At 68.6% G+C, this 41,152-nt stretch carries 37 protein-coding genes and 3 pseudogenes; 27 read left to right on the top strand and 13 right to left on the bottom strand.

Annotated features, from left to right (window positions below; translation table 11 throughout):
- Positions 1 to 76: 76 nt before the first annotated feature.
- On the top strand, positions 77 to 349 hold the full coding sequence (locus ACIP8W_RS30055) for a DUF6238 family protein (protein ID WP_402205501.1): 273 nt from the start codon (positions 77 to 79) through the stop codon (positions 347 to 349).
- Between the two features lie 27 nt (positions 350 to 376).
- Positions 377 to 1,895 (top strand): annotated as a pseudogene (locus tag ACIP8W_RS30050) (ATP-binding protein).
- A gap of 39 nt (positions 1,896 to 1,934) precedes the next feature.
- Here the strand turns inward: ACIP8W_RS30050 and ACIP8W_RS30045 are convergent.
- Together ACIP8W_RS30045 and ACIP8W_RS30040 are read right to left on the bottom strand one after the other, a co-directional pair.
- Positions 1,935 to 2,558, bottom strand: a complete 624-nt coding sequence (locus tag ACIP8W_RS30045) for a histone-like nucleoid-structuring protein Lsr2 (RefSeq protein WP_402150300.1) — start codon at positions 2,556 to 2,558, stop codon at positions 1,935 to 1,937.
- A 53-nt stretch (positions 2,559 to 2,611) separates the two neighbouring features.
- Positions 2,612 to 7,288: an RHS repeat-associated core domain-containing protein gene (locus ACIP8W_RS30040; protein WP_402205499.1), complete on the bottom strand. Its 4,677-nt coding sequence runs from the start codon at positions 7,286 to 7,288 to the stop codon at positions 2,612 to 2,614.
- Between the two features lie 424 nt (positions 7,289 to 7,712).
- Between ACIP8W_RS30040 and ACIP8W_RS30035 the strand changes: the two genes are divergently transcribed.
- The 9 genes and pseudogenes from ACIP8W_RS30035 to ACIP8W_RS29995 all read left to right on the top strand — a co-directional run bounded on the left by ACIP8W_RS30035 (position 7,713) and on the right by ACIP8W_RS29995 (position 16,312).
- The gene (locus ACIP8W_RS30035; RefSeq protein ID WP_402150294.1) at positions 7,713 to 8,783 is read left to right on the top strand and encodes a hypothetical protein; all 1,071 of its coding nucleotides are present in this window, start codon (positions 7,713 to 7,715) and stop codon (positions 8,781 to 8,783) included.
- A gap of 204 nt (positions 8,784 to 8,987) precedes the next feature.
- On the top strand, positions 8,988 to 9,653 hold the full coding sequence (locus ACIP8W_RS30030) for a hypothetical protein (protein WP_402150291.1): 666 nt from the start codon (positions 8,988 to 8,990) through the stop codon (positions 9,651 to 9,653).
- 26 nt (positions 9,654 to 9,679) lie between these two features.
- Positions 9,680 to 10,177: a hypothetical protein gene (locus tag ACIP8W_RS30025; protein WP_402150289.1), complete on the top strand. Its 498-nt coding sequence runs from the start codon at positions 9,680 to 9,682 to the stop codon at positions 10,175 to 10,177.
- A 319-nt stretch (positions 10,178 to 10,496) separates the two neighbouring features.
- On the top strand, positions 10,497 to 10,742 hold the full coding sequence (locus ACIP8W_RS30020; protein WP_402150287.1) for a hypothetical protein: 246 nt from the start codon (positions 10,497 to 10,499) through the stop codon (positions 10,740 to 10,742).
- 117 nt (positions 10,743 to 10,859) lie between these two features.
- Positions 10,860 to 11,741 carry a hypothetical protein gene (locus ACIP8W_RS30015; protein ID WP_402150282.1) on the top strand — a complete coding sequence of 294 codons (882 nt, stop codon included), beginning with the start codon at positions 10,860 to 10,862 and terminating at the stop codon, positions 11,739 to 11,741.
- Positions 11,742 to 12,220: 479 nt separating this feature from the next.
- Positions 12,221 to 12,628, top strand: coding sequence for a hypothetical protein (locus ACIP8W_RS30010; protein WP_402205496.1), 408 nt, complete (start codon positions 12,221 to 12,223; stop codon positions 12,626 to 12,628).
- An 83-nt stretch (positions 12,629 to 12,711) separates the two neighbouring features.
- Positions 12,712 to 14,500 (top strand): annotated as a pseudogene (locus tag ACIP8W_RS30005) (type IV secretory system conjugative DNA transfer family protein).
- A gap of 223 nt (positions 14,501 to 14,723) precedes the next feature.
- Positions 14,724 to 15,893, top strand: a complete 1,170-nt coding sequence (locus ACIP8W_RS30000; RefSeq protein WP_402205495.1) for a DnaB-like helicase N-terminal domain-containing protein — start codon at positions 14,724 to 14,726, stop codon at positions 15,891 to 15,893.
- A gap of 44 nt (positions 15,894 to 15,937) precedes the next feature.
- Positions 15,938 to 16,312 (top strand): hypothetical protein, encoded by a 375-nt coding sequence (locus ACIP8W_RS29995; protein ID WP_402205493.1) that lies wholly within the window; start codon positions 15,938 to 15,940, stop codon positions 16,310 to 16,312.
- A 153-nt stretch (positions 16,313 to 16,465) separates the two neighbouring features.
- Here ACIP8W_RS29995 and ACIP8W_RS29990 read toward each other — a convergent pair whose 3' ends face one another.
- A complete protein-coding gene (locus tag ACIP8W_RS29990) occupies positions 16,466 to 16,627 on the bottom strand; it encodes a hypothetical protein (RefSeq protein WP_402205507.1) in 162 nt (53 codons plus the stop codon).
- On the opposite strand from ACIP8W_RS29990, the pseudogene ACIP8W_RS29985 reads away from it, so the two are divergent.
- The 10 genes and pseudogenes from ACIP8W_RS29985 to ACIP8W_RS29940 all read left to right on the top strand — a co-directional run.
- Positions 16,580 to 16,702: pseudogene (locus ACIP8W_RS29985) on the top strand (DNA methyltransferase); the annotation flags it as partial. The gene ACIP8W_RS29990 and the pseudogene ACIP8W_RS29985 sit on opposite strands and share 48 nt — an antisense overlap.
- A gap of 115 nt (positions 16,703 to 16,817) precedes the next feature.
- A complete protein-coding gene (locus tag ACIP8W_RS29980) occupies positions 16,818 to 17,714 on the top strand; it encodes a DNA cytosine methyltransferase (RefSeq protein WP_402205505.1) in 897 nt (298 codons plus the stop codon).
- A gap of 93 nt (positions 17,715 to 17,807) precedes the next feature.
- Positions 17,808 to 18,413: a DUF4913 domain-containing protein gene (locus tag ACIP8W_RS29975; RefSeq protein WP_402205491.1), complete on the top strand. Its 606-nt coding sequence runs from the start codon at positions 17,808 to 17,810 to the stop codon at positions 18,411 to 18,413.
- Positions 18,410 to 19,174, top strand: coding sequence for a glycosyl hydrolase (locus tag ACIP8W_RS29970; protein WP_402205489.1), 765 nt, complete (start codon positions 18,410 to 18,412; stop codon positions 19,172 to 19,174). The genes ACIP8W_RS29975 and ACIP8W_RS29970 overlap by 4 nt, the downstream gene beginning before the upstream one ends.
- Positions 19,171 to 19,647 (top strand): hypothetical protein, encoded by a 477-nt coding sequence (locus tag ACIP8W_RS29965; RefSeq protein WP_402205487.1) that lies wholly within the window; start codon positions 19,171 to 19,173, stop codon positions 19,645 to 19,647. The genes ACIP8W_RS29970 and ACIP8W_RS29965 overlap by 4 nt, the downstream gene beginning before the upstream one ends.
- Positions 19,644 to 20,312 carry a hypothetical protein gene (locus tag ACIP8W_RS29960; protein ID WP_402205486.1) on the top strand — a complete coding sequence of 223 codons (669 nt, stop codon included), beginning with the start codon at positions 19,644 to 19,646 and terminating at the stop codon, positions 20,310 to 20,312. The genes ACIP8W_RS29965 and ACIP8W_RS29960 overlap by 4 nt, the downstream gene beginning before the upstream one ends.
- The gene (locus ACIP8W_RS29955) at positions 20,309 to 21,136 is read left to right on the top strand and encodes a large ATP-binding protein (RefSeq protein WP_402205484.1); all 828 of its coding nucleotides are present in this window, start codon (positions 20,309 to 20,311) and stop codon (positions 21,134 to 21,136) included. The genes ACIP8W_RS29960 and ACIP8W_RS29955 overlap by 4 nt, the downstream gene beginning before the upstream one ends.
- Before the next feature lie 25 nt (positions 21,137 to 21,161).
- Positions 21,162 to 21,701, top strand: coding sequence for a hypothetical protein (locus ACIP8W_RS29950; protein ID WP_402205482.1), 540 nt, complete (start codon positions 21,162 to 21,164; stop codon positions 21,699 to 21,701).
- Positions 21,702 to 21,758: 57 nt separating this feature from the next.
- Positions 21,759 to 22,604, top strand: a complete 846-nt coding sequence (locus ACIP8W_RS29945) for a winged helix-turn-helix transcriptional regulator (protein ID WP_402205480.1) — start codon at positions 21,759 to 21,761, stop codon at positions 22,602 to 22,604.
- Between the two features lie 121 nt (positions 22,605 to 22,725).
- The gene (locus ACIP8W_RS29940; RefSeq protein ID WP_402205478.1) at positions 22,726 to 23,667 is read left to right on the top strand and encodes a DUF317 domain-containing protein; all 942 of its coding nucleotides are present in this window, start codon (positions 22,726 to 22,728) and stop codon (positions 23,665 to 23,667) included.
- 565 nt (positions 23,668 to 24,232) lie between these two features.
- Here the strand turns inward: ACIP8W_RS29940 and ACIP8W_RS29935 are convergent.
- Positions 24,233 to 24,502 carry a hypothetical protein gene (locus tag ACIP8W_RS29935; RefSeq protein WP_402205476.1) on the bottom strand — a complete coding sequence of 90 codons (270 nt, stop codon included), beginning with the start codon at positions 24,500 to 24,502 and terminating at the stop codon, positions 24,233 to 24,235.
- A 222-nt stretch (positions 24,503 to 24,724) separates the two neighbouring features.
- Here ACIP8W_RS29935 and ACIP8W_RS29930 point away from each other — a divergent pair, with 222 nt between their 5' ends.
- The 4 genes from ACIP8W_RS29930 to ACIP8W_RS29915 all read left to right on the top strand — a co-directional run bounded on the left by ACIP8W_RS29930 (position 24,725) and on the right by ACIP8W_RS29915 (position 26,896).
- On the top strand, positions 24,725 to 25,066 hold the full coding sequence (locus tag ACIP8W_RS29930) for a DUF317 domain-containing protein (RefSeq protein WP_402205474.1): 342 nt from the start codon (positions 24,725 to 24,727) through the stop codon (positions 25,064 to 25,066).
- A gap of 588 nt (positions 25,067 to 25,654) precedes the next feature.
- Positions 25,655 to 25,867: a hypothetical protein gene (locus ACIP8W_RS29925; protein WP_402205473.1), complete on the top strand. Its 213-nt coding sequence runs from the start codon at positions 25,655 to 25,657 to the stop codon at positions 25,865 to 25,867.
- Positions 25,868 to 25,970: 103 nt separating this feature from the next.
- Positions 25,971 to 26,288 (top strand): esterase, encoded by a 318-nt coding sequence (locus ACIP8W_RS29920; RefSeq protein WP_402205471.1) that lies wholly within the window; start codon positions 25,971 to 25,973, stop codon positions 26,286 to 26,288.
- A 437-nt stretch (positions 26,289 to 26,725) separates the two neighbouring features.
- Positions 26,726 to 26,896, top strand: coding sequence for a hypothetical protein (locus ACIP8W_RS29915; RefSeq protein ID WP_402205469.1), 171 nt, complete (start codon positions 26,726 to 26,728; stop codon positions 26,894 to 26,896).
- Between the two features lie 272 nt (positions 26,897 to 27,168).
- Here the strand turns inward: ACIP8W_RS29915 and ACIP8W_RS29910 are convergent, their stop codons facing one another.
- The 6 genes from ACIP8W_RS29910 to ACIP8W_RS29885 form a co-directional block, all read right to left on the bottom strand.
- A complete protein-coding gene (locus ACIP8W_RS29910; RefSeq protein ID WP_402205467.1) occupies positions 27,169 to 28,818 on the bottom strand; it encodes a trypsin-like serine protease in 1,650 nt (549 codons plus the stop codon).
- Positions 28,819 to 29,092: 274 nt separating this feature from the next.
- On the bottom strand, positions 29,093 to 29,230 hold the full coding sequence (locus tag ACIP8W_RS29905) for a hypothetical protein (RefSeq protein WP_402205465.1): 138 nt from the start codon (positions 29,228 to 29,230) through the stop codon (positions 29,093 to 29,095).
- A gap of 114 nt (positions 29,231 to 29,344) precedes the next feature.
- A complete protein-coding gene (locus ACIP8W_RS29900) occupies positions 29,345 to 30,391 on the bottom strand; it encodes a hypothetical protein (RefSeq protein WP_402205463.1) in 1,047 nt (348 codons plus the stop codon).
- Positions 30,392 to 30,422: 31 nt separating this feature from the next.
- Positions 30,423 to 32,312: a DNA/RNA non-specific endonuclease gene (locus tag ACIP8W_RS29895; protein ID WP_402205461.1), complete on the bottom strand. Its 1,890-nt coding sequence runs from the start codon at positions 32,310 to 32,312 to the stop codon at positions 30,423 to 30,425.
- Positions 32,313 to 32,683: 371 nt separating this feature from the next.
- Positions 32,684 to 32,848, bottom strand: a complete 165-nt coding sequence (locus ACIP8W_RS29890) for a transposase domain-containing protein (protein WP_402205503.1) — start codon at positions 32,846 to 32,848, stop codon at positions 32,684 to 32,686.
- A gap of 236 nt (positions 32,849 to 33,084) precedes the next feature.
- Complete coding sequence (locus ACIP8W_RS29885; RefSeq protein WP_402205459.1) at positions 33,085 to 33,627, bottom strand: hypothetical protein; 543 nt, start codon at positions 33,625 to 33,627, stop codon at positions 33,085 to 33,087.
- A gap of 563 nt (positions 33,628 to 34,190) precedes the next feature.
- On the opposite strand from ACIP8W_RS29885, the gene ACIP8W_RS29880 reads away from it, so the two are divergent.
- Together ACIP8W_RS29880 and ACIP8W_RS29875 are read left to right on the top strand one after the other, a co-directional pair.
- Positions 34,191 to 37,553: an ALF repeat-containing protein gene (locus ACIP8W_RS29880; RefSeq protein ID WP_402205458.1), complete on the top strand. Its 3,363-nt coding sequence runs from the start codon at positions 34,191 to 34,193 to the stop codon at positions 37,551 to 37,553.
- Positions 37,554 to 37,932: 379 nt separating this feature from the next.
- Positions 37,933 to 39,027 (top strand): hypothetical protein, encoded by a 1,095-nt coding sequence (locus tag ACIP8W_RS29875; protein ID WP_402205456.1) that lies wholly within the window; start codon positions 37,933 to 37,935, stop codon positions 39,025 to 39,027.
- A gap of 146 nt (positions 39,028 to 39,173) precedes the next feature.
- On the opposite strand, the gene ACIP8W_RS29870 is transcribed toward ACIP8W_RS29875, so the two are convergent.
- The 3 genes from ACIP8W_RS29870 to ACIP8W_RS29860 form a co-directional block, all read right to left on the bottom strand.
- On the bottom strand, positions 39,174 to 39,578 hold the full coding sequence (locus ACIP8W_RS29870; protein WP_402205454.1) for a hypothetical protein: 405 nt from the start codon (positions 39,576 to 39,578) through the stop codon (positions 39,174 to 39,176).
- A 91-nt stretch (positions 39,579 to 39,669) separates the two neighbouring features.
- Positions 39,670 to 40,113 carry a hypothetical protein gene (locus ACIP8W_RS29865; RefSeq protein WP_402205452.1) on the bottom strand — a complete coding sequence of 148 codons (444 nt, stop codon included), beginning with the start codon at positions 40,111 to 40,113 and terminating at the stop codon, positions 39,670 to 39,672.
- Positions 40,114 to 40,396: 283 nt separating this feature from the next.
- Complete coding sequence (locus ACIP8W_RS29860; RefSeq protein ID WP_402205450.1) at positions 40,397 to 41,023, bottom strand: hypothetical protein; 627 nt, start codon at positions 41,021 to 41,023, stop codon at positions 40,397 to 40,399.
- Positions 41,024 to 41,152: the final 129 nt, after the last annotated feature.

The raw sequence follows: 41,152 nt of genomic DNA, 5'->3' as shown, positions 1-41,152 counted from the left end.
ATCCGCCGCTACATCATCTGGCGAAACCGCCACGCCGACGACCGGCGCCTACGCGCGGTCATCGACAGGGCCAACGTTGCCTGATACGGCACTAGCCAAGGGCGACCAGCTCCGTGTCGCCCGCACCCGGATCTGGCAGGCCGCCGAGCACATCCACGGCGCTTACCACTCGGCGCCCCGGCCGGACTCCGGCGAGGTGCCCGAACCCGAGGCGTGCCAGGCCGGCCTGCCCGAAGGGGCTCCGGAGCTGACCATCTGCCAGCGCCACCAGCGCACCGCGCACCTGGTGCGCCGCCGCACCACTCCGGCCGACCTGCACGCCCCGTTCACCGGCCTCATCTGCCACTGACCCGCCACCCTGTCTGGAGAATCGTTCATGCCCCGCACTCGCGCCAGCCCCTCTCCCCTGTTCGTGCCGCACAAGGCATCGCGTGCCGAGCAGCGGGCCGCCCGAGCCGGTTTCGCCGAGGCCCGCCGCCAGGCCCATCTCGCCGGAACACCGCTCAAGCACCGCGCCGAGCGGACCTTCGACCCGGAGCTGCGGGCGACCTATCTGCCGTCGGGTCGTCCCGGTCCGGCCTCGGCCCGCGGCGGCAAGCTCAACCTGCCCGCCCACCGGATGACCACCGCCACCGCTTCCAGGGCCTACCCGTTCGTGGCCGAGGGCGGCCTGGGGGCGGAGGGGATCTTCACCGGCCGCGACGTCCACGCCGAGGCCGCGTTCTGCTTCGATCCGTTCTCGCTGTACAGCAGCGGCCGGATCGAGGGCTTCACGAACCCGAACGTGGTCCTGGCCGGAATCATCGGCATGGGCAAGTCGGCGCTGGCCAAGTCCATCGCCACCCGGTCGATCGCCCACGGCTACCGGATCTACATCCCCCTGCGACCCGAAGGAAGAATGGACCGGCGTAGCGCAAGCGCTTGGCGGCTACAGCATCGCGCTCGGGCCGGGACTTCCGGGTCGGCTGAACCCTCTGGACGCCCCAGCCCGGCCGGCTTCGGTGAGCGAGGGCGACTGGTCGACCGAGGTCCGAAAGCGCCGCCTCCTTCTCCTGGCCAGCCTGGCACGCACCGTGCTGAAGCGCGATCTGCTGCCGATGGAACACACCGCCCTGGACCTCGCACTCGACCTGGTCGTCGCCGAGGCCACTGCCCGGGGCACGGTGCCCCTGCTCGGCGAGATCGCCCACGTGCTCGGCTCGCCCGAACGCCTCGACCGCGCCCTCGGCCACCAGGCCGGGCACCTGGGGTCCGCCGCCCAGGACCTCGCGCACGCCCTGCGACGCCTGGTACATGGTGACCTCAGCGGCATGTTCGACGCCCCCTCTACGGTGGCCTTCGACCCGACCACGCCGATGCTGTCCATCGACCTCTCCCAGCTCGGCGGCTCCGGCGACGACACCGCGCTGGTCCTCGCCATGACCTGCGCGAGCGCATGGATGGAGTCCGCCCTCGCCGACCCCAACGGCGGCCGACGCTGGGTGATCTACGACGAAGCATGGCGACTGATGAGGCACGTCGGCCTGCTCGAACGCATGCAGAGCCAGTGGAAGCTCTCCCGAGGGCTCGGCATCGCCAACCTGATGGTCATCCACCGCCTCAGCGACCTGCTCAGCGCAGGCGACGCCGGCTCACGCGGCCGGGTGCTCGCCGAGGGCCTCCTCGCCGACTGCTCCACCCGCATCATCTACCGCCAGGAACCCGACCAACTCGCCACCGCCGCATCGCTGCTCGGCCTGACCGGCGTCGAAACCCAGGCAGTCTCAGCCCTGACCAAGGGACGGGGCCTGTGGAAAGTCGCCAGCCGCTCCTTCATCACCCAGCACATCCTGCACCCGGCCGAGCGCGAGCTGTTCGACACCGACGCCCGGATGTCGACAAAGCAGCACGCCTGAAGCTCCCTATCCTGCCGCCCTGCTCTCCCGCGTTTTCCGTCAGCGGCCGGTGGATTGTTCCCATTCGGTGAGGATTGCAGCGGGGATGCGTCCTCGGTCGGGTAGGTGGTGGCCGTTGGCGCGGGCCCAGGCCCGTACGGCTTTGGGGTCGATGGGTCCTGCGGTGGGACGGGGTTCGGGGCGGCGGTTGCCGGGGGCCGCTGTGGTGGGGGCGAAGGCGGCGCCGTTGGCGAGGAGGTCGTCCGGGAACAGGGGGACCTTGGTCCGGCCGCTGAGGACGGAGGTGAGGAAGTGGGTGAGTGTGCCTTCGAAGTGGTACCAGCCGGGGCCGCGTGCTTCGTTGACGGCGATGTGCCAGCTGTCGGGTTCGGTACGGGGATCGGTGACCCAGAAGAGGTATTCGCCGTTGTCGGTCACGCCGATAGCGAAGAGCGAGCCCGGTTCGTACGGAACGGGGTAGGTGCCGTGGTCCCGAGCGTGCTGGAGCTGTTCCCGGATGGTGGCGGGCATGGGGCCGGTGATGCTGACCCACTCGGTCGGCGCGTGCGGGTGGTAGAGGCGGATGAACCCGCAGAAGGCACCGGGACCGTAGAGGGCGGCCAGCTGTTTGTAGTCGCGGGGCAGCCGCATACCGAGAGTGTCTTCCACCGCCTCCCAGTCCACGGGGGAAGTGTCCGGCGGAGGCGGACAGAGGTGGATGAGGTCGTGGATACCGGTCACAGAAGTCCTTGGCGGTGTAGCTGCTGCTGGGCGTGGGCGGGGTTGGTCAGGGGCACGTCCACGTCCAGGTTCCGGTTGCTGCTGGCTTCGAGCTGAATATACTTCGGCACGGAGTCCTTCAGGTCGTCGGTGTATTCGAGATAGACGTTGTAGGTGACGATCTCACCGTCCGCGACCGCGTCATAGATACGCTTTTCCCAGTCGCGCATATCAGGACTGTTTGTCGGGGTCTGGGTGATGGTGAACAAGTTATCCAGTGTGTCGCCGGACCCGCCCAGCATGCGGGCCAGCATGTGGCCGCGTGCCTGGTTGTAGTCGCCACCGAGGAAGCCGGGCGGCTCCAGCGAGTTCCTGGCCTGCGTGCCCTCGTTGAGCATGTCCCGTGTGATGACCGCGTTCATTTCGTACGGGCGGCCGTGTTCGTCCCGGGTGAAGGTGACCCGTCCTCCCCATCGGGGGTCGGCGTCGCAGCCTGCCAGTCCCAGGGGGTCGGCGAGGGTGAACGGGTTGGGGACGTAGGTGTAGTGGTTGACGGCGGGGGCGAGGCCGAGCGGGTCGGCGCTGATGTACTGCCCCAGGTCGGGGTCGTAGTAGCGGTTGACGTTGTAGTGGAGCCCGGTTTCCGGGTCGAAATACTGGCCCGGATAGCGCAACGGGGTGTACGCGGTGCAGTCACGGCTCCACTGGGTAGCGCCCCACACGGTGGAACGGGCCCGCCACGCCAGCGCCCCGTCGCTGCCGACGAGTTCGCTGGGACTGCCGGACAGATCGGTGACGATCGCGAAGAACCGCCGGTCGATCTCCTCCTGGGCACTGCCGGTCTTGACCTCACGCTGCGAGAGCGGGCGCAGTCCCGCGTAGTCCCACACGAGTGTTGTGCCCGCGGTGTACTGCTCTGCGAGTTGTGCCCCGTCCCAGCAGTAGGAGGTGGTTTCGGTGACGTGGCTGTCGGTGTCCAGGCGCTGTTTGGCGATCCGGCGGCCGAGCGCGTCGTAGAGGTAGCGCCATCGTGTTCCGTCGGAGGAATGGACGAGGGTGAGGCGGTCTTCGGCGTCCCAGGTGAAGCGCCATGAGAGGGTTTTCCCGCTGAGGGTGGTGGTCTGCCGCGAAGTGATACGGCCCTGGGCGTCGTAGTGGTACCGGCTTCGTCCGGCCCGGGTGACACGGGTGCCGTCGTAGTCGCGTGGGCCGGTGGTGTCCTGGCCGGGCGCCTGGGCGGGAAGGACGGTGTGGGTCTGGCCGCCTTCGGTGTTGTAGGCGTACTGCTCGCTCCACCCGCGTGCGTGGACGGCGGTGATCCGGGAGCCCGCGTCGACGGTGTAGGTGCGGCGGCCGGTGCGGCTGTCGTCGACGCTGACGGGTGAGCCGTCGGCCTGGTAGCCGAAAGTCCGTACCAGGACATCCGCATCCGGTGTGCTGAGGGACTGGTGGACAAGTCGGCCCACCCTGTCCCAGTCCTGACGGTACGTAAGTGTGTCATCAAGGGTCCGTACGGTTTCACGCCCCAACGCATCACGGTCGAAACGAAACGTGTGCCCGTCGGCCGTGTAGGTGGCCAGCCCCTCCCAGCTGTAGGTGAGATCGCTGCGGGCACCCGACGGGGTACGCCGGTGGGTCCGGCGGCCGAGAGCGTCGTAGGCGAAGCTCAGGGTGCGTCCGTTGACGGTCTCGGCCACGACCCGTCCCGCTGTGTCACGCTGGAGGTCGATGCGGGCGTGAGCGTTGATGATCTGTGTGACGTGGCCGGACTCTCCACGGGTGAAGATGCTCGCGGAGCCGTCGTCGTGGCACAGCCGGGTGACGCGGCCGAGGACATCGCGTTCGAACGTCAGTGTCTGGCCAGCGGCGTTGGTGCGGCGTATCAGCTGTCCCAGTGCGTCGTGTTCGTAGGACACGGTACGGCCGTCGAAGTCGGTCTCGGATATGAGGCGTCCGGCCGCGTCGTAGGTGTAGTGCCATTGCCTGCCCTGGGCATTGGTAACCCCGGTCAAGCGCAGTTCCGTGTCGTGGGTGAAGCGGTATCCGTTTCCCTCCGCGGTGCGGGTGGAGGCGGGCAGGTCGAAGTGGGTGGCCGTGGAGGAACTCGTCCGGCCCATACGATCGGTGTGGCCGACGAGATTGCCCTCGCCGTCCCAGGCCCATTCCTCCCGGGTGCCGTCGGGCAGCTCACGCCATGCGGGCTTTCCCTCGACCGTCCACCCCTGGCGGAGTGTGCCGCCCAGAGCGTCGGTGGCGGCGATGACACGGCCGAAGGCATCCCGGACGCAGACGGTGCTCGCACCGTCGGGCGCGGTAATCCGCACAGGCAGGCCGGCCGCGTCGTTCTCGATCCGTGTGACACCGCCCACCGGACTGTGCACACTGGTCACGTGGCCTCGGTCGTTGAACTCGTACTCCGTGCGGGCGCCCGTGGGCTCGATGACAGCGGTGCGGTTGCCCTGCGGGTCGTACACGTAGGACCTGCGGATACCACCGCGTTCGTTGACTTCGACGGGCTGGCGCATCTCGTTGTACGCGGCACTGGTACACACACCATCGGGAGCGACGAGACCGACGAGATTTCCGTGGGCGTCACGCGCGAAGCGGGTGGTACGTCCCCGGGCGTCGGTCTGTGCCAGCAACTGGTCCTGGGCGTCGAACTCGAAGTGGGTCGTATGTCCCAGCGGATCGGTTTCGGCGACGACCTGGAAGGCGTGGTCGATGTGGAAGACCGTGGTCGCGCCCGTGGAATCGGTGTAGCGGGTGATGCCGTGGCCGGTCTCGCCGTGCACGTCGTAGGCGAACGAGGAGGACAGGAAACCGTCCGGGCCAACCGTACGGATGACACGGCCGGCGCTGTCGTACACGTACCGGTAGGTGGAGTTGTTCCGGTCGGTCCAGGAAGTGATCCGACCTTCCCCGTCATAGGTGAACAGCATTGCGGTGCTAGTGGAGTTGAAGACTGCTTCCAACTGACCGTCACCTCCGTAGCCGAAGGACCTCACCTCGACGGGGCCCTCCGGGGTCTGTAGCGCCAGCGCGGTGACACAGCCTCGTTCCGGGTCGCGCGAGACCAGAACACGGTAGCCGCCCCCGTGGACCACCGAGGCCGGCAAGCCGTCCTCACCACGGCCGATCCGGATGGTGTTGCCGTTACGGTCCTCGACCTCACACAGCCAGTACAGACCACCCGCCCGGTAAGGACTGCCGGTAAAACACCGCGTCAGACCCGCACGGAGGTCCCGTACCGCGTACGTGACGTCACCCAGAACACTGGACTCCACATAGGTGAGCGGCAGCCGGTCTCCTTCAAGAGGCCAGACCTCCTCACCCTCTGCGGGTAGCGAGGGGTAGACCAGCACCGAGCCGTCCGCACGCGCCCATGCCGCGCCGCCACCGAGCATCTCCAGCCGCTCGTCGAGCGTGGACGCCCAACTCGCCCCGAAGCAGCGCCCGTAGCGGTATCCGGAGATATGCGTACGCCGCAGGACCAGCGGCAGGAGCCCGGGCAGCGCCAGGTCCGTCTGAGCCAGGACCATCTCCCCGCTCGCGACATCGACAGGATCGGTCCGGCAGTGGCGCTTGCGAAGAGAGACCGCCAGCGCGCGGCCCCGGTCCAGTGCCTCCCGCATCGACGCGGGAAGGCGTCGCCGCCCGCTGTCCGCACCGCCACGGCGTCCGCCGTCCTCGCCGCCGTCTTTGCCATCACCGGATGCGATCTTCCTGATCCCATCGCGGACACCCTGGTCCGCCCCCTTGTGCGTGGCCGAACTCCTGCTGATGGCCTTGGGCAGAGTGCTACCGAGGTGCTCGCCGAGGTCATCGAGCCCCTTGCCGAGCTTCTGCGTCACCTTCTCGATGGACGCGTCCAGAACAGCCGTCAGCGAATCCTTGCCCTTGGCCCGCCCATGGTGGCCCTTCGCCTTACCGAGTTTGCTCCCTGCCTTGTCCCGCAGGGAGATCTGCACACCAGCCAGCTTCGTCCCCGCCCGGCCATGCGCATCATGGTCGATCTCCGGACCGCCGCCGGGCCCGCGCCCTCCCAGAGCACCCGCGGAAGCAAGCTGCAATCCGTCCTTGCCCGCCTGTACGGTCTGGGCGGTGCTGTAGCCGTCCTGCACGCCTGTGACATTCAGAGCGGTCTGGATCGCCAGGTCCGCTGCTATGTTCTCCAGCGCGGCGACCGCGGGCTGCGTCAGCGTCGCGACGATCTCCGAGACCGCTGCCTCCGCCATCTCCTTGAGGATCCGCTTGAACGCGATCCGGGTGGCGACGATCTTCCCCCCGGCCAGCAACGTCGAAAGACCAGCCGTTACCGGGGCGAACGCCAGCGTAATCCCCACCGTCGCGCACAGATCCACCAGCTCACCCACCGCAGCGATCTTCCGCGCCACAACAATGTCCGCCACCCGGTCCAGCGCACCGGCGACAATCCGCGCCGCCGCCGCCAGATCCTTGCACTTGTCCTGGACCCTCACCCAGTGGTGGTCCAGAGCAGTCAGCGACTCACTCTGCCCGCTCGAAAGCAACCGCTGAATGTGCTGATGAGCCGCGTACCCGTCATCATCCGCATCGTCCGCGAACTCCCGCAGCGCGTCGGCCATGTCGCGATAGGCGTCCTCATCGACATTCGGCCACCCCACACCAACAACGTCGAGCATGGTGTCGACACCCTCAGGAATGGTGTATCCCATGACACAACGCCCCCCGCACTACACATAATTAAGTAAATAAGATCAACCAGCATGACACGGAGACCCCGCGCCACCCCAGGGCCTCTCCGGTTCACTCAATATCCCTCTGGCAAGTCGGCGGGCTCTGGCCTGGTCCCCGGTCACCTGACCGACCGGATCGGCATCGACCGGCCTACGCCTACCGGACATGCCGGGGATAGCCCCGGCCCGATCCGCGACGTTCAACGCCGCGCTTCGCCCGCCTCACCGCCCTCTCGACAGCGTCGATCCCCACTGCCACGTGCCACTCGCGATGACGCCTTTAGCACCGAATTCCGGTGAGGCCAAATCACCGTACCGCCGCATCCTCGACGAAGGTCACCCTGCGAGCTCCCGCCCTGCCGCGTTTCTCACGACCGGGCACCAACACCGGAGAAGCCCCCACATGCACCCCGATCAGGCCACCATCACCTTCCAATGCGAAGACACATATGTCACCGCACACACCAGCACACCCTTCCGAGAAGACACCGTCACCTCCGAGCGGGAGCAGCAGTACCATCATCTCGTCGCGCCGCTTCGGCTGCGGGGTCTGGTGTGCACTGTCGAGTACGGGCTGAGTGACCGTATCGTCCGTGCCGAACTCCCCGACGGCAGCGCCCTGATCATCTCCCCGCCCCAGGAACCTGCCACCGACCACCCGCCCGGGTACCCGGAGAGCTGGCTGGTGACGCGCGGGCATCCCGACGACTCCACGTTCCACGAGGTGGTCTACAACTCGGAGCCCGACGGCCCCCACGCCCCGTACGGTGGCAGCATCCCCCACCTGCTCGCGGGCATCGGCACCCGTCTCGATCAGCTCGGTCTACCGCCCAGCCCGGGGCCCCAGCAACTCGCGCGGGAGGACGCTATCCACCGCCTGCCCGCAGCCATGACCGACCCGGCCGACCAGCGGCGAGCGGTCACCCGGGCCCTCGGCATGCTGCATACCGAAGCCATCTTCGGCATCTCGTCCGACCCCGACCTGCTCAACCCCGACCCGCCGTGCCCCGGCACCCGCGGAACGAGTCTCGGTGATCTGTCTCGATCCATCCAGACAGCGGGGCACACCAGTGAGGTCGTCGCCGCGCTCAGCGAACTGACCGCTCCCGGCGACGGCATTCTCCAGCAGGTCGTCGATTCCCTCACCGCAACAGCCGACTGGTGGAAAGAACTAGGCGAACCCACCGACCGGCACCACGCTGACCGGCTGCGTCACATTACCGAACAGCTCGACTCCTACGCGGTGGAAATCCGCTCGCTGCGCGACGGCCTCGCCGACCGGCACACTTCCCATCCACAACACACCTGGTCAGACCAGTCCGTCTCACTGGAGCCTGTCGTACCGCGCGTTACCGCCGCGCTATCGACCTCACCAGGTGTACGACGCACCACACCGACAACAGCGACGCTGAATCCGGCCGTACGTCCCGGACCGCCGCCGCCCGCCCGCCCCTCGTCCGCACCCGGTCTCTGACCGCTTCCCGTTTCGGAGTGCGCCATGCCCCGCACCAGCAAAACCATCCCGGCCCTCGACCACCCCTCTCCCCGAGCACGCACCGGACGGATCAGTCATGCTCACCCCCGATCACGACTCGCTTCCGGACATCGCAGTCGGCCGCCACCCGACTATGGCATCGTCGCCGCGAACCCGAAGCAACTCGCCGCCAGCACATGGACGTTGAACAAACTCAACTTCCACCCCGTCCCCAGCCGCCCGACGCTGTACGCACTGGCCGACCAACAGCGCGACGGACCGCACCGCGCCACCCGGGCCGTCGTGCTGCTGCGCAAGGTCGGCTACCAGGTCGATGTGGATGCCGCATTCGACCCCTCGCTGGCCTCCGGTGCGGCTCCCGCCCCTAACCGGCCCCCGCGCATAGATCCCGACGTCGCGTTCGCCGAACATCCGCAGCTCGGCATCGTCGCGGCCACCAGCGGCCATTCCTCCGCGCTCGGCGGCCGACTCATCCTGGAGGAACACGGCTGGCGGCTGAACCCGGACCTGGATATCTACACGCTGCCCATCACCGCCGACCGCAGCAAGGCCCTGGAGAAGATCGCCAGCGCCACGGTGTCGATGCACCGATCCGATCTCCAGGTGGCGGTGCAGCCCCGTCTCGCCCAGGACGTAGCAGCGCGCCGCCCTCCTGCACCCGCGACGGCCGCGCGCCACGAGCGCAATCAGGGCATCACCACCCACAAGTTCCCCATGAGCGCCGCCGCCCTCGCCGCCAGCCCAGCCCGCGCCGGCCTCCCGGGCAAGGCACCGGTCCCCGCTCCCGCCGCCTCCGCTCCTGCGGCCCGGCCGGTCGACCCGCGCATCGCGTTCTCCCGCAATCGCTGACCCAACTCCCTTAAGGAGCAGTTCCCATGGCCGTGAAGACCATCTGGCAGATCACCCACTCCTGCGGCCACCAGGCCGAACGCGACCTGTCCGAACGGGCAGCCGACCGTCGCGCGGGCTTCGCCGAATGGCTCGCCAAGCAGGAGTGCACCGACTGCTGGCGGGCCGCCAAAGAGGGCGACGAGCAGGACAAGGCCGCCTGGCTGGAGGCCAAGCGGGCCGAAGAGCAGGCCGAATCCGAAGCCTGGTCTCAGCAGTACCGGATGCCTCCTCTGGAGGGGACCGAGCGAGCGGTCGCCTGGAGTGTGCGCTGTCGCCACCAGGTCCTGACCGCCGCCTACACCGCCCTGGTCCTCGAAGGCGAGACCAGCGAGACGGAGTGGGAGGAGATCGAGAAGGCCGCTCGCACCATCACCCGTGCCGGGTGGTGGATCGACCAGCGCTCCTCCGAACCCGACGACCTCGCCGAGCTGCTCCAAGCCGCCACCGAAGCCGACCGGCCGACCGAGAACCCCCACTTCTGACCCCCCGGTGCCCGGCCTCAGCGGGGCACCGACTCCCCTGTCAAGGACCTGGATACCCCATGCCCGAGTACCCCCTGCGCTGCGATGTGCGGCGCATCGAGAACACCACAGACCTCCTCGGCCACCTCCACCGCAGCGAGCCAGACTTCGCCCCCTACCTGCTCACCGCCTGGTCCCCGGAGCTGACCGCCCAAGAACCGTCGTCCTGCCGCACCTGGCACTGCTGCTCGATGAACCAGTCGCGCTACGGAAGCCGCGGACCGGTCAGACCGCGTCACGGCGGCTCACCTGGCACTGTGCCATCCGCAACACCACCGGCGTGGAACTCGACGACGACTGGTTCGAGCTGACGCGCAAGGTCCTCGACGCCACGGGCATAGAGCCGGAAGCCGACCCGGCGGCCTGCCGGTGGGCGGCCATGCGCAACCAGGCCAACGGGCCCGACATCGTCGCAACCGTCATCCGCCAGGACGGCCGCTGGGCCCGCCTGCACAACGACGCCTACTTCGCCCGCGCCGCCTGTGCGAACTTCACCTACGACCACGGCCTCGACGCCCCGGGGTGAGCGGCGGCTTCTACCAGTGATCTCCGGCCGCGCCACATCGCGGATCCTGCGGATCCTCTCTCCCTGACAGCCCGAAGACAGGGCTCCTGTCCGCCACTCCCCTTCGAGGTAGACGCCGTGATCGCCCACCTGCAGCGCGCCAGCAACACCGCCGGCCTGCTCTCATACCTGTACGGGCCGGGCGAACGCGGTAACCACACCAGTCCCCGGCTGATCGCGGGCGACGGCCACGGAGCCCCGATCGACCTGCTCGCCGAGTCTGTCTCGCTGCCATACTTGACCCGTGCCCTCGACGCTCCCGTCGAACGCCTCGGGGCCCGCGCACCCGAACGGCCGGTATGGATCTGCTCGGTCCGCTCCGACCCTCGCCGACCGGACCTCACCGACGCCCAGTGGGCCACGGTCGCCCACCGCCTCGTGGCTGTCACCGGCATCGCCCCAGAAGGCGATCCGGACGCCTGCCGGTGGATCGCCCTGCGCAACCAGTCCCGGCAGGTGCATGTCGTGGCCACCCTCGCTCGTGAGGACGGCAGCCTCCACAACGCCTATCGCGATGCCTTCCGTCTCCAGACCGAGTGCCACCGCCTCGCCGCCGAGCTGGGCCATCTGCCCATCGCTTCACACCCGACAACCCGCGCCCAGGAGGCCCACGTGCCTGCCCCCTCCATCACCATCACCGCCGAGCCCAGCGGCAGCGTTTCGGCGAAGGGCTCCAGCAACGACCTTTCCGCCACGCTCCTCAAGCACGCCGGCTTCCAGCAGATCGAGGACTGGTACGGCCGACGCCATCGCCTGCCCACCACGACCCCGGCCGTTGATCGCTCGGCCATCGCCACCTATGCAGCCGAAATGCTTCGTGCCGCTCGCTACGGAGTCGACCTCGACCCCTCCCCTCGACTCCGGCCGCACGGCCACCTCGGCAAACCCGCTCGGGCCCTACACCGCCGGAGCGGAACTCCTTCGACTCACCGACCAGATCAGGTCTGCCGAGAACGGTGAGGGCCTTCGGCGGGCGGTCGACCACCTCCTTCATCCCGAACACGGCGCACTGGAGCGTGTCCGGGAAGCGCTGGAAGCGGCAGGCGAGCAGATCACAGACCTCGACGACGAGGCGTACCAGCTCGCCGACCGGTTCGGCTTTGCTGCGGAGTTCGTCAGCTCAGCGCAGTCGGAACTCGGTTACTCAGAGGATGGGTTGAGCCGTCTCGGCCGCGCGCAGCAGCCCCAGGTCGAGACACGGACGCACTCTCCGAGGCTCCCCGACCCCCGAAGCGCCGCTCTCGCCACATCGCCCGCAGCGGCTAAGGCCAAGGTCTCCTCGACCTTCGGTGCTGGGGCATCGGACGCCAGCGCGGCCGTACTTCCGTCGCAGGCCCCTGGCCCTCGGACGCGGTGACCCAGATGGTCTCTTCAATCCCCCGGCCACCGGCGTCCTCTCCGTCCGAAGTCTGGCCGTCGTCCCCTGGTCCGCAGCACCCGTGGCTCTATCAGACGACCCGCACCACAACCCCACATTCGAGACCTGGACGCGGCTGGCCGCCGCCCACGGCATGCTCCGGGACGTCCAGGAGCAGTTGGCGGTCGCCGAGGACGGAATCGCCGCGTGCTCTGCCGAACTCACCGATCCCAGGCGCCACGAGATGGTCAACGTGCTGCGGACCAGGGAGCTGCTCAGCGATGTCCTCGGTGCTGGTCCGGTCGCTTCGGCCCCGCCGGCCGCCGATGGCACTGCGGAAACGAATCGGCCGTGTGCTGCCCGTATCTCCTCGCCGAAGGCTGCCGCCCAGCGCGCGACGTCCCGGCCAGTTCCGCAGACGCGGCGCCGAACACTTCGCCGCCCCGAGCCCCTCGCGCTCGATAGGCCCGACCACCGACTCCCTTCCTGAACAGGAGCTTCCTCGATGACCAGCAGAAGAGCGCCGCGTGCCCCGCCCCCATTACTCGCCTGCGCTCAATTCCAGGACTCACCATGCCCGCACCGCGTACCAGCGCGCCTTCGACCACCACCGGGTCGGACGCGCTCCTCTACCTCCTCTTCGGCATACTCGGCATCGCGCTCGCCTTCGGTTCGCTGGCCTGGCTGAGCGGCAGTCTCACCAACTCCCTCTTTGGGGAGGGGGCTTGGCCTTCGTTCAGGGCCGCTGACGCACTGCTCCATCCCGAGGTGCTGTGGCCGAACCTGAGCCCCACCGCCCTGTTGGTCGGCGCGCGGATCATCCCCGGCCTGCTGTCCGTCTGCCTCACCGTCCTCGGCCTGGTGCTGTGGCTGCGGCTGCTCGGCGGCCCGAAGAACGGCCTCGCCCGGAAGGCCGACCTCGCTCCGCTGCTGGACAAGGAGATCACCGCCAAGGCCAGGAGCCTGCGGCCGTCCTTGAGCGGCCAGGAGTGTAAAAGAGGTCGCCCCTGCTGACCGCGGCATCCTTCTCGGCGCCCTTTCTCCGGGGCGGGCCAATGTCCGCGCGTCCTGGGAGGACGTGATCGTCGCGATCATGGCTCCGCGAAGCGGTAAGACCTCCGGACTCGCGATCCCTGCGATTCTCGCGGCGCCCGGCCCTGTGCTGCTCACCAGTAACAAGGCGGCGAACGATGCCTTCACCGCGACGGTGGACGCTAGGGGCGAGGTCGGTGCGATCTGGACGCTCGACCCGCAGCAGATCGCCCACCATCCGCGCGAGATGTGGTGGGACATCCTGGCCGACGCCCGCGACCTGGCCGGGGCGAAGCGCCTGGCTGGGCACTTCGTCGCCGCCAGCGTGGACGAGTCGAACGGCTCCGACTTCTGGTCGACCGCCGCGAGCAACACGCTCGGCGCGCTGTTCCTCGCTGCCGCCAGTCACCGGCGCCCGATCACCGACGTCCTGGCCTGGCTCGCGTCCCCCGCCGACCGGACCCCGGTCGACCTGCTCACGGATGCCGGCCACGACGCGGTCGCGGCCCAGCTCCAGGGGACCGTCTCCGGTGCGACGGAAACGCGCGACGGAATCTTCGAGACGGCGCGGCAGTACGCGAGCTGCCTGCTCGACCCGGACGTCGCAGCGTGGGTAACCCCCGCCAAGGATCTCCCCGAGTTCAAGCCCTTCGCGTTCGCCACGTCCCGCGACACCCTGTACCTGTTGAGCAAGGACGGCGGCGGCAGCGCGAGCGCGATCATTGCCGCAGCGGCTGACGCCGTAATGCGCGCGGCCGTGGTTGTCGCCGAGCGCTCCGGCGGACGGCTGGACCCGCCCGCGCTGTGCGTCCTCGACGAGGCCGCGAACGTGTGCAAGATCAGCGATCTCCCCGACTTGTACAGCCACTTGGGCAGCCGGGGTGTCATCCCGATGACGATCCTGCAGTCCTACCGGCAGGGCCAGCGGTGCTGGGGCGAGGCCGGCATGGACGCGCTTTGGTCTGCGGCCACCGTCAAGATCATCGGTTCGGGCATCGACGACGCGGACTTCGCCGACCGGCTCAGCAGGCAGGTCGGCGACCACGACGTGCAGACCACCTCGGTGTCGACCAGCGACGGCGGCAAGTCCACCTCGGTGAGCATGCGCACCGAGCGGATCCTGCCGCCCGATGCGATCCGCGCCCTGCCCAAGGGCAAGGCACTGCTCCTGGCCACAGGCATCCGGGTCGCCATGCTCGATCTCCGGCCCTGGTACATGGAGCCGTCCGCCAAGGTGGTCGGCCCGGCCTCGGCCCATGCGACGAAGGCGATCACCGAGCGGGCCCTCGCGAAGACCCACGGCCGTGACGACTTCGGCCGGTCGGCATGAGCGCGCACACGCCACGTCCCGGGCCGCTCGTACGCCCGCCGGTCGTTCGAAGCGGCGGCCAGTGGTGGTTGGTCAGCGGGGCCGGGTCGATACTCGCCTCCGATCCCACGTTCACCAGCACGCTGGACCGCTTCGCCCGGGCGATGGCCTCTGCCGACCAGGCAGTCGCCGACCTCCGCGCCCGGGAGAGTGAACCTCCCGCTTCTGACGCAGGGGGGCAGCGATGAACCCGCTGCTGGGTGCCGAGCAGGCGGTACTCGGCTCCGTGCTGCTCGACCCGGGCCAGCTCTCGCACCTCGACTGGCTCGCGCCGGATCACTTTTACCGGCCCGTCCACCAGGCGCTGTTCGCCGCGCTGCGCAAACTCCGAGACGACGGCCACCCCGCGTTGGCCGAAGAGTCCGTACCGCTGTCATGGGTGACCGATGCGGTCGACAAGGCCAGCACTCACGTACGAGGGCTGACCGCGGTGTACACCCACACTCTGATCTCCGCCTGCCCCCGTCCCGCGCACGCTCCGGTGTACGGCCGCATGGTGCTGGAGGGCGCGATCCATCGCAGCATCACGGAACACGCATTCCGCCTCCACCAGGCGGCTCGCGCCGACGCCCTGCGGGGCGAAGTCGAGGGAGCCCTGCATTACGCGGACGTTCTGACCGGAGTGCTCAGCGATATCGCACAGCGGTGGGGTACCGAACCGCGCCCGGTCGCGCCCGCCGCTCCGCCGGCCACCGTCCCGGTCGGGCCACCGCCGGTTCGGGCCGACCAGGTCGCCGAGGACGAGCGGTTCCTTCTAGCCGTCCTCGCTAAGCAACCGAAAGCCATGGACGAGGTAGTCGGCTGGCTGCGGCCCGGCGACTTCGCCGACCCCGCCCACGGGCAGCTCTACCGCTGCCTCGGCGCGCCGCACCACCGGGGTGAACCCATCGACCGGATCACCCTGCTCTGGGAGGCCCAGCGGCGTGGGCTTCTGGCCGACGGAACGCTGACCAGCGACCAGCTCACCGCCATCTGCGACGGTGTGGGTCCAGGCAGCGCCGAATGGCTCGGCAAGCTGGTGATGCGCTCGTCGGTCACCCGCACGGCGGCGACCTCTGCGCGTGCCGTCCGGGCCTTGGCAGAGAACGAGGCTCTGGCCCCCGGGCGGCTCATCAATCACGCCTTGCACACGCTCGGTCCACTCGATGAAGTGCGGGCCCGCTGGCAGGCGGCGAACGGCCGTCCCGCACCGACGCCGTCGGCCCCAGCTCCTTCGCCGACCGGGCCACCCCCTGCGCAGGTGCACGCGGCACTCGCCCGCAGCACACCGCGCCCAGTCTCGCCATCCTCAGCCCGGCCTGGCTCTGCCCCCAGCCCGGCCGCCGTGCGACCGCCCTCTCGCGGACACGGCTGAACCCTCCCCCCTTCCGTCGCTCGTCCTCTCCCTTGGGATTCACCGTGAACAACACCCCCGTCTCCGACGCCTTGGCCCTGCGTGCCACGGCTTCAGCTTTCGACGCCCAGCGCGGCAAGCTCCCGATCCCCGGAGACCCCCACCGCTCGCCGGACAGCGCCGCTGTCGCCCGGCAGATCTCCGAACTCGGCACGCTGATAAGCAATTTGGGTGACGAGGTCCTCTTCCGGGTCGTCGACCAAGACCAGGAGGCCCACACTGCGCGGGTCATCACCAGCTTCGCCGCCGCCGTAGGACCTGCCAGCGAGGCGGCATCCGCTCTCGGGGCAGTGGCCCACCAGCTCTCGTTCCTGAACCAGACCGAGCATCTCCGCGACCAGCCCGATGCCATGGACGCTCGGGAGGCTGCGACTCGGTGACGGATGACGCGCTCAGCATGGCGAACACGGCCCTACGCGAAGCCGCCGACTCCCTTCACGCCGTGTCGGCGACGGTTTCGCCTCCGTCCGCGCAGCTGCAGGCAGCCCGTAGCCGGTCCACGACCGCGGCTCCCGCATCCGCTTCACCTCCACCTACCGTCCCGGGGGCAGCAGCTCCTGCGGACCGGATCGCTCGGGGTCGGTGACATGCAGACCACCGTCGCGGGCCCTCCGCTGATCGGCTCGCTCTGCTCGGGGTACGGCGGGCTGGACCTGGGCGTCCAGTCGGCGCTCGGGGGCACGCTGGCCTGGCACGCTGAGGTCGATCCGAACGCCTCGCGCATCCTGGCCCGCCACTGGCCCGGCGTTCCGAACCTGGGCGACATCACGACCGTCGACTGGTCCAGCGTTCCCCGGGTGTGCGTCCTGACGGCGGGCTTCCCCTGTCAAAGACGTCTCGGTCTCCGGCCGCAGGGCCGGACTCAACGCCCAGACCCGCTCCGGGCTGTGGCTGCACGTCGCCCGTGCGGTCGAAGCCCTCCGACCTTGCCTGGTTGTGATCGAGAATGTGCGCGGCCTCCTCACCTCACCCGCCGGTTCCCCTGGCGACGTGGAATTCTGCCCGTGGTGTCTGGGAGACACTCCAGGTCAGCCTCCTCTGCGGGCACTCGGTGCCGTACTCGGATCCCTGGCCGACCTCCGGTACGACACGAAGTGGCTCGTGCTTCGCGCCTCCGACATCGGGGCCCCGCACCGCCGCGAGCGCACGTTCGTCGCCTGGCCCGCCGAACCCGCTGTTCAAGACGCCGACCAGCAACATCGGCAAGAACGGCGGATCACAGCACCCCTCCAAGAGGAAGAGCGGAGGACACGGCCCGAACCTGGCCGACGAGGTGGAGTGGCTCCTGCCCACTCCGAAGGCATCGGATGGGATCAAGGGCTCACCCAACCAGCGGCACGGCAACGGGGACATGACCCTGCCGAGCGCGGCGGCGTCCCTGCTGCCCACACCGCGGGCCAACGACACCGGCACCCCGGGACGCCGACCGGACAAGGGGCGGCGCCCACCCCTGTCAGCAGCGGTTCTGCCGCTCTGGACGGAACCAGCTCCGGAAACCAGGGAGCCGACCAGCGATGGGGGGCGTACGCAGCCGCCATCACCCGATGGGAGATGCTCACTCGCCCCGCGCCGCCGCCCACCGATGCGGCCGGACTCCTTCGTGCCGACTTCGTGGAGTGGATGCAGGGCCTGGGGCCCGGCTGGGTCACCGCCACTCCGGGGCTCGGACGCTCAGCTCAACTCACCGCACTCGGCAACGGCGCTGTCCCACAACAGGCCACACGGGCACTGCAGTTGTTGGCCCCGCCCTTCCCGCGCTGCCCTCGCTGCGCGACGGCGTAGCGCTCCACTACCGGGCTTTTCCGGCCGGGCCAAATCGCGGTTCCTCCGGATCCTCTCCCTCATGTCGCCGTCCCACAGATGGAGCACGCCCCCATGTCCGACACCAGCACGACCGCCCCCGCCCCGGAGCCGTTCCGCGTCCCCGACGGGGACCTCGACGACCTCGCCAGCACCCTCGCCAAGACCATGGCCGAGGTCAGGCAGCACGGCGTCATCCTCGACCGCCTGGGCTCCGAGCCCGCTCCCGCCTCCACCGCACGCCCGTCGGCTGACGGCGTAACAGCGGCCCAGGCTGCCGGCTCCGCGCAGGAGGATGGCCCCGCTTCGGTGTTCATCCTCGCCTTGGGCGGCGAGGCGTACGCCATCGAGATCGCGGCCCTCAGCGACTGGGTGAACTACCTCTTCCTCCCGGTGTACGGCCGAGAGATCAGCACGACCCGCCCATGGTGTTCGCAGTGGCACGAACACCCCGAGGCCGTCGCCCGGCTGCACGCCCTCTGGCTCGCGTGGCAGCAGCTCACCGACGCCGAAGCCGGCCTCTCTGGTCCTTCGACGTGGCACCGCGACCACCTGGACCAGGCGCTGGTCCATCTCCGCGCGCCCGACGGGCCTTTCGCCGCATGTACGACGAGCCCGACCCGGCCCAACCATCGCGTGCTGGCCACGCCCGCACCCGAGCAGTTGGGACTAGCGGCATGAGCAACGACTTCGACTTCCGCCTCGACGGATTCGAGCCCGCCGACGCGGACTCCGCATACGCGGAGCAAGGGATCTGGCCAAGCGCCCTGACGATCCTCGCCGAACACCACGAACCCCCGAACGGATCGCCCAGCTACGTCGTCGCCCACGACAGCTCGGCCACCTGGGCCGTACCCGACGATCCGCAGATCCTGGCGATCAAGGTCACCCGAGACCACGCCGAAAAGACGTTCACCTTCAAGTCGGCCTATCACGCCACCCTGCCCTTCGCCCAGAACTGGCTGACCGAACACGGGTGCCCACCCGAGCAAATCGCCCAGATCGACAAGGGCTTCATGAAACCCGCCGACGACCTCACCACCCACGTCGAGCACCAGATCCGCACGTCGGGCAAGCGGTACGAAGTCCTCGCCACCCGCACCTCGGACTACGACCCGTGCGAAGCATGGACACTGACCCGCGACTCCAACGCCGCCCAGTCCCCGATACGCCTCTTCCTCGACGAGGGACATCCCGACGGCCGCACCTACACGATGCGCGAGGGCGCCTTCGCCGACGAGGACGCCGCCCGGCACTGGCTGGACGACCGCAGCCGCCCTCTGCCGCAGCCGCCGGAAAACCGGGGCGAGGCAGCCGACCTGCGGACGCGCGCCGCCCTCACCCGCTCCGCCGGTACCTCGACGATCACGACGGCCCCTGACGCCCGCAGCGCGCCGTCAGCGGGAACAGCCCAGCGACCAGCGACCGGGAGGTCGGTGTGAGCCGCGCCCGTTTCGCCTTCTCCGCACACCCGGACGCCATCGCGGACCTGCGGGAACTCCCCGACAAGATGCGTGACTTGGCTCTGCTGGAGCTGCAGAACCTGGTTCACGGCAGCGACGACTGCCTGCCGCTGAAGGGCCGCCTCACGGGCTTCCACAAGGTCTACGTCGATCCGTCCGTCTCCTACCGGATGGTCATCCAGTTCCGCCCGGCTCCACCGGCCTCGCACCACAAGCGCGAGATCTATCTCGTCGCCGCCGGCAGCCGGAAGGACTACGCGGTCTACCGCACAGCGCACCTGCGCACCAGCCCCCACCAGGAACCCGGGACCGCATCTGCCTCCGAGGCGCGCGTGCAGGCCGCTCGATCCCGCTCTCCCCGCACGGTCGACCAGCCGACCGCGGTCCCGGCAGCTCCTCCCGCAGCAGCCCCACCCACTGCTACCGCTCGTCGAAAGGCTCCTCAGCGATGACCGCCGACCGTACCCACCTAGCCCGAACCGAACTGGCTGACCTCCTCACCGAAGTTGCGCACAGTGTCTCCGGTATCCTCACGGCCGAATACCCGACAGCCGCCAGCCGTTCCTACCTGCACCCCGTGCTTGGCGCACTGTCCGCCGGGCCTCAGGTCGTCTGCGAGCTGAGCGACCGGCTCGAAGGCTTCGTGGCCGACGATCCTCTCCCCACGACTCCGGCGGGTCTCTTCACCCTGGCCTCCTACGCCTCGGCGCTGGGGTGGCTCACCGAGTCCCTCGCCGAACTGACCGCCTCAGTCGACCGGATCTGCACGCGCGTCGGCATCCCCACCGAACCGCCGGACCCGGCCTCCGCCGTCCCCGCCGACATGGAGCGGGACAGCGAGTTCGACTTTGCCTTCAACGCACTGGAGTTGGCGGCGATCCGTACTGCAGCCGAGGCCGCCGGTCTCACGCCGGTCGACTACGTCGAGGTGCTCTCCGAGTCCCTGCTCGCAGCCTCCCGGATCACCGACGCCTGCATGGAGATCTCCAGCGGTCTTCTCGAAGATGCCGCGTACGTCCTCGGCGAGGCGACCGACCACGTCTGGATCGGCGACGGCCCCGAGAGCCTGCCCACCCTGGTCCGCTCACTCCTGGCCCGGATGGAGGCGACCGGATGAATCCCCACGATCCTGCGCAGCGGCCCGGCGCCCACCTTGTCTCCGAGGCTCTGTCCGTCGACGATCCCTGGCTTCTGAGCGATCCCGACCAAAGTGGTTCGCTCAGTGTTCTCGGCAGGATGGTGGCTGTCGGTGCCGGCCATGTCGATGACCTGCACAACGAGCTGTCCCGCCGTGCGCGGTCCGCAATCGAGATCCTTGAGCCCGTCGGGCAGGGTGCGGTCGTCAACATGCGCGGGTCGCACGGGGTCCTGGCAACCATCGGGCCCCAGATCGAAGTGCTGAGCGCCCGACGGGGCGCGGCATACGAGCATCTCACCCTCGCGGTGTCCGCCTACCGCGGTCTTCTGCCCGGCCCTGACCCTGAGCGGTCCTCCAAGGTGCTGGACAAGGATCTGAATCTGGGCGAAGTGGAACCGGGCCGGAGCGACGACGTGACGATCGCGGGCGATCGCCGCCTCCAAGCCCTCGAAGCCGTCGAGGGCGGCAGGCTGCGATTCCACCAGAGCGGGCTCTCCGGCGATATCTATCTTTCCGACGGGCAGGGCCGGCGCCCCACCCCGGAGGTCTGGCCCGAGACCGTCCAGCAGCTGGTCGCCGACGGGCTACTGGACCAGGACACCAGCGAGGGGCTGTACCGGCCTGGGCAACTCCTCTCCCTCACGGCGCAGGGCAAGGCGGCCCTTCGAGACGCGCGTACGGCCACGCCGCGCGTATCCGCCGCCCTCAGCCGCAGCGACACCACGGCAATCCCCGGCGCCGTCGCCGATCCGTCTGCCGCACCCGCAACAGGCACGGCCGCCAAGTCTTCCCGTTCCCGCTGATTCCCCTCAGATAAGGACGCCCACCATGTCCACTACGATCTACACCCGCCGTCTGGTCGAGCACCGGTACGGACGCCCGCTGGAGGATCTGCGGCGCGGCCACACCTCCGGTCGCTCCGACGATCCTGTCCTGCCCATCCTGCTGCGCCGACTCGACGGCCTCGTCCGGATCGGCGCCGATGCCCGGTCCGCCCGCGACCGCCTCGTCGCGGCCCGGCAGGGGCGCCGCTCCGGCGGACATGCCCTCGACGATCTCGTGCTGCTGTACGCGACCGAAGTCGTCGACCTCGAACGCCAGGAACAGAGCGAGGCGGAAGCGGTCTGGGACCTGCTGGATGTCCGCCTCCTCCTGGACCGCGCTTCTACTCAGCGTCCATCGGCTCATCGAACCGTCCCTGCTCCTGACAAGGACCTGCTGGCCATAGCCCGCGAGGTCGCCGCCGGCCTGCATCGCCTCAACCGCGAGGCCCTGCGCCAGGGCCTGCGCGACCGCGGCGTCCACGTCAGCAACCGCCGCCTCGGCGCGGTGCTCCAGAGGCTTCGAGCCGAGAGCACCTCCCGCTGACAGCTCAGGGCGCACCTCAAGTCCACAAACCCCCTCTTCACTTGAGGAGTTCACCCCATGCCCGCCTCCCCTCAGTCTTCCGCCGCCTCAATCGGGTCGGTCGGTGCCCAGCGTGTCGAGGACGCGCTTTCCCTGATAGCACCGAAGTGGACCACCTGGTCGGTGCAGACCCTGGCGCAGCAGGGCAGCCCTATGCGTGTGCGTGACGTCGCGACCAGGCTCCCCTTCGTCAGCGAGCAGCTTGTCAGCAAGCGGCTGGCCCAGATGCACGCTGACGGACTGGTAACCCGAGTCGGCGACCGCCACAGGGCTCCGTATCAGCTCAGCGCCTTCGGCGAATCGCTGTCTCGGGTGCACCACGCCCTTTCCGACTGGTCCCAGGCCAACCTCTCGCTCGGCGGCCGAGTAGCCAGTGCCGAACACGTTGAGGACGCCGTGCGGCGTCTGCACCTACGGGATTCGACCGCCGTGATCCAGGTCCTCGACGCGGGCGGCCCCATGCGGTTCGTCCACATCGCCGAGGAGGCCAGCCTGGACAACCCCTGGACCCGGCAGCGGCTCAACCGGCTTCAGGTCGACGGCTTGGTCGCCCGTACCGGGCCCCGCCACGGCGACCCGTACGTCCTGACCGACGCCGGGCGGGCACTCGGCCCTGTCTACGCGGCCGTCGAGCACTGGAGTGACCCCATCGCCACACGGAATCGCTCGGTACAGCCAGCCCCTGTCGCGGCGGCCATCCGGACCCACACCGGTATCCCGCTGGGGTCGGAGAACATCCGTGCTGCGGCGGCCCTGCGCCGGAGCGCCGCCGCGCCGAGCGCTCTGTTCAGCCACGCGCCGCAGCCGCAACCGCGGGTGCCCGCAGCCGTCCCCACCCAGTCGACCCCCTCCCGGGGCCGGTGATCCGGGTGGCGCTGAGAGCCAGCCACGTCTCCCCGTTGCCACGGCGCCCGCGTGCAGTCGAGCAGCCCGTTGCGCTGCGCACGCGGGCGCGTTCCCCTCCCTCGCCCCCGGAGCCTCGACCATGAACACCCGGCAGCCCTCCACCCAGAATCCCTACCAAGAGGTACTGGTCAGCCCCATGTACCTGGCCGGTTCCAACGGGACCGGAGACGCAGGCTTCGCCCCCGTCGCTCACTGGCCCCACCACTACCTCGACGAGGGCCCCTGCCAACTTCTTGTCACCTCGCCTGATCAGAGGATCCGTATCGGCTGGTTCGGCGACTTCGAGCTCTGGAAGATCACCGCATCCGAGGAAGCCGTCTCCGCACCCCGCTGGACAGCCACCTTCAACCACGTCACCCCGGCCGAGATCGTCGCCGGACTCACCACCGCTCTCGCCCACGACTACGTCGAAGCCGACGCCTACGAGGGCAACGGGCGCTTCCTGGCGAGCCCGTCGTTGTACTGGGCCGACGCCGTCCGGCCCCTGACCGATGCCGGCTGGACCCGCGACGGCGGAGCCGAGCTGGGCACCGTCGAGATCATCGCCCCGGACGGACAGGCAGGCGTCCTCATCGACAACCGTCGCTCCCGCCGGGACGACGAAGCAGTGGAGCTCTGGGCGGGTCCGCCGGGCTGGGGCACTCGCGCGGAGGCGGTCTTCTCCGCCCGTACTCCCTCCCACCTGATCGCCGCAACGGCAGCGGCCATGGCCGATCCGGCCCCGGTGGCACGGGAGCGGCACCAGATCCACCGCGAGGTGGAGCATTTGGTCTCGCTCGCCTCCGTCGGCCCGATCGCCCCCCAGGTTCCTCGGGCTCCCACTCCCCTTGACGTACGCCGCACTGCCGTCACGCAGGCCGTCCACCGCGCCGCACGTTCCCCTCGGACAGCCGCCGACCTGCGAATCATGGCCGCCCGCAGCCGTACAAAAGTCTCGGCGCAGAACCGGTCGAGCAATCCTGCGCCCGCTCTCGGGGCCAGGCCGCCGGCCACCCCGGCGGCCTCTCGCCACAGCCGCTAACTGTCGGCTCCGGTCCCCGTTGGGACAGCACCTCTGCCCGAAGCACCACTCCGAATGCCGGGAGTTCCACCATGCCCGACACCACCGCACTCGACCAGGCCACGGCCATGATCGAGAAGGCCTGGGGCCGCCCGATCGAAGCTCTGGAATCCCTGGCGGTCCGCCGCGCGACCGACGACCCGCTCCTGCGCTCGGCCATGCACATCCGCTCGGCCTTGGTCGTCACCGACAACGCCGTGGCTGTGCACCAGGACCGTCTGCACGCCCTCACCCGGTCCGGCCGGGTGCCGGCCTTCTACGACCTGGAACGGATCACCGGCTCAGCGGCGGACCTTCGCGTCGCTCAAGCCGAGAGCCGGACGTCCCTTCAGGCCATCAGCCACGTGATCGAAGCACGTGAAGCCGCCACACCTGCGGACCGCGCCCCGGCAGCCCGGCTGGCCCAGGCCGCTGTCGCCCGCTCCGGACACGCTCCACGTGCCCTGGGCCAGTCACCCGATCAGCCCGCCTCTCCGGCCGTTTCCGGCCCGTCGGTGGCCGGACTGGGCCCGCAACCGCTGATCGGTCAGCTGAGGTCCCCGTCGCGGTGGGCATCCCCGATGCGGGAGCCCACCGTGCGAGCCAGGTCCTCCCACGTCAACTCGACGCGACGCCCATCCGCGATCCGGTCCTCCACCACGGCCTCCTCGTCTCGCCGTCCGTCGGACTGGACACCGACCCCCCACTGGCCGTCAGCGACCATCGCGATGTCGCCCACCGTCCACGGCCGCCCGGCGGCGCGGATCTTGCGCTCCAGCCCGGCCCCATCCCAGTGTCTGCTGCTCGGCTCCGCCATCCCCGCTCCTCCTTCGGTCCCGTGCGGCCCGTTACCGCAGCCCAGTTACGACAACCGCGCCCACCGATCCATTCCCGGGGGCAATGACCCCACGCGCCGACGGCCACCAGTTCGCCCACGGCAGACGCCGCTCCCCGGGAAAGGACTACGCACCTCGGGACACCCCATGTCAACGTACGGGTGTTGGGAAAAACCGCAGGTCAACGAAGGGATGGTCCAACCATGAACACCTCCCCCACCCTCCTGCCCGCCGTCATCCGCCCCGCCGTGGAAGACCGTCGCTGGCTCTCCTCCGACCACTGCGCGGGCCCGGTCCTCGATCTCCTCGACGCCCTCGGCTGGGCAATCGCCGACACCCCGGAGGCAAACGTCCACGCGACGAGCCCGGACGGCCGCGTCTACGTCGGCTGGCTCCCCGAAGACACCGCCGCCTGGAAGCGCGACATCGTCTGGCAGGTCCGAGTACAGCCCACCGGAGGCGACCAGTGGGTCCAGGAGTTCGGCCTCTACACCCCCTCCGAGGCCGTTGCCGGATTCCTCGCTGCCCTCGTCGCCCACCGCTGACGGCACCCTCCGTCCCACCCGTTCCGAACAGCACAGACCAGCAGGAGGTTCCGGCTGTGCGCATGCTCCTGGCCACCCGTCCCGGCTACCGCCGCAAGTGCGCTTACGCCCGACGCTGCACCTGCTTCTACCTACCCGGCCAATACGGCCGCCGGGCAAAGACGCTCCGCCGGCGTGCTGCCCGTCATGCCGAGCAACGCCGTTGGCAGCGCGAACTCACTGAATGACCGCTCACACCGAGTCCCCGTTGCGCCCCTACCCACGAGGAATCCACCAGGCCCTTCCGCACCCCGCTCACCAACCACCACGCCGACGGCACCGACTGCCCGGCGGACCACAAGCACACGAGTTCCGGCAAGCCGCTCCACCCCGGTTGCCCCGGCCGCGCGTACACGCAAGCCATCTGCTCGTGCGGTGGCTGGAACATGAAGCAGTCCGGCAAGGGCTACATCAACGAGAGCCACAAGCGGCACCTCGCCAGCCACACCCAAGGACCGAAGGTCCTTCGCGACCTGCTCCGCCTCGACGCGTCATGACGCTCGCTCATCAACCCCGCCGTGCCGTTCCGCACCGCTCTCGGAGGATCCCGTGCCCCACCACCTGACCGTCGGCCATCTGCTCCGCCAACTCCAGGACCTTGACCCCAGCCTGCCGATCCGCCTCGCCATCAACCCGGACTTCCCCTTCACCCACTATCTCGGGGCGGATGTCATCGTCCGGGACGGCACAGCGTTCATCGCCGACGACGGCCAGGAGGACTACCTCCCAGCGGCGATCAGCAACGCCCTCGCCTGGACCTGACCGGTCCCACCGACACACCCCGGAGGCCCCTATCTCGTCGCGATCCCGCCCTTCACAGGTCCTTCCCCTGCACAGCCTGGCCGTACGCTCCGTGCCGAGCGCCATGCGCGGTGCGCTGGTCCAGCGCGTCTCCGCCCTGCCCGACGGACCGCTCGACGTCACCTGGCTCCCCCTCGAAACCCCGAGACTCCCCCTTGGCCGCATTCGCCTTCACTGGGAGTCGGCCTCCCTCGCAGGCTGGGACGTCACCGCCCACCTGGGCCTGGCCACCACCGAGGTGCACCTCGCCTCGTGGCCCGCTGCCCCGGACGACTGGCCGCGCCTGGTCCGCCCGACCCTCCACGAAGTACATGGCCTCTGCGCCGCCCTCGCGGTCGCGACCGCCGCCCTCGACCTCTCGAACCGTCTCGCCCAGGTCTGACCGAACCGCAGAAGGCCGCCCCGCGCCGATCAGGCAGGGGCGGCCTTGCCGTACGCCCCGCCGCGTGTTGCGTACGCTCATCATCGACGAACGAGGAGGCACGACGGCCGACGACCAGCGACTCTGGGGGGTACCCCGAGGTCGCCGCCCACCTGGGCATCAGCGTCGGGGCTGCCCGTAACCGCAAAAGCCGGGGCAGCCTGCCTCCGCCCGACGACACCACCGTGCCGGACCGACCACGCTGGAGACCCGCCACGCTCCAGAACTGGAACCCGGTCGGCCGAGGATTCCGTAGCGACCTGCACAGCCCCTCCTCACACGGGATCACGTCATCCGGCTGACCCGCGATCGCGCCCGCCCGTAGGCTGCGGCCATGACGTCCGATTCGCCGATGCCCTCCCCACCCTTCCCCTTCGCCTGACAACGCTGCGCTCTGGGTGGTCGTCGGCAACGCCCTCGCATCCATCCGCAACAGCGAAGCCTCGGTAGAGGACGCGATCCTCCACGCCGCCGTCCACGGCTGGTACGAGGGGCACATCGAGGGCGAGGACGAGTGCCCCGGCTGCCACTTCCGAGGTGCGCTGCCGAAGAACGGCAACCGCAACTGACCACAGCCGAACCGCCGAGGAGCGCCACCGATTCGCCGGTGGCGCTCCTCGGCGTTTGATCCCTCGTCGGGCCCAGACCTACCCCCTCCTCAGCATCAACCCCACCCACCTTGCAAAGGCATGCGCGCTGCTCGCCCGTCTTGAACAGCCCAAAGTGGTCTCCATCCCGCCTCGCCGCCGCCATGCGGGCCTGCACCGTTCCAGACGGGAACGGCACAGGCCCGAGGTGATGGCGAATCGCCTTCTCAAATGATTCGGCTGGGTTGCCGTGCTCAGACGGTGCTGCCGGTCAGCGCCACAGTTTCGGGATTCCCGGGGTAGCCGACGACCTGCTCGGTGGCGTCCCACTTGCCGTCGGCATGGCGCAGGGTGTGCTTGATCTTTCCGTCGGAGGTAACGACCGCTGCCTGGAACTCGCCGTTTACCGCTGTGGCGTCGACGCCGACGATGGTGTCGCGGCCGAGTTCGTCGCCGAGGTCGCCGAAACTGCTCCAGGCGCCGTCCGCTGTACGGATTGCGTGCTTCTTGTTGCCATCGACGGCGGTGAGCACGATCTGGAGGTTGCCTGCGACGCTGGCGAAGGACATGCCGTTGACCTTGGCAGTGAGTTCCGTCTTCAGACCGCTGACGGAGCCCCAGTGGTCGCCCCATGTTCCGTCGGATTCACGGATGCCGTGGTAGGCCTTGCCGTCGGCGGCGACGCCGACCTGCGTCTGACCGCCAGATGTGTGTGCGACGGTGACCTGGGTAGGGTTGCCCAGCACGCCCAGCTTGGCGCTGACGTCACCCCACTTCGTCCAGACCTCGCTGGGGTCCTGGATGGCGTGGTAGACGCGCCCGCCGGCCAGCCCGACCAGGGCGAGGCCGGTGCCGGTGGAGGTGACCGCCACCCGGGTGAGGCCGGGCTTGTCGCCGAGTTCGGCGGTCAGGTCGCGGAAGGCTTCCCAGCCGCCGGTGGAGCGTCGGTTGGCCTGGTAGAGGTGCCCGTTGCCGCCGACGGCGAAGACGTAGTTCTTGCCCTTGATGGCGGCATCGGCGGCGAACTCGATGTCCTGGATGGGACCGGCGGCGTTCTGCACGTTGCCGAAGCCGGTCCAGTCGCCGTTGCTGTTGCGCATGGCGTGGTACAGGCCTGTGGTGGTCTTGGTGAGCATCTGGAGGTTCCAGACGTTCAGGGTGGAGGCAGTGTTCTCCGTGATCCAGGGCCGGATGTCGTCCACCCGGCTGGCGGTTGCGCCGGTGCGGGTCTCGTCTGACCCGAGGCAGCCTCCCTGCCACGACGTACTGGCGACCGCGGCGAGTTCGGGGCGGCCGTTCGTCTCCCGGAAGACGGGCGCGCCGGTGTCACCCTTGCAGATGGGGGTGCCGTCGATGCCCACGGTGATGGCCTCGACCGCTCCCACCATGAAGGTTCCTGTGTGGAGGCTGTCGGGAACCCAGGTGTCCTTGGTCCGGCCATACCCGGCGCCCTTCAGGGCTTCGCCTGCGGCGGGCGCTGCCGTCGCGGGATGCAGAAAAGTGAGGCCGTAGACCGGGGCAGCGAGTTTGGCCAGCACCAAGTCACGGTCGGTCCGGGGGATAAGCTGTGTGATCTCCCGGACCTGACCTGTGGTTGTGGTGAGATCGGTGCGGCCGATGGTCGCGGTGGACTTCAGCTTGGGCGCTCCTGTCACGAGCGACGTGGCTTGAGCCGGGTCGTCGACGAAGCAACTGGCAGCAGTGATCATCCACTGGTTGTTGATGAGCGTGCCAGAACAGGCACGTACTCCGCCGATATCAATCTTTGCGGTGAAGGTGCTTGCGCCGCTAGTGGCGGCTTCTCCATCCAAAGCTTGCGCTGGGAGACCGGTGAGCGTGCCAGCGAAGATGGCTACGGTGAGCAACGCGGCAGCCCGCGCCGAACGTGAACGCATGCCAGGCATGTGAGTCCTACCTTTCTTTATGTGGGTCCGAGCTAGTCATTCGTAAGATCGGCGGGCCCAAGGACCCTGGCTATGGCTGGCATGGTGCGGCTGCGGATGGCTCAAGGAACTTGGCCGCCCAGGACCCCGCGACGACTCGACCGCTAATTGGGAGACGCGACGCGATCGCTTCGTAGGACAACGTCGGCGAGGTCGTCTGCTGGGTTTGCGTACGACGAGATGACAGAGGTGGCTGTGCCCCAGATCTGGCCTGAGTGGACATCGGCAAGGAGCATCAGCCGGACGCGCCCCCGTCAAACACGGCTTCGCCCACCTCAAGAACTGGCGCACACTCACCAAACTCCGCACCGATCTCGCCCGCGCCACCCAGCTGCTGCGCGCACTGCTCGTCCTGACGAACCACGAAGTCCACGGCTGACAGCCGACGGATGGCCTTCAGCGCAGACTACCCCCACGACCAGCAAGAGCACCCCGGCTGAACCTCACGGAAGAGACGCTGACCAGCGGCTTTCAAGATGGCGCGCCCTCACTGAATCAGCTCAATGTGAAGATGATCTAGCGACGTTGGGCAGACATGGAGTTGCAGGTCGTAGCCTCGGGCAAGGTCGATCATGGTGAAGTTCGCCGGAGGAGTACCAGGGAGGAGCGGCGTGGGGTTGACCTGGTCCTCTTCAGGGGCCCAGCTCTCGGTAGCATCGTCCCATTCGGTGGTGGCGATCGTCAGCAGCGGGATGGCCTCGGTGCTGCATACGGAGCAGATTCGGGGCATGGGATCGGTGAGGCCCCAACGGGTCCAGCCACCGGCCTTCCAGCCGGGGGAGATAGACAACATGTCCATGTAGAGCTCTTCCGGGGCGACCTCGTAGGAGCTGTCCAGCGCTGATCTGGCCGCCTGCCACCTGCTCCAGTCTCCCAGTTGCTCCTGCAGTTCCTTGCTCAGCTCCAGATAGTTGGGGTACTCAGTGACCTGCTCCGGTGTGAGCAGACACGGCTCCGGCAGATAGGTGGGGAACTGGATCGCGGGCGGCTCGGGCGGTGCGTCGAGTACGTCCGTTACGGTCGCGGCGGACCGCCAGAACAGTGCGGTTCTTGGGTGCGCCGGGTGGTCGAAGGGGCACCAGAGCACCTGAAGCAGATCAGCTTCGGACTGGCCGGGCGCGAGCAGCAGAGGGATGTCGCGTGCGTACAGCTGGGCGACGGGCAGCATGGCGATCGGGCCCTGAGGCCACGGGCGGCCGACCATGATCCGCTTCTCGTTCGCCAGCTCCTCGGGGGTGGCCCAGGGCCCCTGAGGATCGCGGCGCCGCCGACTTGCCGATTCAGCCCGGTTACGACGCCACAGCCGTACGTCCTCCGGCGAGAGGGCCGCGTTCACCCGGTCCCACTCGTGCTGTCCTTCACAGTGCGGCCACGGCTCGTCGGCGGGCCACAGCAGCGGCCCGCCGACGGAGCTGTCGTGCGGTGACGGCGACCCGGGGCGGGGATGCAGCCGAGTCGCCGTGCGTGCCAGTGGGGCCAGCAGAGGAAAGAGCGCGCTGACGTCGAACGGCCGCGGCGGGGTGGTGCGACTCATACTGGCTCCCGTAGGCACGAACTGGCTGAGATCAGTTTCCGAGGTTGAGCAGCCCAGTGTTTTCCTGGGTGTTGGGGACGTAGACGTTGGGGAACAGCTGCTCCGTCGTTCCGTTCGCCCGCTCGATGCTAGCGCTCATCGTTACTCCCACCGGAATCGTGCCAGTGGCATCCCGGAAGACGGGCGTCACCTGGTAGAAGATGGCGTCGTTCGGCCCGAAGGAGTCCAATGCCACCGTCCTCTGAGCCTCGAACTCGTAGGTCCGCATGCTGGGCGTACCGGTGTTCATCCCCACCTGCCAGCAGGGGACGAGGTTGTTCTGCCCGCCGTCCCGAATCCTGCCCGGTCCGCCGAGGATGTTCGCGATCAGGTGACACCGGGCCTGCCCGACTATGGGCGGGTTCGCTTGGGCGAACAGCTGCGCGTCCTGCCAGCCAGTGATGTCTCCCGTGGCTTCTTTGCCCTTGCCGAGCGTCTTCCCCAGGCAGGCCTGCGCCATGGTCGGCCGGGTGCCGGCCGGGCCCAGTGGGTTGGTGGTCTTGTTGACGTGGGCGACCGGTTCGGTGGTGTTCTTGATCCACCCGTTGCCGGAGGGAAGCGCACCAGTCGGCCAGCTCGCCAGGCAGGAGGCCTGCGGGACAGCGGCCGGCGTCGTGAACTCCACCTTGAACTGCTCGGCGTCGATCACCCGCTGGGCCTCAAAGCCCTCGGCAAGCTTCCCGTCGGCGAACTGCTTTTCGGCGGCCGGAACATGGGCACGCACACAAGGCGCGGACGGATCCAGATCCCGACTGTCGCCAAGGATGTAGGTGTCCCATCCACCGCTGCTGGCATTGGGGATCACCTCGACGCATTGAGCACCGTCGATTCCTCCCTCCTTGGCCTCGGCAAAGGGGAATTCGCCACAGGTATCGGTCTCGACAAGGTCCGTATTGGCCTTGAAGGGCTCCGTACCCGCGCTTCCGCACGTGCGTCCCGTACGGTCGGCCGATCCGCTCTTCTCTCTGGTCAGCGGCTTGTTCTGCCCCCAGCCGTCGGTGAGGTTCTGCTGCGCCCACTGATAGGCGGCCACCGCGCCACCGGGATCCGAGCCCTCTGCGTTCATCGGCACGACGGCCATGACCGTGGGGATGACGCAGCCCGGCGACGGGGTGCCCGTGGCCTCCCGGACGGCGTCGTCACAGCGGATCTTGCGGGGGTTGTCCCACGAGGCGTTCGGATCGACGGCCGTGGCACCCGGGGAGGTCACGTACATCTTGTACGAGGTGGTGAACTCCACGCCGGTGTTGGCGGCGGGGGTCGAGGAGTAGGCGACGGAGCCGCTGACGGACTGGCCCATGGTCAGGTCACCGCCGTACCAGGGCGCGGTCTTCGTCGTCGTGCAGCCGGTCGTGCAGGAGGCGCGAAACTTGGCGTTGAGGGCGGTGACATCGCCGCTCGCACTCGTCATCTTCACGGTGATCTGCTCGTTCCAGGCTGTGCCCTTCGCGGGAAGGGTCGCGCTGGTCGAGACCTGCAGGGTACCGCGTCCGATCTCCTTGCCGTTGCTGTCGCGCAGGATGTAGAGGATGTTCACGCCCGTCACGCAGTACTCGAAGCGCTTGTAGGTGTAGGCGCCGGGGTTGGTGATGTCGCAGCTGCCGGTGTCGGCGGCCGCGACTGCGGCACGGCTCTGCTGTGGGGTCGCGGTGGCAGGGCTCGTGCTCACACACGCCTCGGCGGCGCCTGCCTGGCGTTCCTTCGAGCCTGCCTGCGTGGGCTCACAGTGCTCCCCGGACTCAGCCCGAAGCGCGGCGGTCTCGGTGAGGGGCGCGGTGGCCGGCAGGTCCGCCGAGTCGAGCCTGCCCACCCGCTGCGGCTTCTCTTCGGCCCCCTGCCGCGCCGGGCTCATGCCTGTCGTGGTGAGCCCCAGCGTCACCACGGTCAGCAGGGCCAGTACAGTCGACCGGGCACGTATTCGTCCGGGCCATCCAGGTCGTATCGCATGCATGATCGTAATACCTCTCTTTTGGCCTGGCGCCCCGATGACTTCGGGGAAGGGGCAATGGGGGCCGGCACAGCAGTGCCCTCGGACAGCGGATGACTGCCAGACATCCAGGGGAGCATCTGGCGTTCGCCTCCGTGTCCGACAGATCGAACGTCGTCCCGTCCACAGCCACCAGCCTCCGAAACCAGGCACCCGCAGACTCAGGGACGGCCACCGGCAGGAACACCCTGAGCGAACAGCGACTTCAGCACGTCCGGCCCCAGCCGCAGCCGCGCACACCCGATCGCTCCGCTTGCGGGAACCTTTCACCCCTTGGCCCAGCGGCGCTCGTGCTGCGGACCCTGTGCGAGAAGACGCCCGACCTCCTCATATCCCTGCCTCGAAAACAGGCACCTGGCCAACACGAAATGCACCACCACCCGCGCCGGGAGGAGCCGCTGACGCTGCTCGGAACGCCTGCACTCCGCCACCACCAAAGCAGGCGGAAACGTATGCGTTAACCTTCCGTGAGCGATGCGATCAGAAGAACTCCACTGGACGGCCGGAGTGCACGGGATTAGTTGGTGCACAGGCGGCAGTTGTCGGGTGCACCGCTGATGCTGGTGCGGAGGAACCAGTTGGAGTCCGGAGCCGATCAGCTTGTTCCAGCTGCCGAACGGTGTTCACCGGACCGCAGCACGACGGACATGTGGGCACCAACCAGGCGTTACCTGGTGGTCCTGATCTCTACAAGCATGTACTCGCGTCCCTGCTCGTCCGCACTCTCGCCCACGCCGGTCCAGGTGTTCTTGAGGATGTCGAAGGTCTTCTCCTCGGTGCCAACGGTCATGTCGACCTGCGTGGTGTAGTCGTTGCCCCTTATCGCGTGGACCGAAGGGATCTCCAGGGTCAGCCAGCCTGAGTTGCCGACCACTTTGAAGCAGATCTTTTCGTTGTGCTCGCGGGCCATGACCTCGAGGAAGCCGGTGCCGCTCGCACAGTCGACCAGTGTGATGTGACCGTCACCGCGCTTGAGCAAGATGTTCCGCTCCGCCAGGATCTTTTCGGCCTGCGGGTAGTTGAAGTCCTCGATAGCGTAGCCGGGGGCCTCATCGGCGACGGGGATGACAGTCTCGGCCTCGTCGCCGGTAGGGACGCCGCCCACGAGCGTGATCCACGCCAGGGCGCCGGCGGTGGCCGCGGTACCGAGAGTGCCTGCTACAAATCTTTTCCGCTTCGGCTTTTCCGCATTCGCGGTACGCGCCTTCATCGCAGTCCTTAGAGTCGTCGGTTCCAGTCGATCGGCCGAGAAGTGACCCAAGAGGGCTTGAAGCCGACCGGAATGCAAATAAAGCCCTCTCCCCCTTCAAGCGCGGGCCTGCCCTTTCGACGGTTTCCCTTTTCAGTACGGCGCACCGAGAAGAAGCCTCACCCTTGCTTCGGAAGCACCTCTTCTTCACCATGCAAGCTTACATTTTGATCTTTGTCTACTTCGTAAAACCTCTCAGAACAGGATAAATCCAGGGTCTACTTGCGATCTCCGACACTTATCGGGAGGGTTGTACGCCATGCGTGAAGATTTCGCGAAGATCTTCCGGTTACCTTTTCTGAAGTAATGGACAACTCGCCACGGACCACGTCGCGCTGTGATTTTTCTTCTTGCTGTACTGATTGATGCTTTTTTGAAAGGTGTTGGTATCGTCTCGATTCAATGTGGAGGCAACACATGTGCTTTATTCGTGCACAGGTGGCAGCCCCAGGCCTGCGGGAGCCTGCCGCATGAGTGCTCACTGAGCTGTCTCACGGGCACATACTCAGGAGGAGAACATCCTTATGCAAACAATGTTTTGGAGTCGGCGCCGTCTCCTCGGAGCCCTCGCTACCGTCACGGCTGCCGCTGCCGCCCCTGTGGTGCTGGCGCCCATAGCCCGCGCTGCCACGACGAACGGCAAAGCGACCGATCCGCTCGTCCTGCCGGACACCGAACGGGCGAAGGTGGTCAAGGCATGGATGGCGGGAGGAAAGGCCACCAAGGCAGCGGCAACCAACGCCCTTTACGGCACCGATACCGAGGTCCAAACCTTTCTCGCCGAGACATTGCCGAGGGTGACGTTGGAGGACAACCGCGTCGCCGTCTCCACCGCCCTCGCCCATGCTGGCAAGGGCATACGCCGCGAAGCGTCCGCTGCCCTCGACAACGGCGACAGCTCCATCGCCGCCTTCCTCAAGGAAGGATTCAGGCCCGCCCTCCTGGAAGACCTACGCGTGACGACCTCCACTGTGTCGTCCACCGGCGGCAAGGCGGTCCAGCGGGAGGCCTCCGCAGCCCTGGACGCGGACACACAGCAGGCGCTGGAGAACTTCCTGACCGAAGGTCAGTACACCGCCCGCCTTGAGGATGCCAGGGTCCAGGTCTCCACCATGCTGTTCAACGGCGGGTCCGAGGTGCGCAAATACGCGGACCGTGCGCTGGATGGCACGCCGTCGGACGTCCAGTGGTTCCTCGACACCGGCCAGCACATCGCCCGTGCCCGCGACCAGGAGGCGGCGACCATCGAGGAACTCGTCGCGGTCGTCGAGCGGGAGGGCAAGCGCGCCCAGGCCGAGACCGACCTGGCCGTCGAGAGCTCCGAGCGGGCCCAGGCCGCCGCCCAGGAGGCCAAGGAAGCGGCGGAGAAGGCCGCGGCCGAGGCCGAGGCCGCCAAGGAGGACGTGCAGAAGGCCGCGGCGGCCGCCGGCAAGGCGGCAAGCGCGGCCAAGGGCGCGGCCAATGCCGCCCGCAACGCCATCAACGCCTCCAACGCCGCGGTGGCTGCCTCCCGCCGGGCTTCCTGGGCGGCCACCGCTGCCTCTCAGGCCGCGTCGACCGCCGGCGCCGCCGCGTCCCGCGCCTACTACGCCGCCATCGCAGCCTCCAAGGATGCCTCGCAGACCGAGGCGGCCAAGAACGCCGCCGTGGTCGCCCGCAACTCCGCCGCGAAGGCCCGCTCCGCAGCCAAGGCCGCTGACTACGCGGCGACCGCCTCCGCACAGGCCGCCAGCGCCGGTTCCTCGGCTGCCTCTGCGGCCCGCAACGCCGCTGCCGCCGCCAGCGCCTCCGCGCAGGCCGCGGCCTCGGCCGGTATCGCCCAGTCGCAGGCCGCAGAGGCCAAGCGCCAGGCCGACATCGCGACAGCCGCCGCCAACCGCGCCACCAACGCCGCCTCTACCGCCCAGGCCCTCGCCACCACGGCGGCCTCTGCGGCGCGCACTGCGCGAGACTCCGCCAACTCCGCCGCCGACCACGCGGAGAGGGCGGCCGACGCTGCCGACGAGGCCGTGAAGCACGCGGGCCAGGCCATCGACTACGCGAACAAGTCCACCGCCCATGCCGCCGAGGCGGTGAAGGCGGCCAACACCGCGACCGAGGCCGTGGAGAACGCCCTCGCTGTGGAGCAGGCAGCGCGGGAGGCCGAACTGGCCCGGCTGCGGGAAGAAAAGTTGCAGGCACTGGACGAGGCCCGGCTGTTGTCCCAGTTCGAGGCGGAGGAGCGGGCTGCGTACGAGAACAAGCGCACCCAGGAGGCACAGACCGAACAGGCCATCAAGGACCTGGTCAGCCAAGCCGAGCAGGCGCTGTGGAAGGATGGCAATCTAGCACGCGCGGCCACGCTGGGCCGCAAGGCGGCCACCGGTCTACTCGGGGCCAAGGGAGCGTGGACGCGGGAGGCGGCCCAGTTCACGCTGGCCGGCAGCGACGACGACGTACTCTCCTGGGTCGACCTGGACCGGGCCATCGCCCAGCACCAGGACGACCGGGAAACCGTCCTTTACATCGCCCAGATATCCAGCCCCGCCATCGCGGAGGCGGCACAGGCTGCTCTGGAGAGCTCCGATTCCGTGGCGGTGGGCGACTTCATCACCTCCGGGGTGATCCGGGCCTCACAGGACGACAACCGCGTGCAGATCGCTCGCATCCTCACTCAGAAGCCTGGCAAAGCCGTCACCAAGGCGGCCAACAACGCTCTCGACGCGAACACCCCGGAGGCCCTACAGGACTTCTTCGACCGCGCCTACCCCGCAGCGGTACGGGAGGACGATGCTGTCACCACCTCGACTTCGGTCGTCACCGGAGGTGAGTACACCAAGGCGTACGCGGAGGTCGCCCTGGAGGGACCGACGTGGATGCGCAGGAACTTCGTCGTGGTCGTGCAGTACACGGCGGCACAGCTCGACCACGACTCCGCCACCCATATCGCCGCGATCCGCGGGGCGATCGCGGCCGCGGCCAAGATCGCCCACACCGCGCAGAAGAACGCGGCGCTGGCGTCGAAGGCGGCGGCGGACGCCCGCCAGGCCGCTGCGGAGGCGCAAAAGTGGGCAGACAAGGCGTTGGACTCGGCACAGCAGGCCGACGACTACGCCGCACAGGCACGGCGGAATGCCGATGCCGCGGACCAGTCCGCTGCGGACGCCCAGGCCTCGGCGAACCAGGCGAAGACGGCGGCGGCAACCGCCCGCGGAGCTGCCCGGTCAGCGAACTACTCGGCGAACAGGGCCATCGACGCCGCCCGCTCGGCTTTGAACTCCTCCTACAGCGCCCAGGCGTCCGCAGCCAGTGCTCGCCAGTCCGCGCTCGCCGCCGGCCAGGACGCGAACGCGGCGGCGGCTGCGGCCAGCGAGGCCCGTTCCATCGCCACCCAGATGCGCCAGGCCGAGATCGCACAGGCCGCACGCGAGGCCGCCGAGAAGGCGAAGCAGGACCGGGAGAACGGACGCGACCCGGCCGACAGCAAGACCCACGACCAGGTCAACCCCAACGGCAGCAACGGCGACAACGACAAGTGGTGGAACGACGCCCAGTTCTATGCCGATGCCTTCAGCTACATCAGCGTCGGAACGGGGTTCGTCGCTATCGGCCTCGGCCTGGCCGCTCTGACGTTCCCGCCCTTGGCCGCGGGCGCGGCGGTTTTCGGCGCCATCTCGTTCGGCGCCGCCGCGCTGAGCAGCGTGTTCACCGGCATCGAACACGGCTTCTCCAGCGGCGAGTTCTACGATTCCGCCATCGGCACCGCACTGAACGTGTTCACCCGCGGCCAGTCGAAGTGGTTGGTCCCGGCCGCTAAGAAGGTGATCTCCCCGGTGATCAACAAGGTCGCGGAGGAAGGCAAGGAACTCGTGTCCTCGATCACCAGCGGATTGTCATCGATCTTCTGACCGTCGACTCAGCCGACCTTGCCACCACGGCCCAGGCCTCGTCTGCCAGGGCCGTTGAATCGCCGGTCGTCCGACCCCACGCGTCCGGCCGGGCGACTCGGCGATCCGGGCGGGTGGAACGGATCACCCGTTCGGAAGTCAGAGTTTGATGTGTCAGGGCGCTGACGTACGCCAGGGCGTCCTCTCAAGCTATCGACGCGGGACCGTGCCGGTGTTCGCCTACCCATCCCGCGACGGGTGATTTCTCCCTACCCGAACTCAATGGCCCGGCAGGATAATGGGCTTACGCTGGGAAGTTGGCGCAGCAGTAGCCGTGGCAGCATACGGAACGCGACCCTGGGGAGAGGGTCAAAGCGGCTCACAAGGCAAGGGGTTCGGTGTGAACGCGGGTGGGGAGCGGAGCGGTTCGTCAGTGCCTGACGAGGAGTGGGAGCGGTTTCTCCAGGATTCGATGACCGGTGTGGCGGACGCTCCCAAAGAACCGTCGGCGCGGGCCCGGATCGTGGCGAAGCGGCTGCGAGGAGAGTCTGCGGGCGCGGAGGGCTGGCGGACGTACTCGTCGGCCCGGCCCAGCCGGAGGAAGGGCTGGTACGCGGTTGGACTGCTGGCTTCGGTGGCACTGCTGATCGTGGCGCTGGATCCGGGGCGAGTGGTCGGGTGGTTCGGCGACAACGGCCGGGCCGAGACGCCGCTCGCCGTGGAGTCGGAGCGCCCCAACCAGGCACCTCCTGTGGAGAGTGGCCGACAGCCCACGCTCGATGAGCCGTTCAGGGGCTCACCCGCGGCTCGCTGGTCGAGCGGCACGGATGGGATTACGGTGCCGGAGGCCAGTGCGACGGGCTGGATGAGTCGGGCGCAGGTGGGGCGGGCACTGGAGCAGACCCGGGACTTCCTCGCTGCGGCAAGTCTGGATCCGGGGGTGCTGCGAGGCGGGCACCCCGGAAAGGCGATCGCGCTGATCAACCCTCACCAACAAGACGTCCGGACCTTCCTGAAGACGGCGTTCCGCGCGCCGAGCGAGCAGAACGACCCGCTGCTGCTTTTCAGCCGGTTCGACGCCTCGCACGCGCGTCTCATCGGGGACGTTGTCAAGACCCGGGGCCGGATCACGTACCGGGAGGGCGAGCGCGGCGCGCTCCAGGTGACCAGCGACGTCACGTACGTGTACCCGGTCGCACCGGCAGCGGGCGGCGACGAGGTCGTCCGCACGATCGTGCGGCGCGAAGTGGTGCTGAGCTGGGACGACCCCTCGAAGGTGATCACCAAGCCGGGAACCCTTTCCCTCGTCTCGTACAAGGTTGACATGACCAACGGGGGCTGCGACAACTCCACCGGTTACCTCACCCCTCCGTTCGGCACGAAAGAGCCGCGACCGGGCGCAGGTCCCGAGGTCGACCCGTACGACCGCAGCACCTCGGTGAGCGAGCGGACTACGACCTCGGACGAAGGATGCCGCACTGCGACGCGGTCGTAAGGCATCTTCTGGGCAGTCCGGTCGCCGCACTCGCCCCCTCCGACCTCGAGAACCCGAAGGGCGGCCCAGGAAATGGAGCCGCCCTTCGGGCGAACAGAGCAGGCGGTGAGCGGATGCTGCTGTTGCATCCGCTGCAATGCCGCTCGCTACTCCAGGTAGATGCCGGCGAAGGCTCCATCAAAACCGAGCGCTGCGAGACCCTGTTCCACGCTGGGGTAGGTCGTCCCCCCTGGGATCGCGATCAGGGCGTCGAAGTCGGCGCGGCTGATCTCAGGTTCGAGCCACTGATTGCTGCAGCGGCAGCAGACCCAGACGTTACGGCCGTGGTTGATGAGCAGCCAGTCGCGCCGGGCACGGCAGGCCGTGCACATTGCCGGGATCCCGCGAAGGGCCAGCTCGCGCGGGTGGCTGAGGCAGCGCGTCGCGCCGGGGCCGCTGGGCGGCTGCGTCTCGTACTCGAGTTGCAGAAGGGGATCGCTGCTGACGGCAAGGACGGGCAGCACGGGTATCGGCTCTGCGGGGCGGTCAGTGGTTCTGAGCACGAGCGTCATCTCCCGGTCGAGGTCCTTCTGATTCCATCCGTAACAGTCGATGGAGCCAGTTGTCCAGCGGTTTCTCGGAGTCCGGCCTGCCGAACTCTCGTCAGCGGCGCGGTGGGCGGTTTCGCGGGTCGGAGGCTTCGGGACGGGTTGCTGCCGTGGGCACCGTCCGGTTGTTGGTGTGGTTGGTCGAGGTTTTCGGCTGGCTGGTGCCGGCCTGCGGGCGGCGCGTCGCTTCACCCGGGTGAGCGGGAAGCTGGGCGAGACGGCGCAGTCGCCAGACCAGCACGTCGTTCACGTCGTCGGCCGTGTCGAGTTCGCGTATGTCGATAGCCTGCTGGAGAAGGGCCTTGGGGTCGTGGCCTGCTTGCTCGGCCTGGGCAAGGGTGGCGGTCAGGGCGTCGGTCTTCGTCGACGAGTTGCCTGCTCGCAGCGCCACTTCCGGCAGAGCTGCACGGATGCGGGCCGTCAGACGAAAGCGGAGGCGCCGGATTCCCAGCAGCGGACAGGCGAGAGAGGCGGTGGAAGCGGGAGAGGTCGTAGCCACTTCCCCGAACCTCGCCATCGGGCACGGCGAAGAGGTCGATGCCGGCCTCGCTGGGCAGTTCCGGTCTGGCCTCCTGCATGGCGCCCAGGGCCTCGCCCTGCTCGCGGTGCGGCAGTGGACGCGCTGCCCGGTCGGTATGCCCCTTGAACGTCATAGTGTCCCCTGATCAGGTGGAGTGGTAGGCGATGGCGAAGGCGGCAAACATGGTGAGGATCAGGAGGACCTGAGCGCTGATCTGTCTCCAGCCCCAGCCCTTCGCATCCATCCAGCGCAGCGGACGCCTTCAAGTCGGTACGGCCGGTTCCTCGGGGATCACGAGGTGTACGAACGCTCCGTATCGCTCACCCAGGTGCTTGATCACGGCGTGGTATTCGTCATCGTCAGAGCTGATGTTGTGACGATCGAGGACGATCACGCCGCTCGCGAATCCGCCCCGAATCAGCCGCTCGACTTCTCCCCAACCGGGTCGCTTCCAGGGAGGCAGGTAGACCCCACGGCTGGGGCGCGCGCCGGGGAAGTAGGGCGACACGGCTGCGGGGACGGCCAAATCGTGCAGCCTGGCTCCTATCGCGTAGTCGTGCTGTTCGGCCTCGACCTGGAGGGTGTGCCAGTCCTCGTCAGGGCTGGCCCCCCTACCCAGAACCAAGCTGTATGCCAGTACTCGGAGTTGGCGATCACCCGCTCGACGCGCGTGCCGTTCCTCGGCCGCCCGACGAAACTGCTGACGGAGCCGACAGAGTTGCCCGCTGCGGGATGGGCGCACCAACGGAGCGCCGTGGTGCCACCTCCGGATCGATGCGTTGTCGACGTCCATCCAGTCGCTGAACGTCGGCATCTCCAGCACCGTCTCGCGGGGGTCCGCATGTGCCTGCGCGGCTGAGACGGACAGGATTTGGTCGGGCGGTGACATGGGGGTGCCTCCATTTCTCGTGATCGGATCAGGTGTGACGGCGGTCTCCGTAAGCTCCCCGTGTGCGGCCAAATACCGCGCAATTTATGGCCACGGGTTTCCCCGCGTACGGCCAGATCTTCTCCCCGC

The organism is Streptomyces sp. NPDC088554 (assembly GCF_044752945.1).
Classification (GTDB): domain Bacteria; phylum Actinomycetota; class Actinomycetes; order Streptomycetales; family Streptomycetaceae; genus Streptomyces.
The sequence above is the reverse complement of the archived record's forward strand: the minus strand, read 5'-3'. Positions and strand labels throughout refer to the sequence as shown.

Bases quoted from the DNA above. Each gene is read 5' to 3' on its own strand.
- ACIP8W_RS30040 (WP_402205499.1), bottom strand. From the start codon at position 7,288: ATGGGATACACCATTCCTGAGGGTGTCGACACCATGCTCGACGTTGTT.
- ACIP8W_RS30035 (WP_402150294.1), top strand. From the start codon at position 7,713: ATGCACCCCGATCAGGCCACCATCACCTTCCAATGCGAAGACACATAT.
- ACIP8W_RS30025 (WP_402150289.1), top strand. From the start codon at position 9,680: ATGGCCGTGAAGACCATCTGGCAGATCACCCACTCCTGCGGCCACCAG.
- ACIP8W_RS30000 (WP_402205495.1), top strand. From the start codon at position 14,724: ATGAACCCGCTGCTGGGTGCCGAGCAGGCGGTACTCGGCTCCGTGCTG.
- ACIP8W_RS29975 (WP_402205491.1), top strand. From the start codon at position 17,808: ATGTCCGACACCAGCACGACCGCCCCCGCCCCGGAGCCGTTCCGCGTC.
- ACIP8W_RS29970 (WP_402205489.1), top strand. From the start codon at position 18,410: ATGAGCAACGACTTCGACTTCCGCCTCGACGGATTCGAGCCCGCCGAC.
- ACIP8W_RS29960 (WP_402205486.1), top strand. From the start codon at position 19,644: ATGACCGCCGACCGTACCCACCTAGCCCGAACCGAACTGGCTGACCTC.
- ACIP8W_RS29955 (WP_402205484.1), top strand. From the start codon at position 20,309: ATGAATCCCCACGATCCTGCGCAGCGGCCCGGCGCCCACCTTGTCTCC.
- ACIP8W_RS29950 (WP_402205482.1), top strand. From the start codon at position 21,162: ATGTCCACTACGATCTACACCCGCCGTCTGGTCGAGCACCGGTACGGA.
- ACIP8W_RS29945 (WP_402205480.1), top strand. From the start codon at position 21,759: ATGCCCGCCTCCCCTCAGTCTTCCGCCGCCTCAATCGGGTCGGTCGGT.
- ACIP8W_RS29940 (WP_402205478.1), top strand. From the start codon at position 22,726: ATGAACACCCGGCAGCCCTCCACCCAGAATCCCTACCAAGAGGTACTG.
- ACIP8W_RS29935 (WP_402205476.1), bottom strand. From the start codon at position 24,502: ATGGCGGAGCCGAGCAGCAGACACTGGGATGGGGCCGGGCTGGAGCGC.
- ACIP8W_RS29930 (WP_402205474.1), top strand. From the start codon at position 24,725: ATGAACACCTCCCCCACCCTCCTGCCCGCCGTCATCCGCCCCGCCGTG.
- ACIP8W_RS29920 (WP_402205471.1), top strand. From the start codon at position 25,971: ATGCGCGGTGCGCTGGTCCAGCGCGTCTCCGCCCTGCCCGACGGACCG.
- ACIP8W_RS29910 (WP_402205467.1), bottom strand. From the start codon at position 28,818: ATGCCTGGCATGCGTTCACGTTCGGCGCGGGCTGCCGCGTTGCTCACC.
- ACIP8W_RS29900 (WP_402205463.1), bottom strand. From the start codon at position 30,391: ATGAGTCGCACCACCCCGCCGCGGCCGTTCGACGTCAGCGCGCTCTTT.
- ACIP8W_RS29885 (WP_402205459.1), bottom strand. From the start codon at position 33,627: ATGAAGGCGCGTACCGCGAATGCGGAAAAGCCGAAGCGGAAAAGATTT.
- ACIP8W_RS29880 (WP_402205458.1), top strand. From the start codon at position 34,191: ATGCAAACAATGTTTTGGAGTCGGCGCCGTCTCCTCGGAGCCCTCGCT.
- ACIP8W_RS29870 (WP_402205454.1), bottom strand. From the start codon at position 39,578: ATGACGCTCGTGCTCAGAACCACTGACCGCCCCGCAGAGCCGATACCC.
- ACIP8W_RS29860 (WP_402205450.1), bottom strand. From the start codon at position 41,023: ATGTCACCGCCCGACCAAATCCTGTCCGTCTCAGCCGCGCAGGCACAT.